This window comes from Deinococcus radiopugnans ATCC 19172, assembly GCF_006335125.1.
GTDB lineage: Bacteria > Deinococcota > Deinococci > Deinococcales > Deinococcaceae > Deinococcus > Deinococcus radiopugnans.
Genome location: NZ_VDMO01000004.1, coordinates 1 through 54,893, shown reverse-complemented (window position 1 = coordinate 54,893; position 54,893 = coordinate 1). Strand labels below are relative to the sequence as shown.

Below are 54,893 nucleotides of genomic sequence, written 5' to 3'. Positions count from 1 at the left end.
GCGGGCCAGCAGGCCGGCCAGCGCGTCCAGCGAGCTGACCGCCTGGGCCGCGCCAAGCCGCGACCCCCGCTGCTGCACCCGCGGGTGAGGATGCACCAGAACGGCCCGCAGGCCCGCCGCGACGGCCCCTGCCACGTCATGCTCTGGCGAGTCGCCCACGTAAACTCCCCTGTCGGCACTCTGGCCGAGCTGGGCCAGCATGAGCCGGAAGGGCTGCGGGTCAGGCTTCAGCGTCGCGCCCTCGCCCGCAACGACGATGACCTCGAAAGGCCGGTCCGGAAAGCAGGCGTCGATCCGCGCACGCTGGGCCGGGCCGTCGTAGGCGTTGGAGAGCAGGGCCAGCCGCAACCCCCGGCGACGCAGCGCCGTCAGCAGCGCTGTGACCCCCGGTGCTGGCCGCGTGCCGTGGATCAGGGCCTCGGCGTAGAGCTGCAGGTGGGCGGCCGTACAGGTCACACTGTGGGCGGCCAGCGTGCGGGTCAGCCGCTCCGCGTTCATGTCCAGTGGATCGCTCTTTCCGGCCTCCACCCGGTCATGAAACGCCATGATCTCGTCCACGGCACGGGCTGCAAATGTCTGCTCCTCTGTATGGGGGCAGGCGTGGCGGCGCAACGTCTCCAGTGCGTCTAGGTCAGCCTGCACGTAGTCGGTCAGGGTGCCGTCAAAGTCGAAGGCGACGAAGTCCAGCGGGCCAGCGATCAGTCCAGCACCGCCAGTTCCTCCAGGCCCACCAGGAATTCGCGCTCCGCCAACGCCTCCGTGTCAAAGGCCGTGTCTCCGTCCGCCGCGGCCCCGGCGAAGTCGTACAACTCGCGGTCCAGCAGGTGGCTGGGGGTCACGCGGCCCAGCGAGCGCAGGATGTTGTTCAGGCGGCCCGGATGCTCGCGCTCCCACCCGGCCAGCATCTCGCCCACCACCACGCGCTGCAGGTTGGGCTGCGCGCCGCACAGCGTGCAGGGGATGATCGGGAAGGCGCGGGCCTCGGCGTAGCGCACGATGGCCGCCTCGGGCACGTAGGCCAGCGGGCGGATCACCACGTTGCTGCCGTCGTCGCTGGTCAGGCGCGGGGCCATCGCCTTCAGGCGCGCGCCGAAGAACATGTTCATGAACAGCGTTTCCAGAATGTCCTCGCGGTGGTGGCCCAGCGCGATCTTGCTGGCTCCCAGCCGCCGGGCATGCGCGTACAGGTGGCCCCGGCGCAGGCGGCTGCACAGCGTGCAGGTGGTCTGTCCAGGCGCGGTTTTGGCCTGCACGGTGCGGTAGGTGTCGCGCTCCAGAATGCTGTATTCCACGCCCAGCGCGCTCAGGTATTCGGGCAGGACGTGCTTCGGGAAGCCCGGCTGGCCCTGGTCCAGATTGACCGCCACCAGCCCGAACCGGATCGGCGCGCGCTTTTGCAGGTGCAGCAGCACATCCAGCAGCGTGTAGCTGTCCTTGCCGCCGCTCAGGCACACCATCACGCGGTCCCCGTCCTCGATCATGTCAAAGTCGGCGATGGCCCGCGCCGCGCCCCGGACGATGGGCCTGAACAGGTTGGGGGGCGGCGTGGTGGAAGGCAGGTGACTCATGGCGTGTGCCGCATGGTAGCGCCCGTCTCCGCCTTATGGCGGACGCCCGTGTGCCATTGGTCTGGCCAGAATGCGGGGGTGATGTGGCCCGCTGTGCGTCAAGACCGTAACAGTCCTCGGAGCGGCCCGGCGCCCGCCCCGCTAGAGTACGGGGGATGAGGTTTCTAGTCGGTCTGAGCCGCTTTGTGGCGATTGTGTTGCTGCTGGCGGCGCTGGGCGTGCTGGCGCTGTGGTGGATGTGGGGCCGCGACCTGCCCAGCGTGACCGATCTGGACGTGCTGGAGGTCAGCGGGCAGACCCGCGTGTATGACCGCCAGGACACGCTAGTGGGCACGCTGACGCCCAGCCTGAGCAGTTCGGGCGGCACCAACCGCAACCTGCTGAAACTGGGCCAGATCAGCCCGTGGCTGCAAAAAGCCGTCGTGACCAGCGAGGACCGCCGTTTCTACGAACACCACGGCGTCGATTACATCGGCATTGCGCGCGGGCTGCTCAAGGGGCTGCTGCAAAACGATCTGGAGGGCGGTTCGAGCATCACCCAGCAGGTGGTCAAGAACACGCTGCTCTCAGACCTGCAGGCGGCGCGCACGGCAGAGCGCAAGTTCAAGGAGGCGGTGCTGGCGTATCAGCTGGACCGCAACTACGACAAGGACCGCATCCTGAACGCCTACCTCAACATCGTCTACTGGGGCGACGGGGGCCGCGACGACATCGTGGGCGCGGGAACGGCGGCGCGGGCGTACTTCGGCAAGTCGGCCTCGGACCTGAATCTGGCCGAGAGCGTGTACCTGACGACGCTGATTCCTGCCCCGAACAGCCGGTACAAGGCGTTCGCCGCCTACCGCCCGCTGATGAAGGACGTGCTGAGCCGCATGGTGGTGGACGGGCGCGTGACGCAGGCCGAGGCCGACGCCGCCTGGAAAACCCCGATCTACCCGGCCGGCTGGCGCATCGGCTGGAACGCCGACGGCACCCTGCGCAGCGCCGCGCTGGAAAATCCGGGCCGCCTGCAGGAGAACATGAACGCGCTGGAGGCCTCGCTGGGCACCGGACGCTACGCCTACCAGTACTACCTGCAGGCGGTGGAAAAGGAACTGCTGCCCATCATCGGGCGCAAGGCGCTGTATGGCGGCGGCAAGATCGTGACCGGCATGAGCCTGAGCGCACAGCAGGCCGCCGAACAGGCCAGCCTGAACGCCAGACTGCCCGACGGCGCCACCCTGGGCACCGCGCTGGTCAGCCCGCAGAACGGCGAGGTGCTGGCGCTGGTGGGCCAGAAACTGACCGGGGGGCGGCCCAGTGACTGGGACAACGCCGTTCAGGCGCGGCGCCAGGTGGGCAGCTCGATCAAGCCGCTCCTGTACACGCTGGCCCTGCAGACCGGCTGGAAGCAGAGCGACACCGTGCTGGACTCGCCGCTGGTGGGCACCTCCTACCAGCCGCAGAACTACGACGGGCGCTGGACGGGGCGCTACGTCACCATGCGTTACGCGCTGGATCACAGCCTGAACCTGCCCACCGTGCGCATCGCGCAGGAACTGGGCGTTCAGAACTTCGAGGCCAAGCTGCGCGAACTGGGCCTGACGCCGCCGCCCGAGGCCGGGCTGTCCCTGAGCATCGGCACGCTGGAGGCCAGCCCTTTGCAGATGGCCGCCGCCTACGCCCCCTTTGCCAACGGCGGCCTGTATTACAAGCCCAGTCTGGTGCGCAGCGTGGAAGACGCGCGCGGCAACCGCCTGTACACCCGGCCCAATCCCACCCCGAAGCGGGTTTGGGACGAGCAGACCGCGTGGCTGGGTTTGGACATGCTGCGCGGCGTGGTTGATGACCTGACCGAGTATCAGGGCGGCCTCGCCACCCGCGCGCAGATCGAGGGCCGGCAGGTGGGCGGCAAGACCGGCACCACCAACGACATCAAGGATCTGTGGTTCGCGGGCGTCACCCCCACGGTGGCGGGGGCCGTGTGGGTGGGCAAACAGGAGGGCGGCGCCCTGCCGTCCTGGGCCTACAGCGGCGAGATTCCCACCCCAATCTGGCAACAGACTGTTGCCGGAGCGCTGGCCGGTCAGCCGGTGCAGACGTTCAAGGAACCGGACGGCATCGCCTACCGCGTCGTCCGTCAGGTGGAGATGGCCTTCCGCACCGCCCAGGCCGACGAGGAACCCACCGCCCGCGACGGCAGCGGCAACAGCGGCAGCAGTTTCTTCCGGCGCAGCCGTCCGGCCCAGCCGGAAACCGTTCAGCCTGCCGCGCAGACGGAGCCGACGCCTGATCCCGTGCCCGTCGTCCCCGAGCCGGATCCCGAACCGGCCCCGGAGTTCCAGCCCGTGCCGGACGTGCAGGACATTCCCGCCGAACCCCCGGCAGACTGGGAAGAGGTGGCCCCGCCTGAAGCCCTGCCCGACGCGCCTCCCGCAGACGACTTCTCTGTTCCCGCCGAGCCAGAGCCGCTGCCGGAGTCTGTGCCGGATGATCCGAACGCGGCTCCCTTCATCAACGAGATTCCTCCGGTGAACTGAGGATTTTACGCTCCATTGATGGTGGTGTGTCCTTCGGGCAGCCCCACCCCCCAGCCCCCATCCCCAGGGGGACGGGGGAGCAGGCGTTGCACTGGGCAGGAGGATTGGGCGTTGTGCGCGGGAGAGGGCGGCGGCATGCGGGTCTGATGCCTTGCTCCGTGACGCCGTGTGCGGCCCGTGCGCTGCGCGCCCGACGGCCTTCGGTTGCCGTTTCGTTGGGGGTGGCGGCTTCCATATAAAAAATAAAAAGCCCCCTCCGTATGGGAGAGGGCAGGGTGAGCGTTGGTCTACGCCGCTTGCCGGGCCGCCCTGAACTTCAGCACCTGTGGCACCACCAGCGCGGCCAGCACGCACAGCATCAGGAAGGCGGTGAAGGGCTGGCGCACGAAAATCGAGAAGTCCCCGTTGCTCTGCTGGAGCGCCGTGCGGAACTGCGCCTCCGCCGTTGGCCCCAGCACCACGCCGATGATCGCGGGCGTGACCGGAAAATCGAAGCGGCGCATGCCGTAGCCGATCACGCCGAACAGCGCCAGCAGGCCCAGGTCGAACACGCTGTTGTTCAGCGAGTACACGCCCACCGTGCTGAACACCAGAATTCCGGCGTACAGGAAGGGGCGCGGAATCAGCAGCAGTCGCGCCCACACCGGGGCCAGTGGCAGGTTCAGGGCCAGCAGCATCACGTTGCCGATGTACAGGCTGGCGATCAGGCCCCACACCAGATCCCCGTTGGTGATGAACAGCAGCGGCCCCGGCTGCAATCCGTACTGCTGGAAGGCGGCCAGCAGGATCGCGGCGGTGGCGCTGGTGGGCAGCCCCAGCGTCAGCAGCGGCACCAGCACGCCCGCCGCGCTGGCGTTGTTGGCGGCTTCTGGCCCGGCCACACCTTCGATGGCGCCCTGACCGAATTCCTCGGGGTGCTTGGAGAGGCGTTTTTCCAGCGTGTAGCTCAGGAAGGTGGGAATCTCGGCGCCGCCCGCCGGGATCGCGCCGAAGGGAAAGCCCAGCGCCGTGCCGCGCAGCCACGGCCCCCAGCTTCTGCGCCAGTCCTGTTTGGACATGGTGGCGCCGCCCTCGAGCTTGATCACGCTGTCCTTGCCCTTGCGCAGTCGGCTGGCGACGTACAGCGTTTCGCCAATGGCGAACAGCCCGATCACCACGGTAATAAAGTCGATGCCGTCCAGCAGTTCCGGGCGGCCCAGCGCGAAGCGGGCCTGACCACTTTGCAAGTCGGTGCCCACCAGCCCAATCGCCAGCCCCACGAACAGGCTCAGCAATCCACGCAGCGGGCTGCCGCCAAACGTGGCGCTGATGGTCACAAAGGCCAGCATGATCAGCGCGAACTTGGCACTGGGGGTGATCTGCACGGCGATGTCGGCAATGGCCGGAGCGGCGAAGGTCAGCAGCAGCGTGCCGATGGTGCCCGCTATAAACGAGCCGATGGCGGCGGTGGCCAGCGCGGCGGCGGCGCGGCCTTTGCGGGCCATCTTGTTGCCCTCCAGCGCGGTGATGATGCTGGCCGATTCGCCCGGCGTGTTCAGCAAAATGCTGGTGGTGCTGCCCCCGAACATCCCGCCGTAGTAGATGCCCGCGAACATGATGAACGCGCTTACCGGCGGCAGCTTGGCCGTCACCGGCAGCAGCAGCGCCACCGTCAGCGCCGGGCCGATGCCGGGCAGCACGCCCACCAGGGTGCCCAGCGTGACGCCGATCAGCGCCCACAGCAGGTTCAGGGGGTTAAGGGCAGTCTCGAACCCGGCGAACAGCGAGGTCAGGGCGTCCATTACAGGATGCCCTTCAGGACGCCGGGCGGCAGGCTCAGGCCCAGGCCGCGCGTGAAGGCCACGTAGGTGACCAGGGCCACCGCCAGCGCCACCCCGGTCATCAGCCCGACGCGCCGTTCACCGAAGGCCCAGGCCACGCTGAAATACATGATCGCGGTGCCGATCACGAAGCCTGCGGTGGTCAGCACCGCCGCGCCCAGCACGAAGCCGCCCAGGATGATGCCAGGGGCCGCCAGATTCACCGGGGCGTCCAGATCGGTGTCCTCCTCGGCGGCGGGTTCGGCGCGCTCACCGCGCAGCACGTTCACGGTCAGCAGCACGCCCAGGGCGGTCAGGCCCACGCTGACGATCAGCGGAAACACGCGCGGCCCCACCACCGCGTTGATGCCGAAGGGAATCTCGCGGCTGCCGACAAACAGCGCGATGCCCAGCGCAGTCAGGGCCAGCGCCACCAACAGATCGGGCACGCTGACGCCGGGGCGGGCGGGGGGGGTGGACGGAGGTTGGGTCATGGAGGCTCCTTCGGAGGATCTGAAAGTCTTGAGGGGGATCTTGCGCCCCGTTGAGTCAAAAAAGGGATGAGGCGGAGGGCTATGGAACGCCGCTCCGCCTCACCGGTGTTCAGCGCTTACTTCACCAGGCCGATGCTCTGCAGCACGTCCTTGGTGCGGGCGGCTTCCAGCTTCAGGTACACGTCGAACTTGCTGCCGCTCAGGTACAGGTCTGTCCAGTTGCGGGTGGCCAGGGTGTCTTTCCACTGCTTGCTGGCGTGCATCTTGTCCAGCGCCGAGACCAGCGCGGCCTTCTCGCTGGCGCTGATGCCGGGGGCGGCCACGATGCCGCGCCAGTTGGCCAGTTCCACGTTCAGGCCCTGCGACTTGATGGTGGGCACCGGAATGCCGGGCTGCGGCTTGGCCGAGCTGATGCCGATGGCGCGCAGCTTGCCGGCCTTGATCTGGGCCTCGAACTCGCCGTAGCCGGCCACGCCCGCCGCCACCTGGTTGCCCAGCAGGGCGGCCAGCGTCTCGCCGCCGCCGCTGAAGGGGACGTAGTTGATCTTCTTGGGGTCAATGCCGGCGGCCTTGGCCACCAGCCCCACCAGCATGTGATCGGTGCCGCCCGCGCTGCCGCCCGCGAACGCCGTCTTGCCGGGATCGGCCTTCCACGCGGCCACCAGATCGGCCATGTTCTTGTAGGGGCTGGCGGCGGGCACCACGATCACCTCGTACTCGCCGGTCAGGCGGGCAATCGGGGTCACGCGGCTCAGATCCACCTTGGAACTGTTGGTCTGGATTGCGCCCACCATCACCAGCCCCATGGTCATCAGCAGGCTGCCGTCGCCCTTGGCGTTGTACAGCTGCGCCAGCCCAATCGTGCCGCCCGCGCCGGGCACGTTGAACACCTGCACCGGCTTGACGATGCCCTGTTCCTGCAGCACGGTCTGAATGGCGCGGCTGGTCTGATCCCAGCCGCCGCCGGGGCTGGCCGGAGCCATGATGCGCAGGTTGTTGATGTTCTGGGCGAGGGGTGCGGGCGCGGCGAGCATCAGGGCGGACAGGGCCAGGACAAGGTGCTTGGGTTTCATGGTGGAACCTCCGGGGGGTGCGCGGTGAGGCGCGGCTGTGAATTGTGTCTGGCCTTCAGGCTAATCTCTCTGGGCGAACGAAGCAAGAGACAGAAGCCGTCTGGTACGCACTTTTTCGTGAGCGCAATGCACAGCCGTGAACACAATGCACCAAATGCGCCCGGTCGCCAGCGGCGGGCCGGACATGGGCGCTGCTGTAGGGTGAAGCCATGAAATTGCTGCTCACTTCGGGGGGGGTCAGCAACGCGAGCATCCACGCCGCGCTGTGTGGGCTGCTGGGCAAGCCGGTGGCCGAGGCCAGCGCGCTGTGCATCCCCACGGCCGAGTACGGCCACCCCTGGTGCACGCCGGCCTCGGCCTGGCGCTTCGTCGCCGGTCACAGCCCCGCCCCCATGTGCGATCTGGGCTGGCGGTCGCTGGGTCTGCTGGAACTCACCGCGCTGCCCAGCATCGGTGCGGAGCGCTGGGTGCCCTGGGTGCAGGAGGCCGACGCCCTGCTGGTGGACGGCGGCGACGCCGCGTACCTGGGCCACTGGCTGCGGCAGTCGGGGCTGGCCGAGCTTTTGCCCTCGCTCGCCAGCACGGTCTGGGTGGGGGTGAGCGCCGGCAGCATGGTGATGGCCCCCCGGATTGGGCCGGCGTTTGTCGGCTGGCCGTCGCCCGGCGCGAGCGACGAGACGCTGGGGCTGGTCGATTTCTCGATCTTCCCGCACCTGAACCACCCGGACATGCCGCACAACACCCTGGCCCACGCCGAGCAGTGGGCCGCCGCCCTGCCGGGGCCGTGTTACGCGATAGATGACCAGACGGCCATTCAGGTCGTGGACGGCGTGCCCGAGGTCATCTCCGAGGGACACTGGCAGCAGCTCAAGGGCTGACGGATAGCGTCCGGCCCCCCGAAGTGCCACACTGACCCTCACCCATGCCCGCCGCCGCCCGCTCCCGTCCCGGCCTCTCCAGAGGCGGTCTGCAAGGTCGGCTGGTGCGCTGGCATCTGGCGGTGCTGTGCGGCATGACCGCGCTGCTGGTGGGCGTGCAGTCGTGGCAGCTGTACGGCGAGGCCCGCGAGCGGCTGGGCGAGCGGGCGCTGACCACCAGCCGTCTGGTGGCCCGGCTGCCCGAGGTGGTGGGCGGCGCGGCGTCGGGCCAGCCCAACCCGTCGCTGAATGCCCGCGTCAACTCGCTGCGCGGCGCGGCCGAGGCCGATTTCATCGTGGTGGGCGACCGTGCGGGCATCCGGCTGGCGCACCCGGTGCCGGAGCGGCTGGGCCAGCCGATGGAGGGCGGCGACAACGCCGAACCCTTCGCGGGGCACGAGATCGTGAGCGTGGCGCGCGGCAGCCTGGGCCTCAGCGTGCGCGGCAAGGTGCCGGTGTGGCAGGCCGGCGAGGTGGTGGGCGTGGTCAGCACCGGCTACCTGATGCCGCAGGTGTGGTCGCTGGTGGGCGAGGCGCTGACCGGTCTGGCGCCGTGGTTCGTGCTGGCGCTGGGGCTGGGCACGCTGGGCGCGGTGTGGGCCGCCCGCCGCCTGCGCGCCGAGATCCTGAACCTGGAGCCGGAGGAAATTGCCGCGCTGGCCCGCCAGCAACGCGCCGTGCTGGCCGCGCTGCGCGAGGGCGTGATCGCGGTGGACGCGGCTGGTCTGGTCACGCTGGTCAGTGACCGCGCCGCCGAGGTGCTGGGCCAGCGCCCCACGCCGTACCCGCTGGGCGAGGTCTGGCCCGAACTGGCCGTTCTCACGCGCGGCGGCGTGGCGGCCCGGCAGCACAACCTGGAACTCACGCTGCGCGGCGAGCCGCTGCTGGCCAATCTGGAGCCGCTGGAGGGCGGCGGCTTCGTCTCGGGCTTCCGGGACCGGGCGCAGGCGCTGGCGCTGGCCGAGGAACTCACGCACGCCCGCGGCTTCGTGGACGTGCTGCGCGCCCAGACCCACGAGTACCAGAACCGCCTGCACGTGATTTCCGGCCTGCTGCAACTGGACCGCCCGGAAGAAGCGCTGCGCGTGCTGAACGCCGAAATCCGCTCGGACGCCCAGTTCCGGCAGCTGCTGCGCGACGTGCAGGTGCCGCGGCTGGTGGCGCTGCTGGCCGGCAAGCGCGAGCGGGCGCAGGAGCTGGGCATCGACTTCGCGGTGGCCGAGGGCAGCGTGCTGTCGCCGGTCTGGGAGCGGCACGCCGACACGCTGGTCACGGCGGTGGGCAACCTGACCGAGAACGCCTTCGAGGCGCTGGCGGGGCAGCCCGGAAGCGTGACCGTCGCCATCGGTGAAGACCCGGAGGGCGTGCAGATCGAGGTGGAGGACTCTGGCCCCGGCGTGAAGGCTGGCCTGGAGGAACACATTTTCAAGCGTGGCATGAGCAGCAAGGGCGAGGGCCGGGGGTATGGGCTGGCCGGGGTGCTGGCCCGCGTGGGCGCGCTGGGCGGTCAGGTCCGCCACCACCGGCGCGGCGCGCACACGGTGTTCGAGGTCAGCGTGCCCGCACCGCTGGCCGCGCTGTCCACGCCACCTGCGCTGACCGAGGGGGTGGACGGATGAGTCCCGAACAGTGGCCCGTCCGCGTGCTGCTGGTGGAAGACGACGTACGGGTGGCCCGCGTTAACCGCGACTTGCTGGAGCGCGATCCCGCCGTGCATGTGGTGGGCAGCGCCGCCAGTTGTGCCCAGGGAGACGCGCTGGCCCGCGCCCTGCAGCCGGATCTGATCCTGCTGGACGTGCATCTGCCGGACGGCAGCGGCCTGGGTCTGCTGCACCACTGGCGCGCGGCGGGAATCCTGACCGACGTGGCCTTGATCACCGCCGCCGACGACGAACCCAGTGTGCGGCTGGCGCTGGCGCACGGGGCCTTCGATTACCTGATCAAGCCGTTTACCGGGGCGCGGCTGGCCGAGCTGGTGGCCCGTCACCGCGCCCGCCGCCCAACTGCCGCAGGCGGCCCCCGGCTGGATCAGGCGGAGCTGGACCGGGTGCTGAACGTGACCTCCAGCGCCAGTGAGAGCCTGCCGCGTGGCATCGATCCGCACACGCTGGAACGGGTGGCCGCCGCGCTCCGTGACGCGCAGACCAGCGTCAGCGCCGAGGAGCTGGGCGAACGCGTGGGTCTGAGCCGCGTGACGGCGTGGCGTTATCTGGAACATCTGGTGCGGGTGGGCGAGGCCACTCTGGATCACGTCTACGGCCAGTCCGGGCGGCCCGCCAAGCTGTACCGCGCTGCGCGGGTGTAGTGGGCGAATCCAATACCTCTGCCCACTGGCGTCAGATGGGCGGCCTGGACTGGCCCAGGACGGCCATTCAGCCTTCACCGCCCCGGCAGCCGCTATGCTGCGGGTCATCAAATTGCACTCAATCCAAGAATTCAGTTCTGAAGGGAGGACCAATGGCGCGACGTGGATCGGTGGGACATGCGGTGGCGGGAATAGGGCGGGGGTTGCTGTGGCTCGTGTTGATCGTGCTGGCGGCGGTGCTGGGCGTGGTGATCTGGGCCAGGGCCACCTCCACGCCTCAGACGAGTGGGGCCGTGACCCTGGGTGGCCTGAGTGGGCCGGCCACGGTGACCCGTGACCAGTGGGGCGTGCCGCACATTCGCGCCGCTTCCGACGAGGACGCCGTGTACGCGCTGGGCTACGTTCACTGGCAGGACCGCGCGTGGCAGATGGACTTCCAGCGCCGCGTGGTGGCGGGCCGCCTCTCTGAAGTGCTGGGCGAACCCGCGCTGGCCCAGGACAAATTCCTGCGGACCTGGGGCTTTCAGGGGGCCGCCGAATCGGTGCTGCCCGCCCTCTCCGAGCGCTCGCGCAGCCTGGTCAGGGCCTACACGGCGGGCGTGAACGCCGCGATGGCGCGGGGCAAGGTGGCCCCCGAGTTCCGCATCCTGGGCTACACGCCCGAACCCTGGCAGGAAGTCGATAGCGTCTCGTGGAGCAAGCTGATGGCCTATGACCTGGGCGGCAACATGGACGACGAGGTGCTGAACACCCGCGTCATGCAGCGCCTGGGCCAGCAGGGTCTGGATGAAGTGACGGCCCCCTACCCGGCGGACGGCCCCACCATCCTCAGCGGCGACGAGCTGGCGAAAACGGGCGTCAGGCCAGACGGCCAAGAAAACACGGCCACGCTGACTGACTCGGCCCTAAATGCCCTGCGAGCGCACCTGAATGCCGCCCGCGAACTGGGCTTGCAGGCGGTTCCCGGCAAGGGCAGCAACGACTGGGTGATCGGCGGCAGCCGCACCGCCAGCGGCAAGCCGATCCTGGCCGACGATCCCCATCTGGCCCTGACCAGCCCGATGCTGTGGTATCTGGCCGACATCCAGGGGCCGACGCTGAAGGCCATCGGGGCCAGCATTCCGGGCCTGCCCGCCATCGTGATCGGGCGCAACGAGCGGGTGGCCTGGGGCGTGACCAACACCAACCCCGACGTGCAGGATTTATACATCGAACCCGCCGACGCCAGCTTCACCCAGCGCCAGGAAACCATCAGGGTCAAGGGCGGCGAAGACGTCACGCTGACCGTCCGCACCAGCAAACATGGCCCGGTGGTCAGCGACGCGGGCGCATCCGACGTGGGGCCAAGGGTTGCCCTCAAGTGGACGGCGCTGCAACCCGGCGACACCACGATGGACGCCTTCATGGGCCTGAACTACGCGCAGAACTGGGAGGATTTCAAGACGGCGCTGACCCGCTACGTGGCCCCCAGCCAGAACTTCGTCTACGCCGACGTGGACGGCAACACCGGCTACTACTCGCCGGGCCGCGTGCCGATCCGCGACGGCTGGGACGGCAGCCTGCCCGTCAGCGGCGACGGCAGCCGCGAGTGGACCGGTTACATTCCTTTCGGGGGCCTGCCCCACACCTACAACCCCGCCGACGGGCTGGTGGTCACCGCCAACAACAAGGTGGTGCCCGACAGCTACGCCTACAACCTGGGCAACGAGCGCAACTGGGCCGAGCCGTACCGCGCCGCGCGCATCACCGAGCTGCTGACCGCCAAACCGGACGGCCTGACCGTGCAGGACGTGAAGGCCGTACAGCTCGATACCGTCAGTCTGGTGTGGCAGGACATGAAGGACGCCCTGCTCGCCACCCAGCCGGACGGGGACCTGAGCCGTCAGGCGCTGGAACTGCTGCGCGGCTGGGACGGCAACGAGCGCATCGACGCTGTGGCCCCCACCATCTTCGAGGCGTGGCTGATGGGGTTGCAGAAGATGGCCCAGGATGAGCTGGGCAACGGCACCACCCTGAACAGCCTGAGCGTCTTAAAGCAGCTTCAGGCCGACGGCGAACTGTGCCGCGACGAGGCCGCGAAGATTCAGAACTGCGCGGCCACCCTCACCGCTTCCCTCAAGACGGCGGTGGATGACCTGAGCGCCCGTCTGGGAACTGATCCCTCGGCGTGGACGTATGGCAAGCTGCACCACGTCGCCAGCAACCACCGCGCGTTCGGCAACGTTAAGGCGCTGGCGTGGCTGTTCAACCACAGTGCGCCCACCAACGGCGGCACCAACACCGTGAACGTCGCTCGCCCCGAACAGGGCACCTTCAACCAGACGCACGGCCCCAGCTACCGCCAGATCATCGACCTGAGTGACCCCAACAAGAGCGTGTATATCGGCAGCCTGGGCCAGGGGGGCAACCCGCTGGGGGCGCATGTCAGCGATCAGCAGCCCCTGTGGATCGCCGGGGAATACCTGCCGATGAGCACCGACGAGAAGGACTGGGGCGCGGTGAAGACGCTGACGCTGACGCCGGGAAAGTAGGGGAGAGCCGGCGGTTTCGCGCCGTCAATAAACGCCAAACCTCCCCTTAGACTTTTGGCCTCTCTGCCCCTTAGACTTCCAGACATGCCTGAATTTGACCGCGTGCGCGAGGCCCTTCGCGCCAGCATGAGCGCCTGGGCCACCCTGGAAGTGCGGGGCGACCAGGCGCGCGTGATGCCCGTTCCGGACCCCGATCAACTGGCCCTGCACCTGGAAGCCGCCGACCCGCACTGGAGCCTGGAGTGGGCCTGCGACAGCGTGCAGCCGCCGGTGGTCCGCGCCCGCCTGACCCTGCTGGGGGTGACGCGCGAGGGCCTGTCCGGCGGCCACAGTCTGAACGACGCCAAGTGGGCCGCCCTGGCCGACGCCGTGCGCACCTTCGGCGTGGCCCCCGCCGGGGAGATTCCCTGGGTCGAGTACGACGCCGAGGACGGCCCCAACACCAGCGATCTGGAGGATGTCACTCCGCTGCCCACCGCGCCGTCGGCCGCCGCGCTGCCCCCGGAGCCGCCGCGCGATCCGCAGATGGAAAAGGCTCGCAACCACATCAATGACCTGCTCGAACAGCTGCGCGCCCTGGGCCGGGGCAAGGAGGCCACCCGCTTCATGATGCGCGGCTACGGTGAGACAGTCGAGGAGAGCCGCGCCCTCTACAAGGAAATCCAGGCGGTGCTGAAGGGCTGATTCTTCAGTCCAGCCAGGGAAAAGCCCCTCAACCATAGTCGGTGAGGGGCTTTTCGGTTCAGACGCTGGACCTCAGCGGACCTTGACTTCCTGGTCGAACCACGTCAGCACCCGCTCGCGGCCAAAGGGCCAGACGTTCACCTGCGCCGCTCGGCCCGCCTCCTGCACGAACTCGGGGAGAGGTCCGGCGTTCTTGGGCGTGGCGGTGTACACGGGCGCGTCGTAGGGCAGCCCGGCGAATTCGCAGGCGCGCTCGATGCCGGTTCGCAGGTCGCCCAGTTCGTCCACCAGTCCGCGTTCCAGAGCGTCGTGGCCGCTCCAGATGCGCCCGCGCCCCAGGTCGTTGACCTGCGCCTTGCTCAGTCGGCGGCCCTCGGCCACGCGCGAGGTGAATCGGTCATACACTTCCAGAATGCCGCGCTCGACGTGCTGGCGTTCCTCGTCGCTGTAGGGGCGGCTGGAACTGTACATCAGCGCGCGGTCGCGGCCCACCCGCTCGGGGTTGAGGCCCTGGCGGGCGTTGAATGCCTGCAAGATCGGCTTGCCGCTGACCACGCCGATGCTGCCGGTCAGGGTGTACGGCGAGGCGACGATGTGCTTCGCGTGCGTGGCGACGTAGTACCCGCCGCTGGCCGCGTACTCGCCCATGACCACCACGACGGGCTTCTCGCTGGTGGACACCTCCCGCCACATCAGATCCGAGGCCAGGGCCGAGCCGCCGCCGCTGTTGACGTACAGCACGATGGCGCGGGTATCCTTATCCTCCTTGGCGCGCTTGAGGGCCGCCACCACCGTGTCCGAACCGGCCATCGGGCCGCCCAGCAACGGCAGGGGCAGCGCGTTGTTGCGGCTCTTGCCGGTCACGATGGTGCCGATCACCGGAACCACCGCCACCTTGCCGGCCTTGGGACTGCCGAATTTGCGCGGCATCAGCAGATCGATCACGGCGGCCAGTGGGCGGGTGCCGGGGCCGACGAGTTCGTCCTCGTAGGCCACTTTGGTAATCAATCCTGCCTCCAGTGCCCCCTGCGCGCTGGTCAGGTCACCGGTCAGCCAGGTCTGTGCCACCTCGCGCTCCACGCCGCGCGCCGCCGCCAGATCATCGGCCCAGGCGGCTTCCAGCCCGTCGATGTACGCCTGAAGCTGCTCGCGGTTGGCGTCGTCCATGTGATCCTGCGAGAAGCGGGTCAGCGCGGCCTTGTACTCGCGGATTCTCAGGTTCTCGAACTCGATGCCGTGCTTCTTGAGGAACTCGCCCAGGTAGGTCTGCTCCAGGCCAAAGCCGCCCAGCAGCACGTCCGCCGATTCGGGAGCGGCAATTTCTCCCGCGCCGCTGGCGGCGATCAGCGCGGTCATGGTCAGCTGCGGCAGGAACGCCACCACGCGTTTGCGCTGCGACAGGCGGCCCAGCATGCCCCGGATGGCGTGCGCGGCGGCGGGGGAGGCCGTGAACTCCGAGATTTTGACCAGCACGCCGTGCAGCCACTCGGCGTCGCTCAGCTTTTCAATGCGGGCTTCCAGCGCCTCCAGCGTCTCGGTGCGGCTCAGCAGGGCGGCAATCGGGTTGCTGGGGTTGCGCTCGGGATACGGGCCGGTCACGTCCAGCACGATCCAGGTGGGGTGGGTCATGCCGCCGGGCAGCTTGGAATCCTTGTTCAGAAAGGGAATGTTGAGGGGAGCCATATCCGTAAACTACGCTTCCTGGCGTGAGAGGGTTCCCGCCGGGTGACGCCCGGTCTTGAGTGAGGCTCAATCTGCTGGCCCGGCCCAAAAAAAGCCTGCCGCGCGGGCAGGCCAGAGAAAGGGCGTTGGCGGCTCAGAACGTCTTGACGTAGGCGAAGATGTTGGCGATGTCCGCGTCGGTGAGCTGGCTGTCGGCGAAGCGCGGCATGATGCTGTTCAGCTCCTTGCCGTCGGGCAGCTTGCCCTCGCGCAGCACGGTGTGGAACTGCTGTTCCGTCCACGACTTGGGGCCGTCGGCCAGCTTCAGGCTGGGGCCGACGCCGCCGCCACCGTCCGCGCCGTGGCAGCCCGCGCAGTTGCCCGCGTACAGTTCCTGGCCTGCCGAGGCGTCGCCCTGGGTCTCGGCGGCCACCGCCGTCGCCGCAGGCGGGTTGCCGGTGGCCGCCTGCTCGTTGCTGGCCGTGTCGGGATCGGTGGGGGTTCCGGCGGTGGCCTGCCCCGCGTCCCCTTCCGGCGCGCCGCCGCCGCTCATCTCGCCGCCGGGCCGGGCCACCGCGCCCTCGGGGCCGCTGGTGGTGCCGCCGGCCTGATCCGGCTTCACGTCGCCCTGCGCGCCGGGTGCGCCCGCCGCGCCGGTGGCCGCCACGTTGGCGCTGGGTGCGGACTCGGGCAGCACCTGCGCGGTCTCCTTGGTGGGCTCCTCGTGCTCGGTGGTGGCGATCTTGTACCCGGCAAACGAGCCGGCCAGCGTCAGGGCCAGCAGCAGCGTGATGGTGACGGCGAACGTGTTCTTCATGACCCAGAGGTTACCACACGGTCAGGGGCCTTTTGACCGCGCTGCACGCGGCGAACCTTGTGCAATCCACCATCCTGAGCGCTTGGGGAGCGCCCACGCCGCTACACTGTCCAGCATGGATTCCCGCACCGTTTTCCCCCTCCGGCTGGCCTCGCTGGTGTCCAGCAATTCGGACATTCTGGCGGCGCTGGGCGTCGCGGACTGGGTGGTGGCCGCCGACTCGCACAGTGACGCGCCGGGCCTGGAGGCCGCCGTGCGGGTGGGGCCCGACCTCGACATCGATCTGGACGCCGTGGCGCACGCCCGGCCCGATCTGGTGCTGGCGAGCCTGAGCGTGCCGGGTATGGAGCGTGTTGTGGACGGGCTGCACGAGCGGGGCCTGCCCACCCTGATCCTTGATCCGGTCACGGTGGCCGACACGCTGGCCGACATTCGGCTGATCGGCCAGACCCTGGGCCTGGAGCAGAAGGGCGAGGCGGTGGCCGCGCAGCTGGAAGCTGACCTGACCCGCCTGCGCGCCACGTACCCCCGCCCCCCGCGCGTGCTGGTGGAGTGGTGGCCCCGCCCGATCATCGCCGCCACGCGCGAGTCGTGGGTCACGGAACTGCTGGCCGGACTGGGCGCAGTCAACGCCCTGGAAACGCGGCCCGGCCGCAGCTCCCCCCTGACGCTGGACGAGGTGCGCGAGGCCCAACCTGATCTGATCGTGTGCTCGTGGTGTGGCGCGAAGAAATTGCGCCCCGAGGTGATCGAGGCGCGCGGCCTGGGCGTGCCGGTGATCGCGGTGCCCGAAAGTGGATTGGGCCGCCCAGGCCCCCGCCTGCTGGAAGGGGCACGGCAACTTGCGGCGGCGTTAGGAACGCTGAATCTGGCCCCCTCGCGCCGCGCAGGTGCGGCCACCGCCCGGACGGCCTAAGACGGATTCCGTCTGTTTCGTTTACAAATCGGGACAGCGCCGATTTGCAAACTCCACGCCCGGAACTAGTCTTTCTCCTGCTCGCTATCGTCATGAACAGACGCCCATGAGGACGCTATTCCTCTCGCTCGGATTTCATCGTTTTGCAAAGGATTCAATCGGAGTCCGTATAATCCCAGCCCAGAATGGCCCGCAGGCCGCCCAGGCAGTCGGCGCGGTAGGCGGCCAGATCGGGATGCGCGTCGGCCAGAAAGCGCACGCTGAGGCCCTCCACCAGCGCCCGCAGTTGCCGCGCCCGCGTCGGCGCGCCGTCCTCTCCGGCCAGCCGCGCGAGTTCCAGATCCAGTTCCAGCGTCTGTTTGAGAAAGTCACGCTGCACGGCCATCAGTTCGGGATCGCGGGTGGCCGCCGCCAGGAAATCCAGCGACACCGTGTAGAAGCGCCGGGTGTTCTGGACGCCGTAGAACTGGTTCTCGACGAAGGCACGCAGTTTGGCGTCGGGAGTCTCGGCCAGCCGCAGCGCGCGGCGCGTCGCCACTGTGATGGTGCGCGTGAACCGCCGCATCACCGCCGCGAGCAGCCCGGCCCGGCTGCCGAAGTGGTACACCAGCGTGCCCCGGCTGACCCCGGCGTGCTCGGCGATGTTGGCCAGCGTCACCCCCGCGTAGCCGCGCTCGTACAGCGCCAGGTACGCGGCCTGTTCCAGCGCCGAGCGGCGGGCGCGGTCCTGAATGGGGTTGACGGTGCGGGCCATAAGACTTCCCAGCATCGGGGCTGGGGCGTGGGGAGTCAACCTGCCTCTCTTCAGGTAATGCCGCTGTAATGCGCCGGGCACAGGCTACGGACGCAGCAGGAGCGAGGCCTTCCCCTTCCGCCCTGCTCAGGAGGCCCACCATGACCACCCTTCCCCCCACCGCCACACCCGCCACCCTCAGAGAACCCGCCATCTCGCGCGTGCTGTTCGCCGATCCTCGTCTGGCTCCGCTGTGGTTGATCCTGCGTCTGTACGTGGGCTACGAATGGCTCAGCGCGGGCTGGGGCAAGATCACCAACCCCGCCGGGGTCTGGGTGGGCGAGAAGGCTGGCGTGGCCGTCAGCGGCTTTCTGAACGGCGCAGTCGCCAAGTCGGGCGGCGACCACCCCGACGTGGCCGGCTGGTACGCGTGGTTCGTGGAGAACGTGGCCCTGCCCAATGCGACTGTATTCTCGTACATGGTGGCCTACGGCGAACTGCTGGTGGGCATCGCGCTGATTCTGGGGTTGTTCACGGGCATCGCGGCCTTCTTCGGCGGCTTCCTGAACGCCAACTTCCTGCTGGCGGGCACGGTCAGCAGCAACCCGCTGCTGTTCATTCTGGCGACGTGGCTGGTGTTGGGCTGGCGCGTGGCCGGCTGGTGGGGCCTGGATCGCTGGATTCTGCCGCGCTTCGGCGTGATGGAACACCCGGATACTGTCCTGGCCGATCCGGTGCGCCCGCGCCAGGGCGATCCCGTCCGCTAGTCGCTGGGCGAAAGAAGCATCCGGACAACGCTCGTCCGGGTGCTTCTCGTTTGTCAATAGTATGGCGGTCTGCCCGATTCTCTGACCTGAAGCTGCTGAGCGTATGCATCGGCGAACTGCGCGCTGTGGGAAACATGTCTGGCTGGAGGGGCATCAAGAAGCAGGGCGTGGGGCGTGACAATCGGGCGGCTGGGAGTGAGCTGCGATCAGATTCTCGACGCAGAGAACCACGGCGGCCCTGTTCAGGCTGTCTCCCTTTCCCCCCAGCCGGATGATGCGTTCTGGTCAGCCCAGATCGGGCAGGAATCGGCAGCGGTGCGTCTGGGCCAGCGGTTGCAGGTGGGCGGCTGGAGAGGATGCGCCCACCCTCCTCGACGATTTTGAGGCCCTCTTCGCCGTCCAGTCTTCAGCCCCTAGCCCCGGCCCACGCCCGCCACCACCAGCGTCACCAGCAAGGCGGCCAGTCCCATGCCAATCGAACTGGCCGCCCCGGTGGCCTCCCCTTCCTCGCGGGCGCGGGCGGTGCCGACGCCGTGCGACACCGCGCCAATGGCCAGCCCCCGCGCCAGCGGGTGCCGCACGCCGATCAGGGTCAGAAAGCCGGGCAGGATCAGCGCCCCCACCAGCCCCGAGAGCACCGCCAACGTGGCGGCCAGCGCGGGCGGCGCGCCCGTGAACTGCGCCAGTTGCAAGGCCACCGGGCTGGTGGCAGGGGCGGTCAGCAGCGAGCGCCGGGCCTCGTCCCCCAGCCCCAGCACGCGCGAGAACAGCACGTCGGCCCCCACCCCTACCAGCGTGCCGCTCAGGCCGCCGATCACCAGCGAGCGCCACTGCCGCGCCAGCAGCGCCCGCAGGCGATACATCGGCACCGCCAGCGCCACGATGGCCGGGGCCAGCAGCGCGGTCAGCGGCTGGACTTCCTTCAAATAGTCCGCATGCGGAATGCCGCCCACCAACAGCACCGCCGCAACGATCAGGGTGGCGACCAGCGTGGGGTTCGCCAGCGGCGAGCGCACCCGCGCCTGCAACACCACACCCAGCGCGAAGGCGATCAGGGTCAGGGCGATCCAGGCCACGCTAAGCCTCAGTGGGCGGCGGCTCAGGCCGCGCCAGCCGCGAGGCCAGCACCCCGGCTACGCCGCCGCCCAGCAGCAGGCCCGCCGTCATCACCAGCAGCCACAGCCCCCACTCGGCCCCGGCGGACAGGTAGCCGATAAAGCCCACCGTGGCCGGGACGAACAGCAGGCCCAGGATGCCCAGTAGCCCGTCGGCGGCGTCCGCGATCCAGTGCAGGCGCACGATTTTCAGCCCCAGCGCCGCCCACAGCAGCGCCAGCCCCACCACCGAGCCCGGCAGCGGCAGCCCGGTCACAGTCACCAGCGCCTGTCCGGCGGCGGAAAAGCCCACCAGCACGCCCAGGCCCAGCACGAAGCGCACCGGGGCCGAGAGGCGGGCCGTGGTGGAGGGTTCAGGTGTCGTCATCAGCGGCGGGGCTCAGGCGGGCCAGCATGCCGCGCACCACGGCCTTGGCGTGGCGGGCCACCTGCGGCATGAACTCTCGGTAGTCCACGCCCGCGCTGCCGTCCGCCGTATCGCTGACGCTGCGGATGATCACGAAGGGCACGCTCGCCTTGGCGCACACCTGCGCGACGGCGGCCCCCTCCATCTCGGCGCAGGCGGCGTCGAAGACCGTTTGCAGCCGCCGCACCCCCTCCGGCGAGGCGATGAACTGATCCCCACTGGCAACCCGGCCCTCGATCACGCGCACCCCGGACACCTCACCTGCTGCTGCCACGGCCGCCGCCCGCAACGTCTTGTCGGCGGCCCAGGCGGGCGCTTCCCCCGGCACAGTGCCCAGCGCGTACCCCAGCGCGGTCACGTCCACGTCGTGCTGCACGCAATCGGTGCTGACCACGATGTCGCCCACCCGCAGGTCAGGGTGCACGCCCCCGGCCACCCCGGTAAAGATGAGGCGCGTGGCCCCCGCCGCCAGCAGATGCGCGGTGGTCAGGGCCGCGTTCACCTTGCCGATGCCGCCGCGCGTGAGCAGGATGTCCGTGCCGTCCAGCTGTCCCCGGTACAGCGTGGCGCCGGGGTAGGCCAGCTCCTGACGCCCCTGCAGATCACCCAGCAACAACTCGATTTCTTCGTCCATCGCGCCGATAATTGCCAACATTGCTGCGGAGTCTAGAGCATTCGCATCGTCCCAGGAGACTGACAGGGGAGAGTCCCGGCTGTTACCACCAGGGTACGCACACTCTGAAATCCTCTACCCTTAAGCTCGTGCTATGACCTGGAACCCGGATCAGTACCACCGTTTCAAAGAGGCCCGCAGCGCCCCCGCCCGCGATCTTCAGGCGATGCTGCCGGACGGGCCTTACCGCGAGATCGTCGATCTGGGCTGCGGGACGGGCGAGCAGGCCGCCGCGCTGGCCGCCCGTTTTCCGGCGGCGCGGGTGCTGGGCCTGGACAGCAGCCCGGAGATGCTGGCGCGGGCGCGGGAACACAGTGCCCCCAACCTGCGCTTCGAGGGGGGAACTATCCTCGAACTGGACGGCACCTACGATCTGATGTATTCCAACGCGGCGCTGCAGTGGCTGCCCGATCACCCCACGTTGCTGGCCCGCCTGTGGCCGCGCCTGCGCCCCGGCGGCGTGCTGGCGGTGCAGGTGCCCGCCAACCATGATCACGCCTCGCACCGCCTGCTGTCGGCAACGGCGGATGACTTCCGCGCTGAACTGGGCGGCTTCACGCGCTTCGGCCCGGCGCATGGAGCCTCGCCGGTCTTGACGCCCGCCGCCTACGCCGAGACGCTGGACGCGCTGGGGGCCACGGACATCACGGCCCTCAGCCGGGTCTACCCGGTGGTGCTGGACGGCGCGGCGGGCCTGCTGGACTGGACGCGCGGCACGGCGCTGGTGCCGTACCTCTCGCGGCTGGATACAGAGACCGGGCGGCGGTTTGAGGCGGCGTACCTCCAGAAATTGACGGACGCCTTTCCCGGCGAGCGGGTGTTCTACGCCTTCACGCGGGTGTTGTTCGTGGCCCGCAAACCCACCTGATACGGACTCCGATGGAAAGGTGTTGAAAACATCTGGACATCCGAGCAGGAGAAAGAGGGGTTCCGGACGTGGAGTGTGGACATCGGCGCTGTCCCGATTTCTGCCGCGTTACCAACGGCAGTCCGTATGGGCTAGTTCACCGGCTCCACCACGGGCACCGGGCGCGGCGTGGTCAGGTTGATGCCCGCGCTGGCCAGAATCACGCAGGCAATCGCGAGCCATTGCAGGCCCAGCAGCGCCTCGCCCAGAAACAGCAGGCCGCACACGGCGCCCATCGCGGGCTCGACGCTCATCATCACGCCGAAGACGCGTGGGGGCACCAGCCGCAGGGCGCGCATCTCCAGGCTGTAGGGCAGGGCGCTGGACAGCGCGGCCACGCCCAGGCCGGTCAGCAGCACGCCCGGAGCCAGCAGCGCTGTGCCCGCCTGCGCCACCCCGAACGGCACGCACACGGCGGCGGCCACCAGCATCCCCACCGCCACGCCCGTCGTGCCGGGCAGCCGCCGCCCCACCGCGCCGCCCAGCAGGATGTAGGCGGCCCAGAACGCTCCCGCCACCAGCGCCAGCGCCACGCCGATGGGATCGAGCGCGCCTGCGGTGCCGTGCGGTGAGATCAGCCAGATGCCCGCCCCGGCCAGCGCCACCCACAGGAAGTCCAGCGCCCGCCGCGACAGCGCCGCCGCCAGCAACAAAGGCCCCAGGAATTCCAGCGTCACGGCAATCGCCAGCGGCAGCCGCTCCAGCGACAGGTAATACGTCAGGTTCATCAGGCCCAGCACCGCGCCGTAGGGAATCACAGCCTGCCAGTCGCGCCGTGTCAGCAGGCGCAGGTTGGGCCGGAAAATCACCATCAGGATGCCGGCGGCCAGCCCCACGCGCAGCCCGGTGGTGCCCAGCGGGCCGATCAGCGGGAACAGCGTTTTGGCGTAGGCCGCGCCCGCCTGAATGCTCAGCATGGACAGCAGCAGCGCCGGAATGGGGGGAAGGGAAGGGCGGCGCATCCGGGGTCATTATGGGGCTGAGAACGCTGGGCCTGCCGCCCTTTCTGGACAGCATCCCCTTTTGGGCTGTCGGCGCTGTCCAGGGAACGGTGAAGTTTATGACCCGTGTGTTCGACCCAGGCGGACTCCGATTGAATCCTTGACGAAGTGACTCAGTCCGAGCGGGCTTGCAAAGCGATAGAGAAGGAGAGGAGCGGGTTCGGGGCATGGAGTTGGCAATCGGCACTTCCCCGAGGGGCAAACGATTGACTCGGAGTCCGCTTCAGATCTCCTGCAGCGGTAGCTCGGCCAGCCAGTCCGGCACCTCGTCCGGCGGGTAGGTGTCGAAGACCAGCCGGGTCAGCGACACCAGCGGATGGCCGTCCAGCGGGCCGTCCACGGCGCGGCGGTCCACGATGCAGGCGATGGCCGCGCATTTGCCCCCGGCGGCCTCGGCGGCGCGCACGGCTTTCAGGACGCTGCCCCCGGTGGTCAGCACGTCCTCCACGGCGATGAACGGCTCACCCGGCGCCACCGTGAACGCCTCCCGGATCTTCATGCCGCCCTGCCCGTCCTTCTCGGCAAAAATGGCTCGGACGTCGTCGCCGCCGTAATGCCGCGCCACCTCGTAGGCCAGCACCACGCCGCCCATCGCGGGACCGATCAGCAGGCTGGCCTGCACGCCCGCGTCCATGAGTTTCTGGGCCATCGCGGCGGCGATCTGGCCGGTCAGGTGCGGGTATTGCAGCACAGTGGTGCTTTGCAGGAATTTGGGGCTGTGGCGGCCACTGGCGAGCAGAAAATGCCCCTCGTGGTAGGCCCCGGCCTGACGGTACAGCGCGAGAACGTCCATGCCGGAAGTATCGCATTCCCGCTGCGTCAGGCGTGCGGGCCGGCGCGGGAGGTCGCCCCCGTCACGCGGCGACGACGGAACGCAGGCGGGGTGGTCAGGGCGCTAGCGCAGCAGCTCCGCCCGGCTGCCGTCCGCCGTCTCGTGGCGCACCACGCCCAGACCGGGCACGAAATACACGGTCCGCACGCTGACCTGCCCGTCCAGAGTGGTCTCGGTGCGGATTCTCAGGGCGTTGTATTTGCGGCCCGCCGCGTCAACGGCGGCCACGCCCGTCACGGCGCTGTTGGCTTTCAGGGCGCCACTGCCGCTGCTCCAGCGCTGGCCGGGCACGAGCGGCGCGGGCGGGTAGACGTTGAGGGGCGCAGCGTACCAGCTCAACCGTCCGCCCACGTTAACGCCGCGCAGCCACACGCTGCCGTCGGGGCGGTACTCCAGCAGGTCCTGCGTGAACGTCTGACCCCCGAACTGGTGGCTGACCGGCACCACCCGCACGCCCCGGTGCGTCACGGCGGGGCCCACCACCTGCGTCTCGCCGTTGCTGTAGGTCCAGTGAATGCCGGAGGCGTGCGGGTAATAGTTGGGGTAGGCCCCGCCCTGCGCGGCGGCCCACGCCAGACTGCCCAACAGCAGCGCAGGCAAGAGGCGAAGACGGGCGCGGGCAGGATTCTGGTCAGCGGACATGGCCGGGCCAGCCTAGAGCGCGGACCTTCACGGCGTTCTGACGCTGGAGAAAGGCTGTTCGCGTCTTCAGGCTATTCCTGGTCCAGTCCCAGTTCGGTGCCGCGCCGGGTGGCCTCGATCACCGCGTGCATCAGGCCGCCGCGCACGCCCGCCGCTTCCAGCGCCGCCAGTCCGGCGATGGTGGTGCCGCCGGGCGAGGCCACCTCGTCCTTGAGCATGCCGGGGTGGGCGCGGCGTTGCAGCAGTTCGCCGCTGGCCACCAGCAGTTTGGCCGCCAGTTCGTTGGCCAGCACGCGTGGCAGGCCCATGCGGACGCCGCCGTCGGCCAGCGCCTCGGCCACCACGGCGGCGTAGGCCGGGCCAGAGGCGCTCATGCCGGTAAAGGCGTTGAACAGGTGTTCGGGCAGGTCATAGGCGTCGCCCACCGCCCCGAACAGGTGGTGCGCGAAGGCCAAGTCGCCCGCATCGGCGGCCTCGCGCGGCCCGGTGATGGCGGTCTGCGACAGCCCGATGGTGGCGGCCAGATTGGGCATCACGCGCACCACCCGCTGCGTGCCCAGCCGCCGCGCCAGGCTCGCCACACTGACCCCGGCCATGGTGCTGATGTACCCGGCGTTTTCCTGCGCCAGCCACTCGCTGGTCTCGGGAAACACGCGCGGTTGCAGGCTGATCAGGATGCGCTGGGCCTGTCCCAGGTCCGCCGGGGCGATGACCCGCGCCCCGGTGCGCGCGGCGATGTCCTGCACGCGGGCGGTGTTCGCGTCGATCAGACCGATCTGCGCGGGCGCGATGCCGCCGCGCGCTGTCACCCCCTCCAGCAGGGCCAGGCCCAGTTTTCCGACGCCGACAATGGCAAGTTCCATGCGCGGCAGTATAGGGGCGGGGCCTTGTGGGGCGGTGCGGGCGTCTACATCCCACCTGGTTTGGTGGACGAGAGCCGGGGTGTGGTTGGCTCTGGCGTCGTAGTTTGGCTTCCCTCCTTCCGAATTGCCCTCCGCATTTCGTCCTTTTGACGTTCAGACCTTTAAACTCCTCTCTATGCTGGTCTACCACCTGCCTGGAACCTTTGAAACGCGCGAGGCGCATCTGGACCTGCTGTGGGAAGCGGGGGCGACGGGCCTGGAAGAACGCGCCGGGCTGATCCGCGCCTACTTCGACGCCCGCGCAGAACTGGACGCTGATATCGCGGACGGCGAGTGGCGCGACGAGGCCGAGCAGGACTGGCAGGCCCAGTTCAAGGCCACGCTGCGGCCAGTCCATGCGGGCCGTGTGACCATCGTGCCGCCGTGGCTGCGCCATGAGGTGGAAGACGGACAGGTGCCCCTGATCATCGAGCCGGGCATGGCCTTCGGGACCGGCCACCACGCCACCACGCGCATGGCGGTGGAGGCGCTGTCGGCCCTGGACCTGAGTGGCACACGGGTGCTGGACGTGGGCACCGGCAGCGGCGTCCTCGCCATCGCGGCGGCGCTGCTGGGCGCGGACCACGCCACCGGGCTGGACATCGATCCGCTGACCATTCCCATCGCCACCGAGAACGCGGACATCAACGGCGTGCCGACAGGCCGCGTGACCTTCGCGGAAGGCAGCCTGGGCCTGGATGACGAATCCGACGAGGTGTTCGACGTGCTGGTCGCCAACCTCTATGCCGAGTTGCACGATCTGCTGGCCGGCGAGTACGCCGCCGCGCTGCGCCCCGGCTCCCCGCTGATCCTGACCGGCATCCTGACGAGCAAGCTGGACCTCGTTCGCGCCGCCCTGGACCGTGAAGGCTTCGGGGCCGTCACCGTGCGCGAGGACGGCGAGTGGGCGCTGGTCACGGCCACGTTACCGAACGCATGACCGCCCCGCGCATCCGGGTGACGGCCCTGACACCCCGCATGGACCTCGGCCCGCGTGAGGCCCGTCATCTGCACGTCCTGCGGCTGCGGGTGGGCGACGCGCTGCGCGTGTTCGACGGGCAGGGTGCGGAAGCGGAAGCCTGGATCGCCGAACTCGACGCTGGCCGCGCCGTCCTGACCCTGGGCGAGGCGCTGGGCGGCGCGGCGGAAACCCCGTTTCCCCTGACGCTGGCGGCGGCACTCCTGAAGGGCGACAAGCTCTCGGACGTGGTGCGCGCCGCCACCGAGCTGGGCGTGGCGCGGGTGCAGTTGCTGGTCACCGCCCGCGCCGACGCCCGTGACATCGGGGCACAGAAGCTGCTGCGGTTGCAGCGGGTGGCCGAGGAGGCCAGCAAACAGTCGCGCCGCGCGGTGGTGCCCGAAGTGCGCGCTCCCCTGTCCCTGGCCGATTTCCGCTGGGAGGGGCAGTTGTTCGTGGCCCAGCCGGGATCGGCGAGCCGGATCATGGCCCTGCTGGACTGGGGCGCGCCCGTAACCGTGCTGACCGGCCCGGAGGGCGGCCTGACCGACGCCGAGGTGGCCGAACTCACCGGACGCGGCGCACACGCGGTCACGCTGGGGCCGCGCATTCTGCGGGCGGAAACGGCTCCGGTGGCGCTGCTGGGGGCCATCGCGGCAGCGGGCGGGGGAGAGGACTAGCCGCCCAGGGCCAGCGGATCCTCTTCCGGCTCCCCATGCACTTCCCGCGGCAGGGTGAAGCTGAAGGTGGCCCCCTGCCCCGGCGCACTGCTGGCGGCGACGCGCCCCCCGTGGCGCAGGATGATGCGCCGTACGGTGGCCAGCCCGATCCCGGTGCCCTCGAAGTCTTTTTGCAGGTGCAGGCGCTGAAAGGGACCGAACAGCTTGGCCTGATACGCCGGATCGAAGCCCGCACCGTTGTCCCGGACCGAGACCGTCCAGCCGGCCTCGTCCTCGTCGGTCCAGACCTCGATGACCGGGTGTTCGCGGCGGCGGGTGAATTTGACCGCGTTGCTCAGCAGGTTGGTCATGACCTGCCGCAGCGTGGCGCGGTCCCCCCGCACGGTGGGCAGCGCGCCCAGCCGCCACTCGATCTGGCGGCCTTCCAGCTCGTCAAGCACGTCCTGGCGGGCGTCCTGCACCAGCTGGCCCAGCGCGACGTCCTGGCGCAGCAGCGGCTGGCGGGTGCTGCGCGACAGGTCCAGCATGGCGTCGATCATGCGGGTCATCTGATCGGCGGCCTCGTCCAGCACTTCCAGGGGCCGCGCGGCCTTCTCGGGGTGGCCGCCATTCAGGGCGCGGCGGATCAGTTCGGTAAAGCCCTTGACGTGCCGCACCGGGGTCCGCAAGTCGTGTGAGGCGCTGTACGCGAAGGCTTCCAGCTCCTGGTTGGCGGCCTTGAGTTCCAGATTGCTGCGCTGCAGCAGGCGGTAACTGTGCTCCAGTTCGGCGGCGGCCCAGGACCGCTCCAGCGCCAGTTCCAGGCTGCGGCCCACGGCCTCGAACACCCCCCGGTCCTGTGACTTCCAAACGCGTTCGTGCTGGGAGCCGATCACGAACATGGCGACGGGCCGCCCCCGGCGCAGGTAGGGGTAAAAGGCCGCCACGCCGTAAGCCTCGGTATGGGCGAACCCCTGTTCGGCGGCGTTCCAGTGGTCGAAGAACACCGGGCCGCCCGCCTGCACCGCCGCCTGGAAGCCCGGCGTGTCGGCCGGCAGACCGTCGTACAGCAACTGGCGCAGCGTGGGGTCTGGCACGTCGGCCAGCAGCGCCTTCCACAGATCGCCCTGCAACTCGTAATAGCCGAAAGACCAGCCGGGCAGCAACTCCAGCAGCAGGTCATGGGCCCGCTGGGCTGCTTCCAGATGGTCCGTCCCCACGCCGATGGCCTCGGTCAGCTTCACGAAGGCCTGCAGTCCCAGCTCGCGTTCCTCGAAATCCGACTGGATCTCGCGCTGCTGGGCGCTGAGCAAGGCCTGATGGACCGAGATAAAGAGTTGCCGCCGCTGTTCGGTCCAGGCCTCGGCGCGGCCGAACGCCACCGTGAGCATGGCGTGGGGCTGTCCGCCCCGGAAGTAGGGGGCGAGCGCCACGCTCCGGAACCCCTCGGCAAGCGGAATCTGCTGTTCCCTGGCGCTCCAGTCATCGAAAAAGATCGGCTCCCCGGCGTCGACCGCCTGCACGAAACTCGGGGTTTCCAGGGACAGGCCTTGTTGAAGAACGGCCTGCAACGCCTCCGGAAGGCCCGCCGTCGTCACCTGCGCCACCCAGCGCCCGCCCACCCGCCGGTAAAAGGCCGCCTGCAACCCAGGGAGATTGGCCTGCAAGGCCTCCTGGGCGTGCCGGGCCAGCGTTTCCAGATCGGAGGTCTGGGAGGCCGCCTGTGTCAGCGCGACGAAGGTAGACAGCACCCGGATCTGCTGCTGGGCATCGGCCAGGGCCTGCTGGAGTGGGTGGAAGGGCTCAGACGACAAGGATTCCTCGTGACGGGGGAGGGGCCGCGTGGGCGAGACGGCGCGGGCGGAAAGCAGGCAGAATCAGACTGCGCCTGGCACAGGGACTGCCCTTAAGACACCGTTTCCACGGCGGTCATTTCCGGCGTGCTGGGCACCAGCTGCCGCCAGCTGTGGACGCCGCCGACCTGCACGGTCACGAAGCGTTCCAGCGCACGCCACAGGGCCGGGCGTTCGGCGGGCGGCACCGGGGCGTCCATGTTGGCCCGCACCGTGCGGCGCACCACTCCGCGCAGAAAGTCCAGCGACTGGGGCGGGTAGGCGCTCAGGCTGGCGCAGGCCGCGCACAGCATCTGGCCGCCCAGCGGGTCCGGATGTTCGGGGTCCGCCGCGCCGCAGCGGGCGCAGCGGGCCGTCTGCGGCACGATGCCCGCCAGTCCCAGCAGTTTGTAGCTCATCACCAGCGCCACCCATTCGGGATCCGGCTGCCGCGCCACCCCGCGCAGGGCCGCCGCGAACAGCTCGAAGGCCTGCTCGCTGAATTCTCCCTCCTGAAACAGCGCGTCGGCAAATTCGGCCATCAGGTGCGCGAAGGCGTGCCGCTCCGGCTCGGCCAGCGTGGGCAGGGCGCCCTCCAGCACCGCCTGCTTGACGGTGCCCAGGTCGTTGTTGGGGGTCTGGTAGGTCTGGACCCCGACGTGATGAAACAGATTCAGGCGGCTGGCCAGCGGCCCGCGCACCCCGCCGCGAGCAATCGCCTTGACCTTGCCCTGCGGGGTCAGCAGCGTCACGATGATGTCGCCGGACGGCAGCACCCGGCGGCGAATCACGATGCCGCTGCGATTGACGCTGCGGCTTTTCATGCCGGTCTCCGGGTGAATTTTTTTCGCGCCGTTGTTTCAGGCGCCTGGAGCCGCGTCACGCTCCGCAGTCTAGGCCCACAGGCCGCCGCCGCCTGTGCCAGTGTCCACGTTCCTGAACGGGCCGGGCAGGTAAGCTAAGCGGTAATGAACGACCCGCGCCCACAGGAACATAGTGTCCGCGACCTGTTGCGGGAACTCTTTCCCGAAACGCACCGCGAACTGTTTGGCCCCCACGAGGGCGACGCCCAGCCCACCTTGGGCCTGTACCCGGTGGCCGACGGACGGCTGGCCCTGGTCCACGGCGACCAGCTGGCCGAATTCACCCCGCTGGACCCCAAGGGCAAGAACGCCCTGCACTGCGACCTGTGCCACTACACCCGCAGCCGCAGCGAGGCCGCGCTGTACCGCGTGGTGGTGGCCGCCCGCCGCAGCCGCTACGTGACCCTGTGCACCGCCACCGAATCCTGCCAGGGCCGCGCCGGGCGCAAGGGGCTGGAGACGCTGGCCGGGCGGATTTTCCCGCTGGAATTGCCGTACACCGAGTAGAGAACAGCTGAGCGCAGCGCCCGAGAGCCTACGTTTGTTCCTGATTCCTGACAGCTCAAGTGGGCCGACCACCGGAGCGCCCGCTGGCGCTTTCATTAGACTGCCCCCATGAGCGATCAAAACGTTTCGCACGTCCCGGTGGAGGAATGGGCGGCGCTGGTGCCAGAGCTGATGGTGAGCGATCTGGCCCGCAGTCTGGACGTCTACACCCGGCTGTTTGGCTTCACCCTCAACTACACCCGCCCCGGTTTCGCCTACCTGAGCCTAGGCCGTCTTCAGTGGATGCTGGAACAGGTCCATGACAAGGCGTGGATGACTGGCCCGCTGACACCGCCCTACGGACGCGGCATCAACTTCCAGATGCAGGTGCCAGACGTGCGGGCGATCTATGACCGCCTGCTGGCCGAGAAGTACCCCATTTTCGTGCCGCTTGGCACCACGGTGTACTTGGAGGGCGAGACCGAACACCGGCAGCGTGAATTTCTGGTGCAGGACCCGGACGGCTACCTGCTGCGCTTCACGGACTGAGCGCCCCACGCGCCTCGGCCAGTCGCCGCTGCACCCTGGCGCGCACGCGCACGGCCAGCGGAAAATTCAGGTACTGCTCCAGCCGTGCCGGATCGGGGGCCGCGTCGTACCACAGCGCAAACAGGTCGCCGATGCTGGGGGCGTTCGCCGAACCAGGGATGAGGCGCACGGCGTCGCCCGGCCCCACCTCACCGCCGCGCAGCACGCGGGTGTAGAAACCGGGGCGGGCCACCGCCACGAACTGCCGGACAAAATCCCGATCGCCGACATGGGCCGCCAGCGTGGCGCAGGGAATGCGCGGCGCGGTGACTTCCAGCCGCACGCCGCCCACCCCCCCGATGTCCAGCACGTCCCCCACGCGCATGTCGGCGGATTCCAGGCCACTGACCAGCAGGTTCTCGCCAAAGCAACCGGGCGGCAGCGCGCGCCCCAGCAGGGCTTCCCAGTGGGCGTAATCCTCGCGGGTGTAGAGGTAGACAGCCTGATCGGGGCCGCCATGATTCCTGGTGTCCACCACGTGGTCCCCGGCCAGACCATTCACGCTGACCAGCACGCGCCCCGGCTGTGGCCGCTTGTCGATGCCGCTGACGTGCGGGCGCGGGCCGATCTGAACGGCGCTGGGCTGGCCGACGTTGACGCTGTGGACCTGACAATCGGGGGCGGTCATGCGGTTCAAGCTATCAGGAGTGTTAAAGGGTGGGTCAGATACTGCCCTGACCCCCCGCCTAAGCTGGAACGAATGGGTATGGGCACACTGCTGTTTCTACGGGTCTTCGGCGCGGTGGCGCTGCTGGGGGTGCTGCTGACGCTGGGCGCGGGCGTCGGGGCCTCTCAACTGGCGCCGAACGCGCCGCCGCTGACCCTGCTGAGCGGTCCGCTGTCGCCCCCCGATCTGGCCGCGCTGGACGGCCTGGGCCGCGCGGAGGCCGGGGGACCGGTGGACCCCGACTGCCCCGAACCGCAGGCTCCGCTGGACCGCGTGCTGTACGACCACCTGCGCGGTCAGGGGGCGGCCCTGAGTTGCGGCAACGCCTTTGTGGGGCTGACCCACTTTCCCAACGACGACTCGGGCCTGAGCGGCCAGGCGCCGGACCCGATGGGCGGCTTTGCCGTGATGGCCCGCCAGATCGAGGGCGCCAAGCACGAGGTTCTGCTGGCGAACATGCTGTGGGACGACGGGGCCACCTCCCCCGGCGTGCTGCTGGCCCACGCCGTCGCCCAGTTGAGGGCGTCGGTGGCCCAGCACCCCGAACGCTACCCGCAGGGCGTGACCGTGCGGCTGATGTTCGGCAACAGCGTGCGCCTGGACGCCCTGCTGGACCCCAGCAGCAGCGTTTACAGCGCCGCGCGGCAGCTGCTGGAGGCCGGGGTGCCGCTCTCGAACGATTCGGTGCCGGGCTTCACGCTGGAACTGGCCAACTACACCTACGCCTACCCCCACAACCACCTCAAGCTGCTGGTGATCGACGGGCAGGAAACGGCGGCGGGGGGGGTCAATATCAGTTTCTTTCACCTGCCGGCCAGCACCCCCGGCGGCCTGGACCTGACCGATCTGCTGCTGACGCTGCGGGGGCCGGTGGCCCGACACACCGTGGCCGCCTTCCGCGATTCGTGGCTGTTGAGCCGCCGGCTGCAGTGCGGGCAGGACGTGAGCGTCGCCGCGCTGCGCCGGGGCTGCGCGCTGGTGGACGCCGCCGAGCCCTACCCGCTGTTTTACACGGCCCCGCCCCGCCCTGCCGGGACTTCGCGGGCCTACGGCCTGTACCGCCGCGCCGGCTACGAGACGCAGGACGCGGCGCTGCCCGCCCTGTTTGCCGCCGCCGGGACCAGCATCGACCTGATGCAGTCGCAAGTCAGCGGGACGATGCAGTGCAGCCTGAGCCTGACCGCGCCGGGAGGCTGTCCCTTTCCGCAGGAGATACTGCCGGTGTGGCAGGCCATCGTCGGGGCGATCCGGGACCGGGGCGTGCGCGTGCGGCTGGTGCTGGACTATGACCCGCTGCTGCAGGTCGAGCCTCTCTCGCTGCTGTCCAGCCTGTGGGCGCAGCTCAGGCCGCTGGGCCTCGAAGACCACCTGCAGGTCCGCTGGTCCGGCACGGCGGGCGGCATGCACACCAAGGCCGCGCTGGTGGACGACGCGATGCTGGCGGTCGGCAGCCTGAACCTGCATTTCTCCTCGTTCGGAAGCCGGGGCTTAAACGAGTACACGCTGGCGACCAGCGATCCCGCCGCCCTGAAAGCGGGCCGGCAGGACTTCGATTTCGAGTGGGCGCGGAGCAAACCCTTCGAACTGCCGTACTGGCTGCGCCCCTGAAGCGCCGCCCCTGGCCCCGCCCCGGCAGGTTCTGGCAGCCGAAGTCCTGCCAGCCAAAAAAAGCACCCTTTCGGATGCTTGAGGTGAAGTTCAGATTCTGAATCTCAGTTCCGGCTGCCGCCGAACAGACGCAGGATGAACAGGAACATGTTGATGAAGTCCAGGTACAGGCGCAGCGCCCCGTTGATGGCGGCGCGTTCGGCCTGCTCGCCGCTGACGCCGCTCAGGGCCATGTTGCGCAGCATCTGGGTGTCGTAGGCGGTCAGGCCCGCGAACAGCAGCACGCCGATGATGCTGATGCCGAAGGTCAGGGCGCTGCTGGCGACGAAAATGTTGACGATCATGGCGACGATCAGCCCGATCAGCGCGAACATGAAAAAACGGCCCATCGCGCTCAGGTCCTTTTTGATCACGTAACCCACCACGCTCATGGCCCCGAAGGTGCCGGCGGTGGTGGCAAAGGCGCTGATCACTGCAGCGGGGCTGTACGCGAACAGCAGGGCGCTGAAAGTCAGGCCGGTCAGCGCGGCGTAGGCGATGAACAGCAGGCCGGCCACCGCACTGCTCAGGCGGTCGGCGAACAGGCTCAGGCCAAAGACCAGACCAAGTTGCACCAGCAGCAGGGGCATGCGGTACTGCATGATCTGGTAGGCAAAGGCCTCGTTCTGGGCGGTGAGAAAGGCGATGCCGGCGGTCAGGGCCAATCCGGCGGCCATCCACGAATACGTGCGGGCCATGAACGTGCGGACAAGTTCTGCCGTTCGGGCCTGCGATTGGGGCATGGGATAGGTCTGCATACGTTCCATGATACGAGACGGCCCTGGCAAAAGTTCCCGCACTTGTTCCCCGATTCTGCCCCGGCTTTCAGAGACCCTTGACCTAGGTCATGGTGCGCGGGCCGCACGGTCTGGCACACTCGGGCCATGACCCATATCATTACCAGCCCCTGTATCGGCACCAAGGATGCCTCGTGCACCGAGGTCTGCCCGGTGGAGTGCATCTACGACGCCGGCGAGATGTACCTGATCCACCCCGACGAGTGCATCGACTGCGGTGCGTGCGTCCCGGCCTGTCCGGTCAGCGCGATCTTCCCGGAAGAGGACGTGCCTGCCGAGGAAACCCCTTTCATCGCCCGCAACTACGAGTTCTTCGGGGTCTAGGGCCATGTCCCTGTTCTCTGGCACCCTGCTGTCGTGGCTGGCGGGCCTCAACATCCTGCTGGTGGGGCTGTGGGTGGGCATGTACCTGTTCACCACCTTCGTGGTCAGTCCGGCCTTCACGGAGCTGTTTCCGGACGCCGAGGTGCGCCGCTCGCACCGCCGACTGGTGGGGCGGCACTACGCTCGCGTGAACGGCCCGCTGACCGCCCTGCTGGGTGGGGTGGCGCTGGTCATGATCGTTATGGGCGGGGTGGCCCCGGTGCTGTGGGCCGAGCTACTGCTGCTGGCGCTGATCGGCGGCACGGTGGCCCTGCACGTCCGGCGGGCCTCGGTGGCGGGTGCCCCCGTCCCCGGCTGGATCACCAACGTGACGCTGGGGGCCAGCGTGCTGCTGTGCGTCGCCGCCGTGGGGGCCGCGTGACCGCCTCGGCCTCCGGCCCGCTGCTGCTCGGCGCGCAGGGCGACACGCTGTTCTCGCGCATCGGCGAGGAACGCCTGCGGGCGCTGCTGTGGGGCTTCTACGCTGAGGTGATGAAGGACGAGCTGCTGGCCCCGGTGTTCAAGCAGCGCGTCGGGCCGTTTCCGGGTGCCGGCTGGCCGGTGCATATCGCCCGACTGGAGGGCTTCTGGCGGGCCGTGACCGGCGGCCCCAGCGCGTACCGCGGCCAACCCGGCCCGGCGCACAGCGACCTGGGCGCGGAGTCCGCACACTTTGACCGCTGGCTGGCGCTGTGGGAAACGGCGCTGGCCCAGCACCTGGATCCGCCCGAGGCGCAGGCCATGCTGGTGATGGCCTCGCGCATGCGGGTGTCGCTGCAACGCTTCGCGCTGGCCGGAGCCTACGCAAAATCAGCCCCCGCAACACCGTCAGAACCTTCAACACAGGGAGCCCCATGACCTCCGAACAGACTCTTGCCCCCACCGCCATCCGCCGTGGCACGCCCCCCCAGGTTCTCGCGGTGACCCCGCACGGCCGCTCACTGCTGTTTACCCTGGAGGCCGGCCAGGGCATTCCGCCGCACCGCCATCCCGGCGCCCACGCGGTGCTGGCCGTTCTGTCGGGTGAGATCGAGGTCACGGCTCAGGCAACGCAGACCGTGGGGGCCGGGGAAGTCGTGACCCATGACGGCAACGAGTCCATCAGCCTGCTGGCCCGCCAGCCGGGCCGGGTGCTGGTCACGCTGCTGGGCGGCTAGGGATTGGGCGGCCCGGCCAGAGGCGTGGCACCATAGGGCGCGTGACTGCTGACCGCGCCCTTGCGCTGCTTCGCCACGCGCCCATCTTTCAGGGGGCGCAGCCTGCCGACCTGCAGCCGCTGGCCGAACTGGGCCATTTTTCCAGCCTGTCGCGCGGGGAGCATCTGTTCCACGCCGGGCAGGCCGTCGAGTCCCTGTACGTCGTCGCGCTGGGCAGCGTGCGGGTCTACCGCCTGTCGCGCGGTGGGCGGCGCGAGCTGACCCTGCATGTCGAGGGGCCGCGTCAGGTGGTGGCGGGGGTCGCGGCCTTTCAGAGCCGCGCCGTGTACCCGGCGCAGGCCCAGGCCCTGCAGACGCCCACCGAGGTGCTGGGCCTGCCGGTGGACGCGGTGCGGCAGGCGGTGTTTCAGACCCCGGCGCTGGCGCAGGCGGTGATCGCGTATTTCGCGCGGCGGCAGGCCGAATTGCTGGGGCGGCTGGACAGTCTGGTGTTCAGCGAACTGGGCGAGCGGCTGGCCGCCTACCTGCTGGAACACGCCGCCGCGCCGCACGCACTGCCCACCAATTCCGAACTGGCCGCGCTGCTGGGCACCGTGCCCGAACTGATCAGCCGCAAGCTGGGTGAGTTCTACCGCCTGGGCCTGATCGTGCTGGAGCGGCGCACCGTGCAGGTCTGCGACGCGGCGGAACTGTCGCGGCTGGCCGGTGGCCGACAGGAAGAGGCGGGGCGCTGAGGTTCTTCCTCAAGGCCCCGCCTCCTGTTTCTGTTGCCCTGAGGCGCTCAGTGCCCGCTCTGGCCCACGCGCTCGCTCTGCATCCGGCCCCCGCCCACGGCGTCGTCGAGCCGGACGGCCCCGTGCTGCCGCATCAGGCTCAGGGCCTCGTCGACGCGCGCGCCGCTGTCGTCGCGGGCGATCACGATGACGTGACCCTGGCCGATGCCCTCGTTGAAGCGCTCGGCCTGCACCGGGGGCACCCCCATGCGGCGCAGCAGCTTGACGTAATCGCCGTGGTCACTGCCGGCCAGCGATCCGAACATGCCCCCCAGGAACAGGCCGCCGATGGCGCCGTACATGATGCCTAGCAGGCCGCCCTCCTGGTAGATGCGGGTGACCGGGAAAGCCAGGATCAGCAGCCAGATGGGCACGGTCAGCACCAGACTGGCCAGCACGCCCCCGATGGCGCCCTTGATCACGCTCGATGATCCGGCCGGCGCCCCGGCTTCCGGGCTGACGCCGGTGGACTGCGCCAGATCGTCCTCGGCCACCGAGTCGGTCAGGGCAAAGCCCAGATGGTCGCGGGCGAAACCACGGGATTTCAGGGCTTCCAGAACCACCTTGGCCTGGCTCGGCTCACGAAAGAGGGCAACGACGCTTTCCATACCTGCATTTTTACCATGTACAGGGGCTTTTGGGGAGGGACAGCCCGGTAAGAAGCCTTTAGGTCCGGATGGGCGGTGCGGTGGGAGACCCGCCAGCTTCCCCGCTATTCTCTTCCTGTCCCCAGTACGCCTGGGCCTGAGTCGCGTCCGGCCTGCGCCTTACGGTACGTTTTGCCCCCCCGCCCCCTTCTATACTGCGGGACATGACCGGCGTGCTGGCCCTGAGCGTTCCCGATGCGGCTTTCGAGGCGCGTCTGCGCGAGGTTTTGCGTTCGCGCGTCGAGTTTATCGAGTTGATCGGCGACGATCTGGTGGCCGCCGGAGGCAAGCGCATCCGCCCGCTGCTGACGCTGCTGTCGGCGCAGTTGTTGGGGGCTTCCGCTGATCGTCCCGGCTGGAACGCCGTGCTTGATCTGGCGGTGTGCGTGGAACTGCTGCACTCGGCCTCGTTGCTGCACGACGACCTGATTGACGACGCCGACACCCGGCGCGGGCAACAGTCGGCCTTCCGGCGCTTTGGCAACGTGGTCAGCGTGATGAGCGGCGACTTCATGCTGGCGCGGCTGCTGACGCTGCTGGCAGAGATGAACGGCGGCCCGGCCCTGACCCGCGCGTTCGGCGAGACGGCGGGCGTGATCTGCGAGGGCGAGGTGCTGCAATTTCAGGTGGCGGCGTATCAGGAATACGACCTGCAGCACTACCTGACCGTGATCCACGGCAAGACGGCGGCCCTGACCGAACTGGCGGCCAGCGCCCCGGCCACCCTGCTGAAGGCGGGCGACGGCGCCCATGAGGCGCTGTGCATCTTCGGGCGCGAATACGGCCTGGCCTTCCAGATGCAAGACGACCTGCTGGACCTGGCCGGCACCGAGGCACAGATCGGCAAGCCGGTGGGCGGTGACCTGCGCGAGGGCAAGGCCACCTACCCGTCCCTGCTGCTGCTGGAGGGGCCGCACGGTCCCGAGGTCCGCCGCATTCTGGAACGCCGCGCCGCCCAGGACGGCGACGTGGGGCGTGTGCGCGAGCTGGCGCTGCGGACCGGAGTCTTTGACCGCACCCGTGAGGAAATCCGCCGCCGCGCCGCGCTGGCCGTCGACGCCCTGCAAAGCTTTCCCGCCTCAGAGGCCCGGCACGCGCTGGAGACTCTGGCCAGGCGTGAGATCGAACGCGCCCGCTAGGCCCCCGTCAGCGTCTGGCCTAGATGGACGGCACACCTGAAGCCGCCTTTCAATTGATAACTTTAGACCACGATTTCAGCTGTTGTCACGGTTGGAATCGGTTCAGCCCCAGTCTTTGTGCGGGCCTCATTTCCTCGGGTTGACGGGTCAGTCGGGTGAGGTTAGAACGGGGAGACAACATTTTTCCCGGCGAACCGTTCACCGACAAATCATGTCTTGGCGGCGCTGTTGTCTATGCGTGTATCCTCCAATGACACACTTCGGCGTTTTTCGGTTTCATCCACAAAGGAGACCCCACATGCGGGCATCAGGACTCAACTGGCAGGGCCTTATGGAACAGCTTCAGCAGGCACTGCCCCACTGCGACGTGACCGACGGGTCGCTGGCGTATTTCAAGTATCCCAAGCGCACCGTCACCATGAACCTGCCGGTGCAGATGGACGACGGCACGGTCAAGGTGTTCAAGGGGTACCGCACCGTTCACAGCACCGCGCGCGGCCCCAGCATGGGCGGCATGCGCCTCAAGGCGGGCCTGAACGCCCACGAGTGCGAGGTGCTGGCCGCGATCATGACCCTCAAAGCGGCGGTGGCCGACCTGCCGCTGGGCGGCGCGAAGGGCGGCGTGGACGTCGATCCCACCACGCTCAGCCCGCACGAGACCGAGGGACTGGTGCGCCGCTACACCTCCGAGATCGTGGAGCTGATCGGGCCGCGCACCGACATCCTGGCCCCCGACGTGGGCAGCGACTCGCAGATGATGGCCTGGATGATGGACACCTACAACCAGAACACCGATACCACCGTCAACGGCGTGGTGGTGGGCAAGCCCCTGCCGCTGGGCGGCAGCTACGCCAGCAAGGACGCGCGGGGCCGCAGCGCCGCCCTGGTGACGTCGCGGGTCCTGAAGGAAGCCGGACGCAGCCTGCAGAGTGCGCCCTGCGCCGTGTACGGCTTCGGCGACGTGGGCCGCAAGGCCGCGCAGACGCTGGCCGCCGAGGGCGCGATGGTGATCGCCGTCAGTGACCAGAACGGCGCGACGTTTGCCAGCGGCGGGCTGGATCTGGACGCCCTGTCGCAGCACCGCGAGCTGTTCGGCACCGTGCAGGGCTTTGCCACCGACATCACCGTGGACGAGCTGCTGGAACTGGACGTGGAGGTGCTGATGCTGGCCTACGACTACGGGGCCATCAACGCCGGCAACGCCCACGCGGTGCGCGCCAACCATCTGGTGGAGGCCACCAACCGCGCCGTGCTGCCCGAGGCCGAGCGCTTTCTCAAGGAGCGCGGCGTGACCGTGCTGCCCGATCTGGTGGCCAGCCTGGGCGGCGCGGTGGTCAACTACCTGGAATGGGTGCAGGACGCCAGCAATTTCTTCTGGACCGAAGAGGAAATCGAGGCCGCCATTGACGAGCGGGTGGACGCCGCCGTGGACACCGTGATGGCGTTCATGCGCGCGCACGATCTGGACCTGCGCACTGCCGCCTACGCCGTGGCCCTCAACCGCCTGCACAACGCCACGGTGATGCGCGGGGTGTACCCATGAGCCGGGCGCGTTCCCGGCACGCCGCGCCTTCCAATCTTTCCCTGTTACACGTCAAGAACCACACGCCTCCCGCCCCCAAAGGAGCCCCCGCATGACCGCCACCCAGGATCCCGATCACGTCAACCAGAAGAAGTACGGCGCGCACGACATTCCCAGCTACCTCGACCCCAACCACATCGGGCCGTACGAGATCTACCTGGAGCAGGTGGAGCGCGTCACGCCGTACCTGGGCAAGCTGGCGTACTGGGTGGAAACGCTCAAGCGGCCCAAGCGCATTCTGGTGGTCGACGTGCCCATCCACCTGGACGACGGCACGGTGGCGCACTTCGAGGGCTACCGCGTGCAGCACAACACCTCGCGCGGCCCGGCCAAGGGCGGCATTCGCTTCCACCAGGACGTGACCCTCAGCGAGGTCATGGCGCTCTCGGCGTGGATGACCATCAAGAACGCCGCCGTCAACCTGCCCTACGGCGGCGGCAAGGGCGGCGTGCGGATTGACCCCCGCAAGTACAGCACCGGGGAACTCGAACGCCTGACCCGCCGCTACGCCACCGAGATCGGGCTGATCATCGGGCCGGAAAAGGACATTCCCGCCCCCGACGTGAACACCAACCCGCAGACGATGGCGTGGATCATGGACACCTACTCCATGAACGTGGGCCGCACCGCCACGGGTGTGGTCACCGGCAAGCCCGTCAGCCTGGGCGGCTCGCTGGGCCGCGCGGACGCCACCGGGCGCGGCGTGTTCGTGACCGGGGCCGAGGCCATGAAGAAGCTGGGCCTGTCAATGGAAGGCGCGCGCATCGCCATTCAGGGCTTCGGCAACGTGGGCGAGGCCGCCGCGCGCATCTTCCACGGGCACGGTGCCAAGATCGTCGCCATTCAGGACGTGACCGGCACCATCCACAGCGACGCGGGCATTGACCCTGCCGCCGCCCTGGAACACCTGCGCCGCACCGGCAAGATCACCGAACTGCCCGGCAGCGAGGAAATCCAGAAGGACGAGTTCTGGAGCGTGGACTGCGACGTCCTGATTCCCGCCGCGCTGGAAAACCAGATCACGCTGGCGAACGCCGACAAGATCCGGGCCAAGCTGATCGTGGAGGGCGCCAACGGCCCCACCAACCCCGCCGCCGACGACCTGCTGTCGGGCAAGGGCATCACCATCGTGCCCGACGTGCTGGCGAACGCCGGGGGCGTCACGGTCAGCTACTTCGAGTGGGTGCAGGATTTCAGCTCGTTCTTCTGGACCGAGGAGGAGATCAACAAACGCCTAGACCGCATTATGTCCGAGGCCTTCCTGAGCCTGTGGGACGTCAAGGAAAAGCACGACGTGACGCTGCGAACCGCCGTCTACATCGTGTCCTGCACGCGGGTGCTCGAAGCGCGCGCCCTGCGTGGCCTGTACCCCTGAACGCCCGGTTCTGACCGAAGGCCCTCTCCGTGCTGGAGGGGGCCTTTTTGATGGTGCGCCGCCGAAGCGCTGGCCCGAGCGGCGAGAGACACGCCCTTCTCCCGCCGCTCTCCCAGAGTTTTCTCAGTTCAGGCGCAACCAGTAGTACTCGTGCCGCCCCATCATCAGCGTGTACGGCCCCTCGGTCACCGGCGGGAAGGGACTGGCGCCAGAGAGGGTCACGGGCGTGCGGCCCACGTACTCGCCCAGGTCCAGGGTGGCGGCCTGAGCGTTGGCGGCAAAGTTGCACACGATCAACAGGACCTCGTTCTCGTGGGTGCGGGTAAAGGCCAGCACCGAGGTGTTGTTGGTCTCCACGAACTTCAGGTCGCCGTGGGCAAAGGCCGGGTGCTGGCGGCGGGCTTCGAGCTGGCGCGAGGTCCACTGCAACAGGCTGCCCGGATCGCGTTCCTGGGCCTGCACGTTGACGCGCTGGTAGCCGTACACCGGATCGCTGATCGGCGGGAAAAAGCAGTCCGAGGGCCACGCGGTGGAAAAGCCGCCGCTGATGCCCGCGTTCCACTGCATCGGGGTACGCACGCCGTTGCGGTCCGCCAGCCCCAGGTCGTCGCCCATGCCGATCTCGTCGCCGTAGTACAGGATCGGGCTGCCCGGCAGGGCCAGCAGGACGCTGTTCAGCAGCTCGATGCGGCGGCGCTCGTTGTTCAGCAGTGGGGCCAGGCGGCGGCGGATGCCTACATTGATCCGCATGCGGGTGTCGGGCGAATAGGCCGCGTACATGAACGCGCGCTCGTCGTCGTCCACCATCTCCAGCGTCAGTTCGTCGTGGTTACGCAGGAAGGTGGCCCACTGTCCGAACGACGGAATCTCGGGCAGGCGGCCCATGATCTCGCGGATGGAAGTGGTGTCCTCCTTCTTGAGGCTCATGTACAGCCGGGGCATCACCGGGAAGTTGAAGCACATGTGGAACTCGGGGTCAGCCTCGGTGCCGAAGTACTCCGCGACGTCCTCGGGCCACTGGTTGGCCTCGGCCAGCAGCAGGCGGCCCGGATACTCGGTGTCCACCATGCGGCGCATCTTCTTGAGAATCTCATGCGTCTCGGGCAGGTTCTCGCAGTTGGTGCCCTCGCGCTCGACCAGATACGGCACCGCGTCCACCCGGAAGCCGTCCAGGCCGGTGTTCAGCCAGAAACGCGCGGCGTCCAGAATCTCCTCGATCACCTTGGGGTTGTCGAAGTTCAGGTCCGGCTGATGCGAGAAGAAGCGGTGCCAGTAGTAGCGCCCGCACACCTCGTCGCGGGTCCAGTTGCTGGTTTCGGTGTCGGTGAAGATGATGCGCGCGCCGGGGTACTCGGTGCCGGTGTCGCTCCAGACGTAGTAGTCGTGGTACTCGTTGGGGCTGCCGTCGGGCAGGGTGGGGCCGCGCCGCGCCGCCTGAAACCAGGGATGCTCGCTGGAGGTGTGGTTAGTCACCAGATCGGCGATCACCCGCAGCCCGCGTGAATGGGCCTCGGCCAGGAAGAACTGGAAGTCCTCGATGGTCCCCAGGTCCGGGTGGATGCCGGTGTAGTCGGCCACGTCGTAGCCGTCGTCGCGCAGCGGACTGGGGTAGAAGGGCAGCAGCCACAGGCAGTCCACGCCCAGGGTGCGCAGGTAATCCAGCTTGCCGGTCAGGCCGGGAAAGTCGCCCTTGCCGTCGCCGTTGCCGTCGGCGAAGGTGCGGACGGACAGCTCGTAGAAGACGGCGCTCTTGTACCACTGAGGCGGGGTGTGCTGAGTCATTGCCCCCAAGTGTAGAGGAAAGGGGCTTTGGAATCGCTGCCAGCGCCAGAGTGTAAAGAGCGGTGAAATGTGAGGCGGATCGTCTGCATAGCCTTTCCGGCCGGGTCCGTGCTGCAGGTCGCCCAGGCCCAGTCCCGAGAACACAAAAAACCCCGCCGGGGCGGGGCCTTTCATTCCAGCTCAGAGGTGGTTGGGGCACAAGGACTCGAACCTTGATCGACAGTGTCAGAGACTGTTGTCCTGCCATTAGACGATGCCCCAGCGGGGAAGGTGCTTTCCCTCAGGGGAAGGCGACAGGAAGTATACCGGGCTGCTCCTGACCCGTCAAGCTGCCGGGCGAGAGCTGCGGTGGACCGCTGCGCCGCCCGCGTGACTTCAGCGTTCCGTCAGAAATGAATGGACTGCGTTCAGAGCGTGCTTGCTGCCCACACTCCGACTCTGGTACACTGAACGATGTTGCCGCGCCGTAGCGACCGTGTCTCCCCCCGCTGAATTAAGCCTCAGCGGAAGCAGGCCGAAGGCCGCACGGCAGCAGTTTACAGAAGCTGGCTGTCAGGCGGAATTCTGCCAGCCCAGGAGGACAGGAGTTCATGGAAGACAACACCCAGACCCCCGCCGTGCAAAGCGGGACTCAGCCCACGACGGGCAACGAGACAGCCACCGAGACCCAGGCCACCGGCACCCAGGCGGAGAACATGACCGCCGCAGCCAGTGACGTGGACACCACCACCCAGGCCCAGTCGGCCCAGGCGCAGACCCCGGCGGCCGAACCTGCCCCCCAGGCCAGCAGCGCCCCTGTTGCCCCTGAGGAGCGCGAATACCCGGCCATGACCATGGAGGACATCCTCGCCAGTGAGGCGCAGGAGCCCCAGAGCGTCACGCGCGGGGACATCGTGGACGGCCAGATCGTGTTCATCGGCCAGGAAGGCATTGCCGTGGACATCGGCGCGAAGGTGGAGGGCATCATTCCCCTCAACCAGCTCGGCGATGAACCGATGACGCTGGAAGAGGCCCAGGGCATGTACAAGCCCGGCGAGCAGATCGAGGCCTACGTGGTGCGCGTGGACCTGTCCAACAGCCAGATCGTGCTGAGCAAGAAGCGGGCCGATCAGGACAAGGGCTGGCGCGTCCTCGAGAAGATGCAGGAGGCCGACGAGGCCTTTGAAGTCGAGGTGCTGGAAAAGGTCCGTGGCGGTCTGGTGGCCCAGGTCGAGGGCATCCGTGCGTTCCTGCCTGCCAGCCAGGTGGACACCCGCCGGGTCAACGAGCTTGATCCCTACGTGGGCAAGCCGCTGATGGTCAAGCTGATCGAGCTGAACCGCAAGCGCAACCGCGTGATCATCAGCCACCGCGCCATCATGGAAGCCCAGAAGGCCAAGGCCCGCGAGGAAACCGTGGGCCAGCTGGAACCCGGCGCGCAGTTCGAGGGCGAAGTCGTCGAGATCACCGATTTCGGCGTGTTCGTCAACCTCGGCGGCATCGACGGGCTGGTGCACCGCAGCGAGCTGACCTATGGCCGCTTCAACCACCCCCGCGACGTGGTTTCGGTGGGCGACAAGGTTCAGGTTCAGGTCATCGACGTGGACGAGGGCCGTGAGCGCATCAACCTGTCCATGAAGTCGCTGACCCAGGATCCCTGGGAAGGGGCGATTGACCGCTACAGCGTCGGCCAGCGCGTCAAGGGCAAGGTCACCAACCTGACCAACTTCGGGGCCTTCGTGGAACTCGAATCCGGTCTGGAAGGGCTGGTCCACGTTTCCGAGATGAGCTGGACCAAGCGCGTGCGTCACCCCAACGAAGTGATGAAGGAAGGCGACGAGGTCGAGGCCGTGATCCTGCGGATCGATCCCAAGGACCGCCGCATCAGCCTGGGCATCCGTCAGACCACCGACGATCCCTGGAGCGCGCTGCCAGACCGTTACCCGCCCGGCACCCCCGTTAAGGGCAAGATCACCGGCATGACCGACTTCGGCGTGTTCATGGAGATCGAGGAAGGCATCGAGGGCCTGATTCACATCAGCGAACTTGATACCGCCCGCGTCAACAACCCGGCGGACCTGTTCAAGAAGGGCGACGAGATTGAAGCCATGATCCTGAACATCGACCCCGTCGAGCAGCGCGCCAGCCTGAGCCGTCGGCGCTTCCTGGGCGGCGGCGCACCTCCTGCCCAGGGCGGCGGCCAGCGCGATTACGTCAGCCAGGGCGGCGGCAGCCGCAGCGACCGTTACGGCGGCGCACCCGGCGGCGGACGTGGCGCGGGTGGACGTGGTGGACGTGGCGGCGGAGCCGACTACAACTACAACGCCAAGGACGCCAGCCAGGGCGGCAAGATCAGCACCAAGCTGGGCGACGTGTACGCCGACCTGTTCGCGCAGTTCGGTCTGGGCGGCGACAAGAAGGACGACGCCGCCAGCACGGAAACGGCCAATGCTGAATCCGCCGATACCAGCACGGACACCAAGACCGACGACACCCAGGCTTAAGCCCTGACAGTCTGAAGTTGAAGTGGGCGAGGCCCGGATGCTTGATGCGTCCGGGCCTCCTTCTTGCGCCTCTATCCGATGCTCTGGGGTTTCGGCGAGCAGTCAGGCGGGCGTATTGACCTTCCGGCCTCGTGCCTCCTGAGCGCAAAGACGGATAGACAGGTATCATGCTGGACGTGACTGTGTCTCTGCCGCCCGCCTCTGCCTCTGCCTCCAGCGCTGGCCCCGACACGACCCGCACCCGCATTGGGCAGGAGGCGGCGCGGCTGTTCGTGGCGAGCGGCTATCACGGCGTGTCCATGCGCGAGGTGGCCGAGGCGGTGGGCGTGACCAAGCCCGCCCTGTACCATCACTTCGCCGACAAGGAGTCCCTGTTCCTGGCGATGCTGGACGGCGCGCTGGCGGGGCTGGCGCGGCTGATCGAACACGCCTCGGCCCAGAGCGGGCTGGCGGCGCAGCTGGAGACGCTGGTGGGCGAACTGGCCGACAGCGCCCCCGAGCAGCGTGTGGGCCTGCAGCTGGCCTCCGAGTTGCGGCACGTCTCGCCGGAACGCCGCACGGCCTTCGAGAACGAATACCGCCGGGTCTGGATGGGCGGCCTGAGCGCCCTGTTCGAGGGAGCCGCGGCACGCGGGGAACTGCGCGCGGACCTGCCGCCGCCGATGCTGACGCGGGCGTTCCTGGCGCTGATCTACCCGCTGGTCACCGGTACGCCACCCGCCGATCCGCAGGGCACGGCGCGGGCGCTGTTGTCGGTGTATCTGGACGGTGCCAGACCGCGCTGATCCCGGCTCAGGTTTTGCCTCCCCGCCTCATTGCACAGGCGGGGAGCCTTCGTTGGCTTCCTGAAGTCTGCGTCCCGGATGCAGTGGCCCACTGGTTCGGCCCCGTTCCGGCCAGTTCGCCACTGTCGCGCCGATCAGGATGACGGCGGCCATGCCCCACACGCTGGCGGGCAGCCGCTCGCGCAGCAGCGCGGCGCTCAGGGCCAGGGCAATCACCGGGGCCAGCGCCTGCCACACGCTGGTGCGGGCCGCGCCCAGCACCTGCGCGCCTCCGGCCCAGGCCAGGTAGGCGACGACATTGGCCCCCAGGGCGCTAAAGCCCAGCCCCAGCCAGGCAAACACTGGAAGCCCGGCCCCTGCCGCACCCCCGAACTGAAGGTGCGGCAGGGCGTACAGCAGGTACGGCACGCTGCCCAGCACCAGGCTGAAGGCGACGAAGGGCAGCGTGCCCAGCCGCGCCGACAACGGCCGGTTGAACAGCGTGTACAGCGCCCAGACCACCCCGGCGGCCAGCAGCCACAGCAGCCCGCCGGGCGTGACCGACATGCCCGGCACGCGGGTCAGCGCCAGCAGGCCCAGCAATCCGGCGAAAGCAGTCGCCACGCCCAGCCCCTGTTGGCGGGTGAAGCGCTGGCCCAGCACCAGGCCCAGCGGCAGCACCAGCACCGGCACCAGCCCGTTGACCAGCCCCGCCACCCCGGCCGGATTCAGAGTGATCCCGGTCAGGAAGAAGGCCTGGAACAGCGTGTTGCCCAGCAGGCCCACCCCGGCCACCGTCAGCCACGTCCGGACATCCCAGCGCGGCCAGCCGTGGGCGCGGACGGCCAGGGCCACCAGCACCGTCCCGGCGATCAGCACCCGCACGGTGTTGGTGGTCTCGGCGTTCAGGACGCCCAGCACCGCTTTCAGGGCCACCACGTTCGCGCCCCACAGAAAAACGGTCAGCAGCACACCCGCCAGGGCCAGCCGCTCGGCAGCAGGCGTGGGGGCAGGTGGGGCGGCAACAGTCACAAACCTGAGCATACGCCCCAGCGCCCCTGGGAATTCGGCTCATGCATGCTGGCCCGGTTCATGCCGGCCTCCCGCCGTCGTTTCTGATCCCCTTGCTTCATCACCGCTTGATCAGAAGCCTGACCATCGCTTCAGCCGCTAGCATGTCCCGGCAGGATTGTCCCTCAAGCCCCGAACAAGGAGTCCACCCATGCCCGTCACCCGCCTGGAAATCTGCACCGAACACCTGTCTGTCGATCAGCGCGAGGCCCTGCTGGAGGCTGTGTGGGACCGCCTGCGCATCAGCCCCGGCATGGTCACGGCGGACGGCGACGTGGAACTGGTCCTGACGCAGTGCGGCGCGGGTGTCAGCGCCGAGGACGCGCCGCTGGTGCGGGTGGGCGGCCAGGACTTCCGCAACGTGACGCCGCAGACGTTGGTGTCGTTGCTGCGCCGCTGGTCAAGCTAGATTTCAGTTTTACGGTTTTACCGTGCAGCCCGTGCCGCCAGCGCCTGCAAGGCGGCCTCCAGCGTCACGTCGCGCCCCTGCTCGGTCAGGGCCGCGATGTCGCCGGGGGCCAGCACGTCGGGCGTGATGCGGTCGGGCAGCGGCTCGCCGGCCTCGTTGAAGGCGCGCAGAATCGTCACGGACACCACGCCGCCGTCGGGCAGCGAATCAAAGACCACACCGCTGTTGCCCACGCCGCGCGTCTTTTCGCCCACCGCGATGGCCCCAGCCCGCTGAGCGTAGTAGGTGAACACTTCGGCGCACGAGGCGGTATCCGGCCCCACCAGCACGGCGGCCGGTCCCCGCCAGACCGCGCTGCCGGGTGGCACGGTCTTCAGGTTCAGGAAGTGGCCCCGCGTGCCGTTCACACCGGTGTAGCTGTAGGTGGACAGCCGGCCGTTGTAGCGGGTCTGGGAGCGGTACTCCACCGGAGCAAAGACGCTGGCGGCGGCCACGCATTCGGTCAGGCTGCCGCCACCGTTGTAGCGCAGGTCCACGACCAGCTCGCGCGCCCCCGCCGCCTGCGCCTCGTTCAGGCGGTCTAGAAACAGTTGCGAGGCGTCGCTGGGCAGAAAGGTGGGATAGGTGATGACAGCCACCTTTCCGTCCATCCCCGCCCACGACAGGGTGGGCACGTCGCGCGCCAGCAGAGGCTGGGTGCGGAGGGTCACGGTCAGCTCGGGGCGGGCGGGCCGCCGGACGGTGACCCGGATAGGCTGGGCCGCCCGCTCCAGCCGGATGAACTCGTTGGGACCCACCGGCGCGTTCTCGCCGCCGCGTTTGCCCGCGGCCTGCCCGTTCACGGTGGTCACCAGATCGAAGACACGCAGCCCATCGGCCTCGGCGGGGCTGCCAGGAATGATCGACACCACCAGCAGGCCGCCCTCGGCGCGGGCCAGCCGCGCCCCGGTGCGCTGGACGGCCAGGTCCTGCGTGACCTCGCGCAGCCGCTCGGCCCCTTCCGGGTCACGGACGTTGGTGTGGGCGTCGCCGAATTCCTTGAACAGGTTGGTCAGGACCTCGCGGCCTGTGGCGTAGGAACACGCCTCTCCCTGGTCCGAACACCTGACGCGCAGCAGGGCGTCGTACTTCTCGCTCAGCGCCTTTAGATCTGCCGTGGACCAGCCATAGTATTCACGCGCGACCTGTTCGGTGGCCGAGCGGAACAGGTCGCTGGCCGGACTGGCCCCTGCCACAGGCAGGGCGAGCAGCAGGGCCGGAAGCAGCGCGCGGAGGCAGCGGGAAGTGGACACGCCCCAGCGTAAGCCCCCGCAGGTGGCGGGCGCGAGGGGCACGCTTTCATTCTGGGCGGCGTGGCGTGCGCCGGAGGAGCCAACGGACCCAGGAGATGTTCAATCTCACGGCGTCCTCTCCGCTCTTCGCGCTCAGGCGTCGCGCCGCAGCTTGCCGCACTGCCACCACGCCCCGGCGCACAGCAGCAGGCTGATGGCGAACACCGGCAGGTAGCCGAAGCGGTCTGCGATCAGCCCGCCCAGCACCGGGGTGAACAGGGCCGCGCCCACCAGCGTGTTCAGCGTGCCGATGTAACGGCTGCGGGCGTTGGGCGGCGCGATGTTCAGCAGGTGGTTGGTGTGCCCCAGGTTGAAGCCCTGCGCGGCCACGCTGGTCAGCAGGAACACCCCCAGGTACGCCCATTTGCCCAGCCCCAGCACGCCCACCACCGCCGCGTACAGCGGGGCCAGTCCGTAGAAGACCGAGGCGTAGCGGATGATCCGGCGTGAACCCTTGCGCTCGGCCACCCGCTGCCACACGATGTTCGACAGCGGCGCGGCCCCGGTCAGCGCCATCACGAAGGCCCCCAGGATGGCCGGGGGAAAATCCAGCACGCGCAGGGCGTACACCGCGAAAAAGGGATCGCTCATGCTGGCCCCCGCCAGCAGCAGGCGCACGCTCAGAAAGGCGCGGAAGTGCGGGTCTCGCAGCGTTTCGGGAATGGCGCGGAACTCGGCGCGGTAGCCCTGGGCCTCCTGTGGGGGGTCCGGCGGCTCGTCCACCCGGCCAAAAATCCAGTACCCGTAGGTGTAGGCCGCCGCGCCCAGCCCGAAGATCAGGGCGTAGTTGAGGGGAAACTGCAGGTCCGACCCCAGAATCCAGCGCACCAGCAGGCCCGCCCCGAAGGCCAGCAGCCCGCCGTACAGGTTGCGCGTTCCGAAAAAGCGGGGGCGGCGCTCGCTGCTGACAATCTTGCTGACCACTTCCAGAAAGGGCAGCCCGGCCACGCCGGATGCCAGCGAGTTGATCAGCATCGCCAGCACGAACAGCGTCAGGCACAGGGCCGGCTGATCGGCCAGGAACGCGGCGATCAGCGCCATCGCCAGGTACGTCAGCGTGCGGACCGTGGCCGCCGAGCGGTAGACCGGCAGCTTGTGCGGCAGGCTGCGGACCCGTGCGGCCACCAGCAGTTGCGGCAGCATCCAGCCGCCCCCGGCAATGGCGGGCAGCAATCCGATCACCCAGTTGGGTGCCCCCAGTCGGGAGGCGAAGCCGGAGACCACCACGGTGACATTCAGGAACCCGTCGCCGATGAAGACACCCCAGCCGTTGAGAATGCCCAGTCGCTCGTTGCGGTCCCAACTGTCCTGTCCTTTTATGGCCCCTCTGCTCACGCGGGCATTATCCGCGCTTCACGGGGGCAAGGTTCGGCATGGAAGGACGTGCCGCCTGATTCCCTAATACGGACTCCGATTGAAAAGTGTTGAAAACACCTGGAAATCCGAGCGAGACTCGCAGAGCTGCGCTAGCAGAGGAAGAGCGTCCTCTCTTCGAGCTGTCCCAGTCATGGGCGTCTGTCCATGACGACAGCGAGAATGAGGAAAATATCCCTCCGGAAGTGGAGTGTGGACATCGGCGCTGTCCCGACTTCTGTCGCGTTACAAACGGAATCCGTATGGCAAGGCAGCGAGAAGGACCGACGCTTCTATCCCTTTACGGCAGGTCCGGGTGGTGCGGTTACTCCGCCGCCTCGTACCAGTTGCGGTCCCAGCGGTGGGCGTACAGGCGGGCCACGTCGTCGGCGGGCAGGCCCTGGCCGTCGGCGATGGCGACGTTGCGCTCCACGTTCCGCACGCTGCGCATCCCCACGATCACGGTGCTGACGGCGCGGTGGCTCAGGACGAAGCGCAGCGAGGTCTCGGCCAGCTGCGAACTGTTGATGCCCAGATCGGCCTCGATGGCCCGCAGGCGCGGCTGCAACTCGGCCTTGCGGTTGCCGCCGAAGTAGCGGTTGCGCCAGTCCCCTTCCGGGAACTCAGTGCCAGCCGTGATGTTCCCGGTCAGGCTGCCCTCGTCCAGTGCCACGCGCACGATTACGCCCACCCCGTTGGCAAGGCAGGCGTCCAGCAGGCGGTCTTGCGGCGACTGGTCAAAGACGTTGTAGATCACCTGCACCGTTTCCACCACCCCCGCCTCTACCGCTTTCACGGCATTGTCCGGCTGATGGTCGTTGATGCTGATGCCGAAGTGGCCGATCTTGCCGTCGCGCTTGAGCTGCGTCACCGCGTCATGCCAGTCGCCCTGGCCCAGCCACGAGTCGTTCCAGACATGAAACTGCTGCACGTCGATCCGGGGCAGCCCCAGACGCTCCAGACTGGCCTCGGTCATGGCGATGACGTGTTCGGCAGGGAAGACCTCGTCCACCGGAACGCCGGGGCGTGCGGGCCACTCGCCGTTCTTGGGGCTGATCTTGGTAGCGACCACCGTGCCGGGGTAGTCGCGGGCGGCCTGCCCCACCAGCCGTTCACTGTGGCCGTCGCCGTAGCCCATTGCGGTGTCGATGAAGTTGCCGCCCAGTTCCAGATAGCGGCGCAGCGCCTGCAGGCTCTCGTCGTCCTGTGCGCCCTTCCACATGTCCGCGCCGATGCCCCAAGCCCCGTAGCCGATCTCGCTGACGCCCAGGCCGGTGGCCCCCAGATTCCTCATGTGGATGGTTGGTTGCGTGGTCATGAAATCAGGGTAGACCCGCAGGCGGCCAGAACGGGCCTGTCTTCAGGTCTGCTCAAGCGTCCCGCGGAGGTGGTGAGGAGCGCGGCTGTGCCTGACGACAGCCGAACTGCCGTCAGGTACAAAAAAGAAAAGCACCGCCTGAAACCCAGTCGGGTCAGGCGGTGCTGGCTGAACGTGAGTGCCTCGAAGCTCTTCTGGCACGCTGCGGTCAGCGAGACACGAGAACGTTCAGGCCTTGGCGGGCTTGCCGCCGCTCTGGCGTTTCTTGTTCCATTCCTCGACGTACACCACCAGCGGCGCAACGATGTAGATGCTGCTGTAGGTGCCGATCACGATGCCCAGCAGCAGCGCCAGGCTGAAGTCGCGCAGCACCGGGCCGCCGAAGATCAGCAGGCTGACCAGCGGCAGCATGGTGGACACCGAGGTCATGATGGTGCGCGACAGCGTCTGGTTGATGCTGGTGTTCACGATCTCGCGGAAGCTGTGGCCGCGCATTTCCTTGATGTTCTCGCGGATGCGGTCCGAGACGATGATCGAGTCGTTCAGCGAGTAGCCGATCAGGGTCAGCAGCGCCGCCACGCTGGCGATGCCGAACTCCAGGCCCAGCAGCGAGTACATGCCCATCACGATGGCCACGTCGTGCAGCACGGCGATGATGCTGCCCATGCCCATGATGAAATCGAAGCGGAAGCCCACGTACACCAGAATCAGACCCAGGCCCAGCAGGACGGCATAGATGGTCTTCTGGGTCAGCTCCTTGCCGACGGTGGGGCCGACCGTTTCGGTGGCCTGGACCTCGCCGCCGGGCAGCTTGCTCAGGGCCGCGCCCAGCGTATCGGCCTCGGCGGCGGTCAGTTCCGGCACCTTGACGTTGTACTGCACGCCGTTCTGGGTGGGGTTGACGTCGCGCTGGATGGCCGCACTCTGCTCGTTGACCTTCTCGATGCCTGCGCCTGCCGCTGCCGTCCGCACCTGCTCGGTGTTGGTGCTGGCGTCGGTGCGCAGGGTCAGGGTGGTGCCGGACGTGAAGTCCACGCCGTAGTTCAGGCCCTTGGTGGCCAAGACGCTGCCGCCGATGACGGCCAGCAGGAGGCTGGCGCTGGTGATGAACGGCGCGGCTTTAATAAAGTCGATGTGGGTGTTCTTGACCCACTGGCGCGCGTTCATGTTGGGGTGGCGCTGGGCGATCCACTCGATGAACCATTTGGCGAAGACCAGGTTGGAGAACGTCGCGGCGATCACGCCGATCATCAGCGTCACGGCGAAGCCCTTGACCGGCCCGGTGGAGTAGTTGTACAGCGCGGCGGCGGCCAGCAGGTGCGAGGCGTTCACGTCCAGAATGGCGGCGGTGGAGTGGCGGTACCCGGCCTCGATGGAATTCCGGATGCCCTTGCCCCGGTACAGCTCCTCCTTGATGCGCTCGAACGAGATCACGTTGCCGTCCACGGCGGCGCCGATGGTCAGCACCAGCCCCGCGATGCCCGGCAGCGTCAGCGTGGCCCCGAAGCCGGCCAGCATGCCCAGAATCAGGATGCTGGAGAACAGCAGGCCCAGCGCGCCCACCAGCCCGAACCACAGGCCGTAGTACGCGAACAGCATCACGAAGACCAGCGCGATGCCCACCAGCGCGGCAATTGCGCCGCTGCGAATGGCATCGGCCCCCAGCGTCGGCCCGATGGCCCGCTCGGCTTCGGTCTTGATCTTGATCGGCAGCGCCCCGGATTTGAGCACCAGCGCGAGCTGATTGGCTTCCTCGGGCGTGAACGAGCCGCTGATCTGGATGTCGCGGAACAGCCGCTGGTTGATGGTGGCGACGCTCTGAATCTGGTCGTCCAGAACCACGGCCATCAGTTTGCCCACGTTCTTGCCCGTGAAGTCGCCGAAGGTCTGCGCGCCCTTGTCGGTGGTGGTGAAGTTGACCACCCACTGCCCGGTCTGCGAGTTGGTGCCGGAGGTGGCACTCTCCACCACTTCCCCGGTGGCCTGGATCGGCCCCAGTTGCGCCAGCGTGTAGCCCCCGGAACCGGGCTTCTCGGCGCGGACCGTCGGGTCAGGCTGCGCGCCGTCGTTGACAATCCGGAACTCCAGCTTGGCCGTCTGCTGAATGATCTCGCGGGCACGCTGCTGGATGGCGGGCGTAGCGCCGGGGATCTCCACCACCACGCGCTTGCCTCCGGCCACCGTCACGGTGGGCTCGGCCACGCCCAGCGCGTTGACGCGGTTCTCGATCACGGTCTTGACACGGTCCAGCTCATCCTTGGTGGCCGTGCCGGACTCGGGGGCCAGTTCGATCCGCAGGCCGCCCTTGAGGTCCAGCCCCAGCGTGATGAACTGGAAGTCGTCGTTCCAGATGCCCGCCAGATTCTTGGGGTGTTCCCAGGGACGCCAGATGTAGGCGAGGCTGGCGATCAGCGTGATCAGGAGCAGCAGGGGAATCCAGGGGCTGCGCTTGCTGGAACTGGGTGGGGCGTTGCGCCTGGGCGGCGGACGGCGGTCATTGCCCCCGGTGTTTTTATTGCGGTTGTTGCCGTAGGTCACGGTGGAACTCCTGTCGGGTGGGCACGTGCGGAACACGTCCCTCACCCCGGCCCTCCTTCACGGAAAGAGGGAGAAAATATCAAATTGGGCGGCTGCTGGCGGACGTTCGGGGCCTAGCCGCCGTCCGTCTGTCGCCGCCCCAGGACGGTCAGGTCGCTCAGGGGCGCGGGCTGCTGCCAGGTCCAGTGGGTGACCGGACGCCCCGTCTGCTGGCGCACCAGCCGCAGGGACTCGGCCGGGGGCGGGGGTGTCAGGACCGGCACGCTCGGCCCCGGCTGCGGCATGGCCCGCACTTCGGGCAGGGCGGGGGCCACGTTGCTGGCGCTCAGGCGCTGGCCCATCTCCGGCGGGCGCACCGGCGCTCCCACCACCACCGCCAGTACCGACAGCAGCGTCAGCACGCCGGGCCAGGCGCGCAGCCTTGCAAGCCAGGGCCGCGTCAGCCAGGAGGGAGCGGGGGTGGGGGAGGGGCGCAAAACACCACAGCATACCAAGCGTGGGCTGACGGGGGCATGACGGCCCGCACCTTCCGCTCTGCCCCCGCCGATGATTTGCGCTGGCGTCATCCCAACGACCTTTGGGGCACTGGCCCCCTTGTGATGGCCGGCCGCCTCGCAAGGGATGGAAATCCGCCAGGATGCCTTATGCCAGCCTGTTCCCTCAGCCAGATGACCGTTGGGGACGTGACGCGAATCGGAACAGTCAGAAGTGAGGCCGCCGCGCCTCTGCACGGCCGGCTCGACTTTCGGGCTAGTACGGACTCCGATTGAAAGGTGTTGGAAACACCTGGAAATCCAGCGGAGGATAGTTGGCTGGAACTATGCCCGACAGGGGACGCCCTGCGGCTGTGATAGCCAGTCCCGCACCTTCCAGACGTGATCGGTCAGCCCGATCGTCATGGCCGGTGTGCGCTGGAGATATAGCTGACGTCCCTTCGGGACGTCGAGCTGCCTCCGCAGACCCCGTTGAACTCGGCACCAGTTGTAGATCCCCTGCACCAGATGAGCCAGGCTCACCCGGTGAATCCTCAGCCTCGCGAATGCGAGGC

52 protein-coding genes and 1 tRNA gene (1 of these 53 running past the window's edge) are annotated in these 54,893 nt (G+C 68.5%); 25 read left to right on the top strand and 28 right to left on the bottom strand.

The window, feature by feature from the left end:
• Together FHR04_RS04505 and ttcA are read right to left on the bottom strand one after the other, a co-directional pair.
• Window positions 1-687 carry the 5' portion of an HAD family hydrolase gene (locus FHR04_RS04505; protein WP_260170117.1) on the bottom strand. It extends 6 nt beyond the left edge of the window, so the window shows 687 of its 693 coding nt (coding positions 1-687); the start codon lies at window positions 685-687; its stop codon lies beyond the left edge, outside the window.
• Between the two features lie 11 nt (window positions 688-698).
• On the bottom strand, window positions 699-1,568 hold the full coding sequence (ttcA, locus tag FHR04_RS04500; protein WP_139401146.1) for a tRNA 2-thiocytidine(32) synthetase TtcA: 870 nt from the start codon (window positions 1,566-1,568) through the stop codon (window positions 699-701).
• A gap of 155 nt (window positions 1,569-1,723) precedes the next feature.
• Between ttcA and FHR04_RS04495 the strand changes: the two genes are divergently transcribed.
• On the top strand, window positions 1,724-4,087 hold the full coding sequence (locus tag FHR04_RS04495) for a transglycosylase domain-containing protein (protein WP_139401144.1): 2,364 nt from the start codon (window positions 1,724-1,726) through the stop codon (window positions 4,085-4,087).
• 287 nt (window positions 4,088-4,374) lie between these two features.
• On the opposite strand, the gene FHR04_RS04490 is transcribed toward FHR04_RS04495, so the two are convergent.
• The 3 genes from FHR04_RS04490 to FHR04_RS04480 form a co-directional block, all read right to left on the bottom strand.
• Window positions 4,375-5,868, bottom strand: a complete 1,494-nt coding sequence (locus FHR04_RS04490; protein WP_039684568.1) for a tripartite tricarboxylate transporter permease — start codon at window positions 5,866-5,868, stop codon at window positions 4,375-4,377.
• Entirely contained in the window at window positions 5,868-6,380 is a 513-nt protein-coding gene (locus FHR04_RS04485) for a tripartite tricarboxylate transporter TctB family protein (protein ID WP_139401143.1), read from the bottom strand. The genes FHR04_RS04490 and FHR04_RS04485 overlap by 1 nt, the downstream gene beginning before the upstream one ends.
• A gap of 116 nt (window positions 6,381-6,496) precedes the next feature.
• Window positions 6,497-7,453: a Bug family tripartite tricarboxylate transporter substrate binding protein gene (locus FHR04_RS04480; protein ID WP_039684564.1), complete on the bottom strand. Its 957-nt coding sequence runs from the start codon at window positions 7,451-7,453 to the stop codon at window positions 6,497-6,499.
• 209 nt (window positions 7,454-7,662) lie between these two features.
• Here FHR04_RS04480 and FHR04_RS04475 point away from each other — a divergent pair, with 209 nt between their 5' ends.
• The 5 genes from FHR04_RS04475 (at window position 7,663) to FHR04_RS04455 (ending at window position 13,890) form a co-directional block, all read left to right on the top strand.
• The gene (locus FHR04_RS04475) at window positions 7,663-8,331 is read left to right on the top strand and encodes a Type 1 glutamine amidotransferase-like domain-containing protein (RefSeq protein ID WP_139401141.1); all 669 of its coding nucleotides are present in this window, start codon (window positions 7,663-7,665) and stop codon (window positions 8,329-8,331) included.
• A gap of 44 nt (window positions 8,332-8,375) precedes the next feature.
• Window positions 8,376-9,989, top strand: coding sequence for an ATP-binding protein (locus FHR04_RS04470; protein WP_139401139.1), 1,614 nt, complete (start codon window positions 8,376-8,378; stop codon window positions 9,987-9,989).
• The gene (locus FHR04_RS04465) at window positions 9,986-10,675 is read left to right on the top strand and encodes a response regulator (RefSeq protein WP_139401137.1); all 690 of its coding nucleotides are present in this window, start codon (window positions 9,986-9,988) and stop codon (window positions 10,673-10,675) included. Before FHR04_RS04470 ends, FHR04_RS04465 begins: the two co-directional genes overlap by 4 nt.
• Before the next feature lie 152 nt (window positions 10,676-10,827).
• Window positions 10,828-13,206 (top strand): penicillin acylase family protein, encoded by a 2,379-nt coding sequence (locus FHR04_RS04460; protein WP_139401135.1) that lies wholly within the window; start codon window positions 10,828-10,830, stop codon window positions 13,204-13,206.
• Window positions 13,207-13,290: 84 nt separating this feature from the next.
• A complete protein-coding gene (locus tag FHR04_RS04455) occupies window positions 13,291-13,890 on the top strand; it encodes a single-stranded DNA-binding protein (RefSeq protein WP_139401133.1) in 600 nt (199 codons plus the stop codon).
• Between the two features lie 72 nt (window positions 13,891-13,962).
• On the opposite strand, the gene FHR04_RS04450 is transcribed toward FHR04_RS04455, so the two are convergent.
• Window positions 13,963-15,573 carry a S49 family peptidase gene (locus FHR04_RS04450; protein WP_139401131.1) on the bottom strand — a complete coding sequence of 537 codons (1,611 nt, stop codon included), beginning with the start codon at window positions 15,571-15,573 and terminating at the stop codon, window positions 13,963-13,965.
• A 133-nt stretch (window positions 15,574-15,706) separates the two neighbouring features.
• Window positions 15,707-16,369: a c-type cytochrome gene (locus tag FHR04_RS04445; protein ID WP_139401129.1), complete on the bottom strand. Its 663-nt coding sequence runs from the start codon at window positions 16,367-16,369 to the stop codon at window positions 15,707-15,709.
• Window positions 16,370-16,484: 115 nt separating this feature from the next.
• On the opposite strand from FHR04_RS04445, the gene FHR04_RS04440 reads away from it, so the two are divergent.
• Window positions 16,485-17,285, top strand: a complete 801-nt coding sequence (locus FHR04_RS04440; RefSeq protein ID WP_139401127.1) for a helical backbone metal receptor — start codon at window positions 16,485-16,487, stop codon at window positions 17,283-17,285.
• Between the two features lie 154 nt (window positions 17,286-17,439).
• On the opposite strand, the gene FHR04_RS04435 is transcribed toward FHR04_RS04440, so the two are convergent.
• Complete coding sequence (locus FHR04_RS04435; RefSeq protein WP_039684548.1) at window positions 17,440-18,039, bottom strand: TetR/AcrR family transcriptional regulator; 600 nt, start codon at window positions 18,037-18,039, stop codon at window positions 17,440-17,442.
• A 140-nt stretch (window positions 18,040-18,179) separates the two neighbouring features.
• On the opposite strand from FHR04_RS04435, the gene FHR04_RS04430 reads away from it, so the two are divergent.
• Window positions 18,180-18,785 carry a DoxX family protein gene (locus FHR04_RS04430; protein ID WP_139401125.1) on the top strand — a complete coding sequence of 202 codons (606 nt, stop codon included), beginning with the start codon at window positions 18,180-18,182 and terminating at the stop codon, window positions 18,783-18,785.
• A gap of 413 nt (window positions 18,786-19,198) precedes the next feature.
• Here FHR04_RS04430 and FHR04_RS04425 read toward each other — a convergent pair whose 3' ends face one another.
• From FHR04_RS04425 to FHR04_RS04415, 3 genes are read right to left on the bottom strand one after another with little or no spacing between them, the layout of a single operon-like run.
• Window positions 19,199-19,861, bottom strand: coding sequence for an LrgB family protein (locus tag FHR04_RS04425; protein ID WP_139401123.1), 663 nt, complete (start codon window positions 19,859-19,861; stop codon window positions 19,199-19,201).
• Between the two features lies 1 nt (window position 19,862).
• On the bottom strand, window positions 19,863-20,267 hold the full coding sequence (locus tag FHR04_RS04420; protein WP_139401121.1) for a CidA/LrgA family protein: 405 nt from the start codon (window positions 20,265-20,267) through the stop codon (window positions 19,863-19,865).
• Window positions 20,254-20,961 (bottom strand): 5'-methylthioadenosine/adenosylhomocysteine nucleosidase, encoded by a 708-nt coding sequence (locus tag FHR04_RS04415; protein WP_139401119.1) that lies wholly within the window; start codon window positions 20,959-20,961, stop codon window positions 20,254-20,256. Before FHR04_RS04415 ends, FHR04_RS04420 begins: the two co-directional genes overlap by 14 nt.
• Window positions 20,962-21,073: 112 nt before the next feature.
• Here FHR04_RS04415 and FHR04_RS04410 point away from each other — a divergent pair, with 112 nt between their 5' ends.
• Entirely contained in the window at window positions 21,074-21,847 is a 774-nt protein-coding gene (locus tag FHR04_RS04410) for a methyltransferase domain-containing protein (protein WP_139401117.1), read from the top strand.
• A 131-nt stretch (window positions 21,848-21,978) separates the two neighbouring features.
• Here FHR04_RS04410 and FHR04_RS04405 read toward each other — a convergent pair whose 3' ends face one another.
• From FHR04_RS04405 to proC, 4 genes are all read right to left on the bottom strand, one after another.
• Window positions 21,979-22,848 carry an EamA family transporter gene (locus FHR04_RS04405; protein ID WP_249038982.1) on the bottom strand — a complete coding sequence of 290 codons (870 nt, stop codon included), beginning with the start codon at window positions 22,846-22,848 and terminating at the stop codon, window positions 21,979-21,981.
• A gap of 262 nt (window positions 22,849-23,110) precedes the next feature.
• Window positions 23,111-23,680: an orotate phosphoribosyltransferase gene (pyrE, locus tag FHR04_RS04400; protein ID WP_039684535.1), complete on the bottom strand. Its 570-nt coding sequence runs from the start codon at window positions 23,678-23,680 to the stop codon at window positions 23,111-23,113.
• A gap of 102 nt (window positions 23,681-23,782) precedes the next feature.
• Window positions 23,783-24,361, bottom strand: coding sequence for a hypothetical protein (locus FHR04_RS04395; RefSeq protein WP_249038981.1), 579 nt, complete (start codon window positions 24,359-24,361; stop codon window positions 23,783-23,785).
• A gap of 71 nt (window positions 24,362-24,432) precedes the next feature.
• A complete protein-coding gene (proC, locus tag FHR04_RS04390; protein ID WP_039684531.1) occupies window positions 24,433-25,224 on the bottom strand; it encodes a pyrroline-5-carboxylate reductase in 792 nt (263 codons plus the stop codon).
• A gap of 175 nt (window positions 25,225-25,399) precedes the next feature.
• Between proC and FHR04_RS04385 the strand changes: the two genes are divergently transcribed.
• Together FHR04_RS04385 and FHR04_RS04380 are read left to right on the top strand one after the other, a co-directional pair.
• Complete coding sequence (locus tag FHR04_RS04385) at window positions 25,400-26,203, top strand: 50S ribosomal protein L11 methyltransferase (RefSeq protein ID WP_139401115.1); 804 nt, start codon at window positions 25,400-25,402, stop codon at window positions 26,201-26,203.
• A complete protein-coding gene (locus tag FHR04_RS04380) occupies window positions 26,200-26,901 on the top strand; it encodes a 16S rRNA (uracil(1498)-N(3))-methyltransferase (protein ID WP_139401113.1) in 702 nt (233 codons plus the stop codon). Before FHR04_RS04385 ends, FHR04_RS04380 begins: the two co-directional genes overlap by 4 nt.
• On the opposite strand, the gene FHR04_RS04375 is transcribed toward FHR04_RS04380, so the two are convergent.
• Both FHR04_RS04375 and recO read right to left on the bottom strand, forming a co-directional pair.
• The gene (locus FHR04_RS04375; protein WP_139401111.1) at window positions 26,898-28,694 is read right to left on the bottom strand and encodes a sensor histidine kinase; all 1,797 of its coding nucleotides are present in this window, start codon (window positions 28,692-28,694) and stop codon (window positions 26,898-26,900) included. The two genes, FHR04_RS04380 and FHR04_RS04375, sit on opposite strands and share 4 nt — an antisense overlap.
• A 92-nt stretch (window positions 28,695-28,786) precedes the next feature.
• Window positions 28,787-29,536 (bottom strand): DNA repair protein RecO, encoded by a 750-nt coding sequence (gene recO / locus FHR04_RS04370; RefSeq protein ID WP_139401109.1) that lies wholly within the window; start codon window positions 29,534-29,536, stop codon window positions 28,787-28,789.
• Between the two features lie 144 nt (window positions 29,537-29,680).
• On the opposite strand from recO, the gene FHR04_RS04365 reads away from it, so the two are divergent.
• Both FHR04_RS04365 and FHR04_RS04360 read left to right on the top strand, forming a co-directional pair.
• Entirely contained in the window at window positions 29,681-30,082 is a 402-nt protein-coding gene (locus tag FHR04_RS04365; protein WP_039684525.1) for a hypothetical protein, read from the top strand.
• A 108-nt stretch (window positions 30,083-30,190) separates the two neighbouring features.
• The gene (locus tag FHR04_RS04360) at window positions 30,191-30,610 is read left to right on the top strand and encodes a bleomycin resistance protein (RefSeq protein ID WP_183944770.1); all 420 of its coding nucleotides are present in this window, start codon (window positions 30,191-30,193) and stop codon (window positions 30,608-30,610) included.
• Here the strand turns inward: FHR04_RS04360 and FHR04_RS04355 are convergent.
• On the bottom strand, window positions 30,600-31,277 hold the full coding sequence (locus FHR04_RS04355) for an MOSC domain-containing protein (protein WP_139401107.1): 678 nt from the start codon (window positions 31,275-31,277) through the stop codon (window positions 30,600-30,602). The two genes, FHR04_RS04360 and FHR04_RS04355, sit on opposite strands and share 11 nt — an antisense overlap.
• Window positions 31,278-31,349: 72 nt before the next feature.
• On the opposite strand from FHR04_RS04355, the gene FHR04_RS04350 reads away from it, so the two are divergent.
• A complete protein-coding gene (locus tag FHR04_RS04350) occupies window positions 31,350-32,924 on the top strand; it encodes a phospholipase D-like domain-containing protein (RefSeq protein ID WP_249038980.1) in 1,575 nt (524 codons plus the stop codon).
• Between the two features lie 104 nt (window positions 32,925-33,028).
• Here the strand turns inward: FHR04_RS04350 and FHR04_RS04345 are convergent, their stop codons facing one another.
• On the bottom strand, window positions 33,029-33,721 hold the full coding sequence (locus FHR04_RS04345) for a Bax inhibitor-1/YccA family protein (RefSeq protein ID WP_039684520.1): 693 nt from the start codon (window positions 33,719-33,721) through the stop codon (window positions 33,029-33,031).
• A 126-nt stretch (window positions 33,722-33,847) separates the two neighbouring features.
• On the opposite strand from FHR04_RS04345, the gene FHR04_RS04340 reads away from it, so the two are divergent.
• From FHR04_RS04340 to FHR04_RS04320, 5 genes are read left to right on the top strand one after another with little or no spacing between them, the layout of a single operon-like run.
• Complete coding sequence (locus FHR04_RS04340) at window positions 33,848-34,084, top strand: indolepyruvate ferredoxin oxidoreductase subunit alpha (protein WP_039684518.1); 237 nt, start codon at window positions 33,848-33,850, stop codon at window positions 34,082-34,084.
• 4 nt (window positions 34,085-34,088) lie between these two features.
• On the top strand, window positions 34,089-34,505 hold the full coding sequence (locus tag FHR04_RS04335; protein WP_139401105.1) for a DUF4149 domain-containing protein: 417 nt from the start codon (window positions 34,089-34,091) through the stop codon (window positions 34,503-34,505).
• Window positions 34,502-34,981, top strand: coding sequence for a group III truncated hemoglobin (locus tag FHR04_RS04330; RefSeq protein ID WP_245616308.1), 480 nt, complete (start codon window positions 34,502-34,504; stop codon window positions 34,979-34,981). The genes FHR04_RS04335 and FHR04_RS04330 overlap by 4 nt, the downstream gene beginning before the upstream one ends.
• Window positions 34,978-35,280, top strand: a complete 303-nt coding sequence (locus FHR04_RS04325) for a cupin domain-containing protein (protein WP_139401104.1) — start codon at window positions 34,978-34,980, stop codon at window positions 35,278-35,280. The genes FHR04_RS04330 and FHR04_RS04325 overlap by 4 nt, the downstream gene beginning before the upstream one ends.
• Window positions 35,281-35,321: 41 nt before the next feature.
• Entirely contained in the window at window positions 35,322-36,014 is a 693-nt protein-coding gene (locus FHR04_RS04320; RefSeq protein WP_139401102.1) for a Crp/Fnr family transcriptional regulator, read from the top strand.
• 47 nt (window positions 36,015-36,061) lie between these two features.
• Here FHR04_RS04320 and FHR04_RS04315 read toward each other — a convergent pair whose 3' ends face one another.
• Window positions 36,062-36,661, bottom strand: coding sequence for a hypothetical protein (locus FHR04_RS04315; RefSeq protein ID WP_139401100.1), 600 nt, complete (start codon window positions 36,659-36,661; stop codon window positions 36,062-36,064).
• A 203-nt stretch (window positions 36,662-36,864) separates the two neighbouring features.
• Here FHR04_RS04315 and FHR04_RS04310 point away from each other — a divergent pair, with 203 nt between their 5' ends.
• The 3 genes from FHR04_RS04310 (at window position 36,865) to FHR04_RS04300 (ending at window position 40,796) form a co-directional block, all read left to right on the top strand.
• Window positions 36,865-37,839, top strand: a complete 975-nt coding sequence (locus FHR04_RS04310; RefSeq protein WP_139401098.1) for a polyprenyl synthetase family protein — start codon at window positions 36,865-36,867, stop codon at window positions 37,837-37,839.
• Window positions 37,840-38,137: 298 nt separating this feature from the next.
• Window positions 38,138-39,382 (top strand): Glu/Leu/Phe/Val family dehydrogenase, encoded by a 1,245-nt coding sequence (locus tag FHR04_RS04305; protein ID WP_139401096.1) that lies wholly within the window; start codon window positions 38,138-38,140, stop codon window positions 39,380-39,382.
• 91 nt (window positions 39,383-39,473) lie between these two features.
• Window positions 39,474-40,796, top strand: a complete 1,323-nt coding sequence (locus FHR04_RS04300) for a Glu/Leu/Phe/Val family dehydrogenase (RefSeq protein ID WP_039684504.1) — start codon at window positions 39,474-39,476, stop codon at window positions 40,794-40,796.
• Between the two features lie 123 nt (window positions 40,797-40,919).
• Here FHR04_RS04300 and treS read toward each other — a convergent pair whose 3' ends face one another.
• Complete coding sequence (gene treS / locus FHR04_RS04295; protein ID WP_039684502.1) at window positions 40,920-42,578, bottom strand: maltose alpha-D-glucosyltransferase; 1,659 nt, start codon at window positions 42,576-42,578, stop codon at window positions 40,920-40,922.
• 187 nt (window positions 42,579-42,765) lie between these two features.
• Window positions 42,766-42,839 (bottom strand) — tRNA-Gln (locus FHR04_RS04290).
• Window positions 42,840-43,168: 329 nt separating this feature from the next.
• On the opposite strand from FHR04_RS04290, the gene FHR04_RS04285 reads away from it, so the two are divergent.
• Both FHR04_RS04285 and FHR04_RS04280 read left to right on the top strand, forming a co-directional pair.
• Complete coding sequence (locus FHR04_RS04285) at window positions 43,169-45,061, top strand: 30S ribosomal protein S1 (RefSeq protein ID WP_039684500.1); 1,893 nt, start codon at window positions 43,169-43,171, stop codon at window positions 45,059-45,061.
• Window positions 45,062-45,237: 176 nt separating this feature from the next.
• Window positions 45,238-45,846, top strand: a complete 609-nt coding sequence (locus FHR04_RS04280) for a TetR/AcrR family transcriptional regulator (RefSeq protein ID WP_375782563.1) — start codon at window positions 45,238-45,240, stop codon at window positions 45,844-45,846.
• 27 nt (window positions 45,847-45,873) lie between these two features.
• Here the strand turns inward: FHR04_RS04280 and FHR04_RS04275 are convergent, their stop codons facing one another.
• Window positions 45,874-46,857, bottom strand: a complete 984-nt coding sequence (locus FHR04_RS04275) for a DMT family transporter (RefSeq protein ID WP_249038979.1) — start codon at window positions 46,855-46,857, stop codon at window positions 45,874-45,876.
• A gap of 190 nt (window positions 46,858-47,047) precedes the next feature.
• Here FHR04_RS04275 and FHR04_RS04270 point away from each other — a divergent pair, with 190 nt between their 5' ends.
• Window positions 47,048-47,305: an NAD(P)H-dependent oxidoreductase subunit E gene (locus FHR04_RS04270; protein WP_039684495.1), complete on the top strand. Its 258-nt coding sequence runs from the start codon at window positions 47,048-47,050 to the stop codon at window positions 47,303-47,305.
• A gap of 17 nt (window positions 47,306-47,322) precedes the next feature.
• Here FHR04_RS04270 and FHR04_RS04265 read toward each other — a convergent pair whose 3' ends face one another.
• From FHR04_RS04265 to FHR04_RS04245, 5 genes are all read right to left on the bottom strand, one after another.
• Window positions 47,323-48,597 (bottom strand): S41 family peptidase, encoded by a 1,275-nt coding sequence (locus tag FHR04_RS04265; protein ID WP_249038978.1) that lies wholly within the window; start codon window positions 48,595-48,597, stop codon window positions 47,323-47,325.
• A 132-nt stretch (window positions 48,598-48,729) separates the two neighbouring features.
• Window positions 48,730-49,971, bottom strand: coding sequence for an MFS transporter (locus FHR04_RS04260; RefSeq protein WP_170213851.1), 1,242 nt, complete (start codon window positions 49,969-49,971; stop codon window positions 48,730-48,732).
• A gap of 343 nt (window positions 49,972-50,314) precedes the next feature.
• The gene (locus FHR04_RS04255; protein WP_139401094.1) at window positions 50,315-51,307 is read right to left on the bottom strand and encodes an aldo/keto reductase; all 993 of its coding nucleotides are present in this window, start codon (window positions 51,305-51,307) and stop codon (window positions 50,315-50,317) included.
• 228 nt (window positions 51,308-51,535) lie between these two features.
• Window positions 51,536-53,845, bottom strand: coding sequence for a protein translocase subunit SecD (secD, locus tag FHR04_RS04250; protein WP_139401091.1), 2,310 nt, complete (start codon window positions 53,843-53,845; stop codon window positions 51,536-51,538).
• Window positions 53,846-53,958: 113 nt separating this feature from the next.
• Window positions 53,959-54,321: a hypothetical protein gene (locus FHR04_RS04245; RefSeq protein ID WP_245616306.1), complete on the bottom strand. Its 363-nt coding sequence runs from the start codon at window positions 54,319-54,321 to the stop codon at window positions 53,959-53,961.
• Window positions 54,322-54,893: the final 572 nt, after the last annotated feature.

Bases quoted from the DNA above. Each gene is read 5' to 3' on its own strand.
- FHR04_RS04470 (WP_139401139.1), top strand. From the start codon at position 8,376: ATGCCCGCCGCCGCCCGCTCCCGTCCCGGCCTCTCCAGAGGCGGTCTG.
- FHR04_RS04285 (WP_039684500.1), top strand. From the start codon at position 43,169: ATGGAAGACAACACCCAGACCCCCGCCGTGCAAAGCGGGACTCAGCCC.
- FHR04_RS04410 (WP_139401117.1), top strand. From the start codon at position 21,074: ATGACCTGGAACCCGGATCAGTACCACCGTTTCAAAGAGGCCCGCAGC.
- FHR04_RS04395 (WP_249038981.1), bottom strand. From the start codon at position 24,361: ATGTCCGCTGACCAGAATCCTGCCCGCGCCCGTCTTCGCCTCTTGCCT.
- FHR04_RS04460 (WP_139401135.1), top strand. From the start codon at position 10,828: ATGGCGCGACGTGGATCGGTGGGACATGCGGTGGCGGGAATAGGGCGG.
- FHR04_RS04440 (WP_139401127.1), top strand. From the start codon at position 16,485: ATGGATTCCCGCACCGTTTTCCCCCTCCGGCTGGCCTCGCTGGTGTCC.
- treS (WP_039684502.1), bottom strand. From the start codon at position 42,578: ATGACTCAGCACACCCCGCCTCAGTGGTACAAGAGCGCCGTCTTCTAC.
- FHR04_RS04385 (WP_139401115.1), top strand. From the start codon at position 25,400: ATGCTGGTCTACCACCTGCCTGGAACCTTTGAAACGCGCGAGGCGCAT.
- FHR04_RS04360 (WP_183944770.1), top strand. From the start codon at position 30,191: ATGAGCGATCAAAACGTTTCGCACGTCCCGGTGGAGGAATGGGCGGCG.
- FHR04_RS04355 (WP_139401107.1), bottom strand. From the start codon at position 31,277: ATGACCGCCCCCGATTGTCAGGTCCACAGCGTCAACGTCGGCCAGCCC.
- FHR04_RS04405 (WP_249038982.1), bottom strand. From the start codon at position 22,848: ATGCGCCGCCCTTCCCTTCCCCCCATTCCGGCGCTGCTGCTGTCCATG.
- pyrE (WP_039684535.1), bottom strand. From the start codon at position 23,680: ATGGACGTTCTCGCGCTGTACCGTCAGGCCGGGGCCTACCACGAGGGG.
- FHR04_RS04430 (WP_139401125.1), top strand. From the start codon at position 18,180: ATGACCACCCTTCCCCCCACCGCCACACCCGCCACCCTCAGAGAACCC.
- FHR04_RS04435 (WP_039684548.1), bottom strand. From the start codon at position 18,039: ATGGCCCGCACCGTCAACCCCATTCAGGACCGCGCCCGCCGCTCGGCG.
- FHR04_RS04325 (WP_139401104.1), top strand. From the start codon at position 34,978: ATGACCTCCGAACAGACTCTTGCCCCCACCGCCATCCGCCGTGGCACG.
- FHR04_RS04490 (WP_039684568.1), bottom strand. From the start codon at position 5,868: ATGGACGCCCTGACCTCGCTGTTCGCCGGGTTCGAGACTGCCCTTAAC.
- FHR04_RS04345 (WP_039684520.1), bottom strand. From the start codon at position 33,721: ATGCAGACCTATCCCATGCCCCAATCGCAGGCCCGAACGGCAGAACTT.
- FHR04_RS04335 (WP_139401105.1), top strand. From the start codon at position 34,089: ATGTCCCTGTTCTCTGGCACCCTGCTGTCGTGGCTGGCGGGCCTCAAC.
- FHR04_RS04255 (WP_139401094.1), bottom strand. From the start codon at position 51,307: ATGACCACGCAACCAACCATCCACATGAGGAATCTGGGGGCCACCGGC.
- FHR04_RS04305 (WP_139401096.1), top strand. From the start codon at position 38,138: ATGCGGGCATCAGGACTCAACTGGCAGGGCCTTATGGAACAGCTTCAG.
- FHR04_RS04455 (WP_139401133.1), top strand. From the start codon at position 13,291: ATGCCTGAATTTGACCGCGTGCGCGAGGCCCTTCGCGCCAGCATGAGC.
- FHR04_RS04340 (WP_039684518.1), top strand. From the start codon at position 33,848: ATGACCCATATCATTACCAGCCCCTGTATCGGCACCAAGGATGCCTCG.
- recO (WP_139401109.1), bottom strand. From the start codon at position 29,536: ATGAAAAGCCGCAGCGTCAATCGCAGCGGCATCGTGATTCGCCGCCGG.
- FHR04_RS04415 (WP_139401119.1), bottom strand. From the start codon at position 20,961: ATGTTGGCAATTATCGGCGCGATGGACGAAGAAATCGAGTTGTTGCTG.
- ttcA (WP_139401146.1), bottom strand. From the start codon at position 1,568: ATGAGTCACCTGCCTTCCACCACGCCGCCCCCCAACCTGTTCAGGCCC.
- FHR04_RS04485 (WP_139401143.1), bottom strand. From the start codon at position 6,380: ATGACCCAACCTCCGTCCACCCCCCCCGCCCGCCCCGGCGTCAGCGTG.
- FHR04_RS04465 (WP_139401137.1), top strand. From the start codon at position 9,986: ATGAGTCCCGAACAGTGGCCCGTCCGCGTGCTGCTGGTGGAAGACGAC.
- FHR04_RS04380 (WP_139401113.1), top strand. From the start codon at position 26,200: ATGACCGCCCCGCGCATCCGGGTGACGGCCCTGACACCCCGCATGGAC.
- FHR04_RS04495 (WP_139401144.1), top strand. From the start codon at position 1,724: ATGAGGTTTCTAGTCGGTCTGAGCCGCTTTGTGGCGATTGTGTTGCTG.
- proC (WP_039684531.1), bottom strand. From the start codon at position 25,224: ATGGAACTTGCCATTGTCGGCGTCGGAAAACTGGGCCTGGCCCTGCTG.
- FHR04_RS04310 (WP_139401098.1), top strand. From the start codon at position 36,865: ATGACCGGCGTGCTGGCCCTGAGCGTTCCCGATGCGGCTTTCGAGGCG.
- FHR04_RS04350 (WP_249038980.1), top strand. From the start codon at position 31,350: ATGGGTATGGGCACACTGCTGTTTCTACGGGTCTTCGGCGCGGTGGCG.
- FHR04_RS04270 (WP_039684495.1), top strand. From the start codon at position 47,048: ATGCCCGTCACCCGCCTGGAAATCTGCACCGAACACCTGTCTGTCGAT.
- FHR04_RS04450 (WP_139401131.1), bottom strand. From the start codon at position 15,573: ATGGCTCCCCTCAACATTCCCTTTCTGAACAAGGATTCCAAGCTGCCC.
- FHR04_RS04315 (WP_139401100.1), bottom strand. From the start codon at position 36,661: ATGGAAAGCGTCGTTGCCCTCTTTCGTGAGCCGAGCCAGGCCAAGGTG.
- FHR04_RS04445 (WP_139401129.1), bottom strand. From the start codon at position 16,369: ATGAAGAACACGTTCGCCGTCACCATCACGCTGCTGCTGGCCCTGACG.
- FHR04_RS04480 (WP_039684564.1), bottom strand. From the start codon at position 7,453: ATGAAACCCAAGCACCTTGTCCTGGCCCTGTCCGCCCTGATGCTCGCC.
- FHR04_RS04475 (WP_139401141.1), top strand. From the start codon at position 7,663: ATGAAATTGCTGCTCACTTCGGGGGGGGTCAGCAACGCGAGCATCCAC.
- FHR04_RS04300 (WP_039684504.1), top strand. From the start codon at position 39,474: ATGACCGCCACCCAGGATCCCGATCACGTCAACCAGAAGAAGTACGGC.
- FHR04_RS04420 (WP_139401121.1), bottom strand. From the start codon at position 20,267: ATGACGACACCTGAACCCTCCACCACGGCCCGCCTCTCGGCCCCGGTG.
- FHR04_RS04365 (WP_039684525.1), top strand. From the start codon at position 29,681: ATGAACGACCCGCGCCCACAGGAACATAGTGTCCGCGACCTGTTGCGG.